The 54,033-nt window shown below is 63.0% G+C and carries 60 protein-coding genes and 1 pseudogene (2 of these 61 running past the window's edge); 35 read left to right on the top strand and 26 right to left on the bottom strand.

The features are described from left to right. From SJ05684_RS08900 to znuA, 4 genes are all read right to left on the bottom strand, one after another. Positions 1–88, bottom strand: the 5' end (the start) of a protein-coding gene (locus SJ05684_RS08900) for an SDR family oxidoreductase (protein WP_034850497.1). 671 nt of this gene lie to the left of the window's left edge; 88 of the gene's 759 nt are visible here — the first part of the coding sequence; the start codon lies at positions 86–88; its stop codon lies beyond the left edge, outside the window. Between the two features lie 286 nt (positions 89–374). Next, positions 375–575: a hypothetical protein gene (locus tag SJ05684_RS08895; protein ID WP_095694240.1), complete on the bottom strand. Its 201-nt coding sequence runs from the start codon at positions 573–575 to the stop codon at positions 375–377. Continuing rightward, positions 575–1,777: a GTP-binding protein gene (locus tag SJ05684_RS08890; protein WP_034850495.1), complete on the bottom strand. Its 1,203-nt coding sequence runs from the start codon at positions 1,775–1,777 to the stop codon at positions 575–577. Before SJ05684_RS08890 ends, SJ05684_RS08895 begins: the two co-directional genes overlap by 1 nt. Before the next feature lie 88 nt (positions 1,778–1,865). Then, a complete protein-coding gene (gene znuA, locus SJ05684_RS08885) occupies positions 1,866–2,888 on the bottom strand; it encodes a zinc ABC transporter substrate-binding protein ZnuA (RefSeq protein ID WP_034850493.1) in 1,023 nt (340 codons plus the stop codon). Between the two features lie 153 nt (positions 2,889–3,041). Here znuA and SJ05684_RS08880 point away from each other — a divergent pair, with 153 nt between their 5' ends. The 3 genes from SJ05684_RS08880 to SJ05684_RS08870 are packed head-to-tail and all read left to right on the top strand — an operon-like array spanning position 3,042 to position 5,162. After that, a complete protein-coding gene (locus SJ05684_RS08880) occupies positions 3,042–3,950 on the top strand; it encodes a metal ABC transporter ATP-binding protein (protein WP_034850491.1) in 909 nt (302 codons plus the stop codon). Then, on the top strand, positions 3,943–4,767 hold the full coding sequence (znuB, locus tag SJ05684_RS08875; RefSeq protein ID WP_034850489.1) for a zinc ABC transporter permease subunit ZnuB: 825 nt from the start codon (positions 3,943–3,945) through the stop codon (positions 4,765–4,767). The genes SJ05684_RS08880 and znuB overlap by 8 nt, the downstream gene beginning before the upstream one ends. Then, entirely contained in the window at positions 4,767–5,162 is a 396-nt protein-coding gene (locus SJ05684_RS08870; RefSeq protein WP_034850485.1) for a Fur family transcriptional regulator, read from the top strand. Before znuB ends, SJ05684_RS08870 begins: the two co-directional genes overlap by 1 nt. Before the next feature lie 51 nt (positions 5,163–5,213). Here the strand turns inward: SJ05684_RS08870 and SJ05684_RS08865 are convergent, their stop codons facing one another. From SJ05684_RS08865 to SJ05684_RS08850, 4 genes are all read right to left on the bottom strand, one after another. Beyond that, complete coding sequence (locus SJ05684_RS08865; protein ID WP_034850483.1) at positions 5,214–5,744, bottom strand: gamma carbonic anhydrase family protein; 531 nt, start codon at positions 5,742–5,744, stop codon at positions 5,214–5,216. Between the two features lie 92 nt (positions 5,745–5,836). Continuing rightward, complete coding sequence (locus tag SJ05684_RS08860; protein WP_034850481.1) at positions 5,837–6,523, bottom strand: fumarylacetoacetate hydrolase family protein; 687 nt, start codon at positions 6,521–6,523, stop codon at positions 5,837–5,839. A gap of 195 nt (positions 6,524–6,718) precedes the next feature. Beyond that, positions 6,719–6,925 (bottom strand): hypothetical protein, encoded by a 207-nt coding sequence (locus tag SJ05684_RS08855; protein WP_034850479.1) that lies wholly within the window; start codon positions 6,923–6,925, stop codon positions 6,719–6,721. A gap of 433 nt (positions 6,926–7,358) precedes the next feature. After that, a complete protein-coding gene (locus SJ05684_RS08850) occupies positions 7,359–7,598 on the bottom strand; it encodes a DUF982 domain-containing protein (protein ID WP_034850477.1) in 240 nt (79 codons plus the stop codon). Between the two features lie 311 nt (positions 7,599–7,909). On the opposite strand from SJ05684_RS08850, the gene SJ05684_RS08845 reads away from it, so the two are divergent. Together SJ05684_RS08845 and dusA are read left to right on the top strand one after the other, a co-directional pair. Continuing rightward, the gene (locus SJ05684_RS08845; RefSeq protein ID WP_034850475.1) at positions 7,910–8,158 is read left to right on the top strand and encodes a hypothetical protein; all 249 of its coding nucleotides are present in this window, start codon (positions 7,910–7,912) and stop codon (positions 8,156–8,158) included. Positions 8,159–8,368: 210 nt separating this feature from the next. Then, positions 8,369–9,496 carry a tRNA dihydrouridine(20/20a) synthase DusA gene (gene dusA / locus SJ05684_RS08840; RefSeq protein WP_034850598.1) on the top strand — a complete coding sequence of 376 codons (1,128 nt, stop codon included), beginning with the start codon at positions 8,369–8,371 and terminating at the stop codon, positions 9,494–9,496. A 267-nt stretch (positions 9,497–9,763) separates the two neighbouring features. Here dusA and SJ05684_RS08835 read toward each other — a convergent pair whose 3' ends face one another. Next, the gene (locus tag SJ05684_RS08835; RefSeq protein ID WP_014764845.1) at positions 9,764–9,976 is read right to left on the bottom strand and encodes a cold-shock protein; all 213 of its coding nucleotides are present in this window, start codon (positions 9,974–9,976) and stop codon (positions 9,764–9,766) included. A gap of 616 nt (positions 9,977–10,592) precedes the next feature. On the opposite strand from SJ05684_RS08835, the gene SJ05684_RS08830 reads away from it, so the two are divergent. Next, positions 10,593–11,180: a J domain-containing protein gene (locus SJ05684_RS08830; protein WP_034850597.1), complete on the top strand. Its 588-nt coding sequence runs from the start codon at positions 10,593–10,595 to the stop codon at positions 11,178–11,180. Between the two features lie 293 nt (positions 11,181–11,473). Here the strand turns inward: SJ05684_RS08830 and SJ05684_RS29565 are convergent, their stop codons facing one another. Together SJ05684_RS29565 and uvrB are read right to left on the bottom strand one after the other, a co-directional pair. Then, on the bottom strand, positions 11,474–12,127 hold the full coding sequence (locus SJ05684_RS29565; protein ID WP_157747887.1) for a hypothetical protein: 654 nt from the start codon (positions 12,125–12,127) through the stop codon (positions 11,474–11,476). A 614-nt stretch (positions 12,128–12,741) separates the two neighbouring features. Further along, positions 12,742–15,663, bottom strand: a complete 2,922-nt coding sequence (gene uvrB, locus SJ05684_RS08820) for an excinuclease ABC subunit UvrB (protein WP_034858374.1) — start codon at positions 15,661–15,663, stop codon at positions 12,742–12,744. Positions 15,664–15,855: 192 nt separating this feature from the next. Between uvrB and SJ05684_RS08815 the strand changes: the two genes are divergently transcribed. Then, positions 15,856–16,209: a DMT family protein gene (locus SJ05684_RS08815; RefSeq protein ID WP_034858384.1), complete on the top strand. Its 354-nt coding sequence runs from the start codon at positions 15,856–15,858 to the stop codon at positions 16,207–16,209. Positions 16,210–16,321: 112 nt separating this feature from the next. Here SJ05684_RS08815 and SJ05684_RS08810 read toward each other — a convergent pair whose 3' ends face one another. Then, positions 16,322–16,708 (bottom strand): acyl-CoA thioesterase, encoded by a 387-nt coding sequence (locus tag SJ05684_RS08810; RefSeq protein WP_034858373.1) that lies wholly within the window; start codon positions 16,706–16,708, stop codon positions 16,322–16,324. 193 nt (positions 16,709–16,901) lie between these two features. Here SJ05684_RS08810 and SJ05684_RS08805 point away from each other — a divergent pair, with 193 nt between their 5' ends. The 11 genes and pseudogenes from SJ05684_RS08805 (at position 16,902) to SJ05684_RS08755 (ending at position 26,947) form a co-directional block, all read left to right on the top strand. Next, the gene (locus tag SJ05684_RS08805; RefSeq protein ID WP_034858371.1) at positions 16,902–18,716 is read left to right on the top strand and encodes a methyl-accepting chemotaxis protein; all 1,815 of its coding nucleotides are present in this window, start codon (positions 16,902–16,904) and stop codon (positions 18,714–18,716) included. Positions 18,717–18,909: 193 nt separating this feature from the next. Continuing rightward, positions 18,910–19,299: pseudogene (locus tag SJ05684_RS08800) on the top strand (Kazal-type serine protease inhibitor domain-containing protein); the annotation flags it as partial. 317 nt (positions 19,300–19,616) lie between these two features. Next, positions 19,617–20,846 carry an extensin-like domain-containing protein gene (locus tag SJ05684_RS08795; RefSeq protein WP_034858366.1) on the top strand — a complete coding sequence of 410 codons (1,230 nt, stop codon included), beginning with the start codon at positions 19,617–19,619 and terminating at the stop codon, positions 20,844–20,846. Between the two features lie 299 nt (positions 20,847–21,145). Then, positions 21,146–21,967: a sulfite exporter TauE/SafE family protein gene (locus SJ05684_RS08790; protein WP_034858365.1), complete on the top strand. Its 822-nt coding sequence runs from the start codon at positions 21,146–21,148 to the stop codon at positions 21,965–21,967. Positions 21,968–22,318: 351 nt separating this feature from the next. Beyond that, positions 22,319–23,209 carry an MBL fold metallo-hydrolase gene (locus tag SJ05684_RS08785; protein ID WP_034858363.1) on the top strand — a complete coding sequence of 297 codons (891 nt, stop codon included), beginning with the start codon at positions 22,319–22,321 and terminating at the stop codon, positions 23,207–23,209. 11 nt (positions 23,210–23,220) lie between these two features. Further along, positions 23,221–23,550 (top strand): sulfite-sensing transcriptional repressor BigR, encoded by a 330-nt coding sequence (gene bigR, locus SJ05684_RS08780; protein WP_034858361.1) that lies wholly within the window; start codon positions 23,221–23,223, stop codon positions 23,548–23,550. Beyond that, positions 23,550–23,957 (top strand): YeeE/YedE family protein, encoded by a 408-nt coding sequence (locus SJ05684_RS08775; protein ID WP_034858383.1) that lies wholly within the window; start codon positions 23,550–23,552, stop codon positions 23,955–23,957. Before bigR ends, SJ05684_RS08775 begins: the two co-directional genes overlap by 1 nt. After that, positions 23,954–24,400 carry a YeeE/YedE family protein gene (locus SJ05684_RS08770; protein ID WP_034858359.1) on the top strand — a complete coding sequence of 149 codons (447 nt, stop codon included), beginning with the start codon at positions 23,954–23,956 and terminating at the stop codon, positions 24,398–24,400. The genes SJ05684_RS08775 and SJ05684_RS08770 overlap by 4 nt, the downstream gene beginning before the upstream one ends. Continuing rightward, the gene (locus SJ05684_RS08765) at positions 24,385–25,158 is read left to right on the top strand and encodes a sulfite exporter TauE/SafE family protein (protein ID WP_244426713.1); all 774 of its coding nucleotides are present in this window, start codon (positions 24,385–24,387) and stop codon (positions 25,156–25,158) included. The genes SJ05684_RS08770 and SJ05684_RS08765 overlap by 16 nt, the downstream gene beginning before the upstream one ends. Before the next feature lie 104 nt (positions 25,159–25,262). Further along, positions 25,263–26,189 (top strand): ABC transporter ATP-binding protein, encoded by a 927-nt coding sequence (locus SJ05684_RS08760; protein ID WP_034858357.1) that lies wholly within the window; start codon positions 25,263–25,265, stop codon positions 26,187–26,189. After that, positions 26,186–26,947: an ABC transporter permease gene (locus SJ05684_RS08755; RefSeq protein ID WP_034858356.1), complete on the top strand. Its 762-nt coding sequence runs from the start codon at positions 26,186–26,188 to the stop codon at positions 26,945–26,947. Before SJ05684_RS08760 ends, SJ05684_RS08755 begins: the two co-directional genes overlap by 4 nt. Positions 26,948–26,993: 46 nt before the next feature. On the opposite strand, the gene SJ05684_RS08750 is transcribed toward SJ05684_RS08755, so the two are convergent. Continuing rightward, positions 26,994–27,710 carry a Crp/Fnr family transcriptional regulator gene (locus SJ05684_RS08750; RefSeq protein WP_034858353.1) on the bottom strand — a complete coding sequence of 239 codons (717 nt, stop codon included), beginning with the start codon at positions 27,708–27,710 and terminating at the stop codon, positions 26,994–26,996. A 278-nt stretch (positions 27,711–27,988) separates the two neighbouring features. On the opposite strand from SJ05684_RS08750, the gene SJ05684_RS08745 reads away from it, so the two are divergent. Beyond that, positions 27,989–28,213: a hypothetical protein gene (locus tag SJ05684_RS08745; RefSeq protein ID WP_034858351.1), complete on the top strand. Its 225-nt coding sequence runs from the start codon at positions 27,989–27,991 to the stop codon at positions 28,211–28,213. Between the two features lie 24 nt (positions 28,214–28,237). Here SJ05684_RS08745 and SJ05684_RS08740 read toward each other — a convergent pair whose 3' ends face one another. The 3 genes from SJ05684_RS08740 to SJ05684_RS08730 are packed head-to-tail and all read right to left on the bottom strand — an operon-like array spanning position 28,238 to position 29,992. Beyond that, positions 28,238–28,939, bottom strand: coding sequence for a retropepsin-like aspartic protease family protein (locus SJ05684_RS08740; protein WP_034858350.1), 702 nt, complete (start codon positions 28,937–28,939; stop codon positions 28,238–28,240). Then, a complete protein-coding gene (locus tag SJ05684_RS08735; protein ID WP_034858349.1) occupies positions 28,936–29,157 on the bottom strand; it encodes a DUF1289 domain-containing protein in 222 nt (73 codons plus the stop codon). The genes SJ05684_RS08740 and SJ05684_RS08735 overlap by 4 nt, the downstream gene beginning before the upstream one ends. A gap of 46 nt (positions 29,158–29,203) precedes the next feature. Continuing rightward, a complete protein-coding gene (locus SJ05684_RS08730; RefSeq protein ID WP_034858346.1) occupies positions 29,204–29,992 on the bottom strand; it encodes an adenosylcobinamide-GDP ribazoletransferase in 789 nt (262 codons plus the stop codon). 155 nt (positions 29,993–30,147) lie between these two features. Between SJ05684_RS08730 and cobT the strand changes: the two genes are divergently transcribed. The 3 genes from cobT to SJ05684_RS08715 all read left to right on the top strand — a co-directional run bounded on the left by cobT (position 30,148) and on the right by SJ05684_RS08715 (position 32,750). Continuing rightward, on the top strand, positions 30,148–31,164 hold the full coding sequence (gene cobT, locus SJ05684_RS08725) for a nicotinate-nucleotide--dimethylbenzimidazole phosphoribosyltransferase (protein WP_034858345.1): 1,017 nt from the start codon (positions 30,148–30,150) through the stop codon (positions 31,162–31,164). A 173-nt stretch (positions 31,165–31,337) separates the two neighbouring features. Next, a complete protein-coding gene (locus SJ05684_RS08720) occupies positions 31,338–31,751 on the top strand; it encodes a diacylglycerol kinase (RefSeq protein ID WP_034858343.1) in 414 nt (137 codons plus the stop codon). A gap of 351 nt (positions 31,752–32,102) precedes the next feature. Then, positions 32,103–32,750, top strand: coding sequence for a dihydrofolate reductase family protein (locus tag SJ05684_RS08715; protein WP_034858382.1), 648 nt, complete (start codon positions 32,103–32,105; stop codon positions 32,748–32,750). Between the two features lie 104 nt (positions 32,751–32,854). Here the strand turns inward: SJ05684_RS08715 and SJ05684_RS08710 are convergent, their stop codons facing one another. After that, positions 32,855–34,390: a sensor histidine kinase gene (locus tag SJ05684_RS08710; protein ID WP_034858341.1), complete on the bottom strand. Its 1,536-nt coding sequence runs from the start codon at positions 34,388–34,390 to the stop codon at positions 32,855–32,857. A 115-nt stretch (positions 34,391–34,505) separates the two neighbouring features. Between SJ05684_RS08710 and SJ05684_RS08705 the strand changes: the two genes are divergently transcribed. The 3 genes from SJ05684_RS08705 (at position 34,506) to SJ05684_RS08695 (ending at position 36,445) form a co-directional block, all read left to right on the top strand. After that, a complete protein-coding gene (locus SJ05684_RS08705; RefSeq protein ID WP_374188720.1) occupies positions 34,506–35,264 on the top strand; it encodes a thermonuclease family protein in 759 nt (252 codons plus the stop codon). Then, positions 35,254–35,892 (top strand): uracil-DNA glycosylase family protein, encoded by a 639-nt coding sequence (locus SJ05684_RS08700; protein ID WP_034858339.1) that lies wholly within the window; start codon positions 35,254–35,256, stop codon positions 35,890–35,892. Before SJ05684_RS08705 ends, SJ05684_RS08700 begins: the two co-directional genes overlap by 11 nt. Before the next feature lie 64 nt (positions 35,893–35,956). Next, the gene (locus tag SJ05684_RS08695; protein WP_034858338.1) at positions 35,957–36,445 is read left to right on the top strand and encodes an Lrp/AsnC family transcriptional regulator; all 489 of its coding nucleotides are present in this window, start codon (positions 35,957–35,959) and stop codon (positions 36,443–36,445) included. 88 nt (positions 36,446–36,533) lie between these two features. On the opposite strand, the gene SJ05684_RS08690 is transcribed toward SJ05684_RS08695, so the two are convergent. Both SJ05684_RS08690 and SJ05684_RS08685 read right to left on the bottom strand, forming a co-directional pair. After that, positions 36,534–37,232: a DNA alkylation repair protein gene (locus SJ05684_RS08690; RefSeq protein WP_034858337.1), complete on the bottom strand. Its 699-nt coding sequence runs from the start codon at positions 37,230–37,232 to the stop codon at positions 36,534–36,536. Then, positions 37,229–38,098, bottom strand: coding sequence for an NAD(P)-dependent oxidoreductase (locus SJ05684_RS08685; protein WP_034858336.1), 870 nt, complete (start codon positions 38,096–38,098; stop codon positions 37,229–37,231). Before SJ05684_RS08685 ends, SJ05684_RS08690 begins: the two co-directional genes overlap by 4 nt. Positions 38,099–38,272: 174 nt before the next feature. Between SJ05684_RS08685 and SJ05684_RS08680 the strand changes: the two genes are divergently transcribed. From SJ05684_RS08680 to SJ05684_RS08665, 4 genes are all read left to right on the top strand, one after another. Further along, positions 38,273–38,746 (top strand): VOC family protein, encoded by a 474-nt coding sequence (locus tag SJ05684_RS08680; RefSeq protein WP_034858335.1) that lies wholly within the window; start codon positions 38,273–38,275, stop codon positions 38,744–38,746. Between the two features lie 63 nt (positions 38,747–38,809). Further along, positions 38,810–39,679 (top strand): helix-turn-helix domain-containing protein, encoded by an 870-nt coding sequence (locus SJ05684_RS08675; RefSeq protein WP_050980165.1) that lies wholly within the window; start codon positions 38,810–38,812, stop codon positions 39,677–39,679. A gap of 71 nt (positions 39,680–39,750) precedes the next feature. Beyond that, complete coding sequence (locus SJ05684_RS08670) at positions 39,751–40,161, top strand: VOC family protein (protein ID WP_034858333.1); 411 nt, start codon at positions 39,751–39,753, stop codon at positions 40,159–40,161. Between the two features lie 3 nt (positions 40,162–40,164). Then, on the top strand, positions 40,165–40,515 hold the full coding sequence (locus tag SJ05684_RS08665; protein WP_034858332.1) for a VOC family protein: 351 nt from the start codon (positions 40,165–40,167) through the stop codon (positions 40,513–40,515). A 167-nt stretch (positions 40,516–40,682) separates the two neighbouring features. On the opposite strand, the gene SJ05684_RS08660 is transcribed toward SJ05684_RS08665, so the two are convergent. Further along, a complete protein-coding gene (locus SJ05684_RS08660) occupies positions 40,683–41,456 on the bottom strand; it encodes a hypothetical protein (RefSeq protein WP_050980164.1) in 774 nt (257 codons plus the stop codon). 196 nt (positions 41,457–41,652) lie between these two features. Further along, positions 41,653–42,480: a class I SAM-dependent DNA methyltransferase gene (locus tag SJ05684_RS08655; RefSeq protein ID WP_034858329.1), complete on the bottom strand. Its 828-nt coding sequence runs from the start codon at positions 42,478–42,480 to the stop codon at positions 41,653–41,655. A gap of 176 nt (positions 42,481–42,656) precedes the next feature. On the opposite strand from SJ05684_RS08655, the gene SJ05684_RS08650 reads away from it, so the two are divergent. Next, a complete protein-coding gene (locus tag SJ05684_RS08650) occupies positions 42,657–43,382 on the top strand; it encodes a DUF2270 domain-containing protein (protein ID WP_034858327.1) in 726 nt (241 codons plus the stop codon). A 33-nt stretch (positions 43,383–43,415) separates the two neighbouring features. Here the strand turns inward: SJ05684_RS08650 and SJ05684_RS08645 are convergent, their stop codons facing one another. The 4 genes from SJ05684_RS08645 to SJ05684_RS08630 all read right to left on the bottom strand — a co-directional run bounded on the left by SJ05684_RS08645 (position 43,416) and on the right by SJ05684_RS08630 (position 46,551). Then, positions 43,416–43,682, bottom strand: a complete 267-nt coding sequence (locus SJ05684_RS08645) for an usg protein (protein ID WP_034858326.1) — start codon at positions 43,680–43,682, stop codon at positions 43,416–43,418. Positions 43,683–43,972: 290 nt separating this feature from the next. Beyond that, the gene (locus tag SJ05684_RS08640; protein ID WP_034858324.1) at positions 43,973–44,803 is read right to left on the bottom strand and encodes an ABC transporter permease; all 831 of its coding nucleotides are present in this window, start codon (positions 44,801–44,803) and stop codon (positions 43,973–43,975) included. Next, positions 44,800–45,603, bottom strand: coding sequence for an ABC transporter permease (locus SJ05684_RS08635; RefSeq protein ID WP_034858323.1), 804 nt, complete (start codon positions 45,601–45,603; stop codon positions 44,800–44,802). Before SJ05684_RS08635 ends, SJ05684_RS08640 begins: the two co-directional genes overlap by 4 nt. Before the next feature lie 165 nt (positions 45,604–45,768). Continuing rightward, the gene (locus SJ05684_RS08630; protein ID WP_034858321.1) at positions 45,769–46,551 is read right to left on the bottom strand and encodes an ABC transporter substrate-binding protein; all 783 of its coding nucleotides are present in this window, start codon (positions 46,549–46,551) and stop codon (positions 45,769–45,771) included. A 386-nt stretch (positions 46,552–46,937) separates the two neighbouring features. Here SJ05684_RS08630 and SJ05684_RS08625 point away from each other — a divergent pair, with 386 nt between their 5' ends. Continuing rightward, positions 46,938–49,265 (top strand): OmpA family protein, encoded by a 2,328-nt coding sequence (locus SJ05684_RS08625; protein ID WP_095694239.1) that lies wholly within the window; start codon positions 46,938–46,940, stop codon positions 49,263–49,265. Positions 49,266–49,455: 190 nt separating this feature from the next. On the opposite strand, the gene SJ05684_RS08620 is transcribed toward SJ05684_RS08625, so the two are convergent. Continuing rightward, positions 49,456–50,106, bottom strand: a complete 651-nt coding sequence (locus SJ05684_RS08620) for a glutathione S-transferase family protein (protein WP_034858312.1) — start codon at positions 50,104–50,106, stop codon at positions 49,456–49,458. A gap of 412 nt (positions 50,107–50,518) precedes the next feature. Here SJ05684_RS08620 and SJ05684_RS30335 point away from each other — a divergent pair, with 412 nt between their 5' ends. From SJ05684_RS30335 to SJ05684_RS08600, 4 genes are all read left to right on the top strand, one after another. After that, complete coding sequence (locus SJ05684_RS30335; RefSeq protein ID WP_244426712.1) at positions 50,519–50,662, top strand: hypothetical protein; 144 nt, start codon at positions 50,519–50,521, stop codon at positions 50,660–50,662. A gap of 3 nt (positions 50,663–50,665) precedes the next feature. Further along, a complete protein-coding gene (locus SJ05684_RS30330) occupies positions 50,666–50,866 on the top strand; it encodes a hypothetical protein (protein ID WP_244426711.1) in 201 nt (66 codons plus the stop codon). 248 nt (positions 50,867–51,114) lie between these two features. Continuing rightward, positions 51,115–53,793 carry an ATP-binding protein gene (locus tag SJ05684_RS08605; RefSeq protein ID WP_034858306.1) on the top strand — a complete coding sequence of 893 codons (2,679 nt, stop codon included), beginning with the start codon at positions 51,115–51,117 and terminating at the stop codon, positions 53,791–53,793. A gap of 183 nt (positions 53,794–53,976) precedes the next feature. Next, positions 53,977–54,033, top strand: the 5' portion of a protein-coding gene (locus SJ05684_RS08600; RefSeq protein ID WP_085939148.1) for a hypothetical protein. 312 nt of this gene lie beyond the right edge of the window; the window shows 57 of its 369 coding nt (coding positions 1–57); its start codon is at positions 53,977–53,979; the stop codon falls past the right edge of the window.

Here is a 54,033-nt window from a genome sequence, read left to right as displayed (position 1 = left end):
CTCCCTCTGCTGCAAACAGTAAAGCTGCCGCCGCGCCGATTCCACTGCTCGCTCCGGTGACGATGATTGATTTGTTTTCTAGTTCCATGACGTGTTTCTCCTGAACATTGCGTCATGGATGTCTAGCGGTGGGGCGGACTCCGCGGCCACCCGTTTCCTGCGGCGAAAGGCGGCTCTGTTCCCCAGTTGCGTCCATCCTGAGTGCCGATCTCGGACTTCCGCTCACCACCCTTGGCAGCCCTCAGCTTGGGTCCCAAACGTCATGCTTTCACCACTACAGCGCCGCGCGTCTTATCAGACGCGCAAAGGTCGCTGTGTAACTCTCTTCGAATCTACGCCTCAAGTTTTTGGAAAATTGGTTACGATTTTCGTGTCTAAGCGCTAGCGACCGCCGGCCGCCCCCTCGTTTCTTCCGGCGGTCCGAAAAGGGCCCGTTCGACCGGCCCCGGCGCTTCCGGCGGCTCTTCCGCTTCGGCCTCGTCCAGGAACGGATCGAACATCGGCACGGGGCGTCCCGCTGCATTTAGCGCCATGCAGACGTAGCGGGGACGGTGTTGCGGCCGGCCATTTGCCATCAGGCTGCCTGCTGGCTCCAGCTCGCGAAGGGGTCGGGCAGGTTGCGCCAGCGCTCAGGGCGGAAGGCTTCATCGGCGATCAGGCAGGCGTCGAGCTCGGCGCGGAGCGCGGCTTCGTCCATCGGATCGGCGCCGATGAAGACGATTTCCTGGCGCCGGTCGCCCCAGACCGGGTCGACATAGGGGCCGATCGCCTCGAGAAAACCGGCATGGTGCGGCCATTGCTCGCGCGGCACGGCGGCCCACCAGAGCCCCATCCTGGCCGTGCGCACCAGCGGGCCCGCCTGGCTCAGTTCCCCGACATGATGCGGGCGCGTCGCCAGCCAAAAGAAGCCCTTGGCGCGCAGCACGCCCGGCCAGGTGCGGTTGAGGAAAGCCTGGAAGCGCATCGGATCGAAGGGTTGGCGGGCGCGATAGACGAAGGAACGGATCCCGTATTCTTCCGTCTCCGGCACGTGGTCCTTGAAGCCGTGGAGCTCCTTGTACCAGAGCGGGTGCTGCTCGGCCTTCAGCAGATCGAAGCGGCCGGTGCCGAGGACATCTCTCAAATCCACCCGGCCGAAATCCGTCTCGATCAGCCGTGCGTCCGGATTGAGGCCGACGATGATCTTCCGCGCGGCATCGAGTTGCGCCGCCGTCGCGGCGCCGACCTTGTTGAGCACGACCACGTCGGCGAACTCGATCTGTTCGACCAGCAGGTCGACCAGCGTGCGCGTGTCGCCTTCGCCGGCCGTCTCGCCGCGATCGGCGAGAAAATCCGTCGACGAATAGTCGGCGAGGAGGTTGGCGGCATCGACAAGTGTGACCATAGTGTCGAGCCGGGCGACGTCGGAAAGGCTTTGGCCGTCCTCATCGCGGAAATCGAAGGTAGTGGCGACGGGGAGGGGCTCCGAAATGCCGCTCGATTCGATCAGCAGATAGTCGAAGCGGTCTTGTTCGGCGAGGCTGCGGACCTCACGCAACAGGTCGTCGCGCAGCGTGCAACAGATGCAGCCGTTGGTCATCTCGACGAGCTGCTCCTCGGTGCGCGACAGATTGGCGCCGCCGTCGCGGATCAGGGAGGCGTCGATGTTGATCTCGCTCATGTCGTTGACGATGACGGCGACCCGCAGACCCTCTCGGTTCGAGACGACATGATTGAGCAAGGTCGTCTTGCCCGCGCCGAGAAAGCCGGAGAGGACGGTGACCGGCAGTTTTTCCATGTGCTGCACCTCGTTGGTTAATGTTATATCATTACGTACGACTGCCGTGGAAAAGGCGGGCTGCGCCCGCCTTCGCCAAGGTGGCTCCTCAGCTTGCCGAGGAGAGGCAGGTCTTGAGCGAAGCGCCGATCCCTTCCATCAGGTGGAAGTAGAGATCCGGGCCGGCATCGAGCGATCCACCTTCCGGGTCCAGCGTACCGGATTTCGCCGGCGTGCCCTCGAGCACGACATTGACGAGCTTCGGTTCGAACTGCGGCTCGGCGAAGACGCAGGTCGCGCCGAGTTCCTCGATTTTGGCGTGGATCTGCGAGAGCCGCTCCGCGCCCGGCAGCACCTCCGGGCTGACGGTGATCGAGCCCGCGACCCGCACATGATAGTGATGCTCGAAATATTGATAGGCATCGTGGAAGACGACGAAGGGTTTGTCCTTGATCGGCGCGACCGTCTCGGCCAGGCTCTTGTCCAGCGCGTCGACGCGTTGGTTGAATGCCTCCAGATTGGCCTTGTAGGCGGCGGCATTGTCCGGATCGGCTTTGGCCAGGGACTTTTCGATCTCCGCCGCCATGGCCTTGGCGTTCATCGGATCGAGCCACATATGCATGTCGAACTCGCCTTCGCCATGATGATCGTGTTCGTGCTCGTTCTCGGCCGCTTCCTCTTCTCCGGCATGGTGATCGTGCCCCTCGTGGCCGGCTTCTTCGGCGTGGTGGCCTTCTTCTTCATGGCCCTCATGGGCATCGTCATGCGCTTCGAAGGCGCCGCCTTCGCGCAACTTCAACTTCTCCACCCCTGGCGCTTCGCTGAGCTCCACCGCCTTCGCGCCGCTGCCGAGTGCGTCGAGCGGCTTGTCGAGGAAGGCCTCGAGCCCGGGTCCGATCCAGAACACCACATCGGCCGCCTGCAGGGCGGCGGCGTTCGAGGGCTTCATGCTGTAGGTATGCGGCGAGGCGCCGCCTTCGACGATCAGCGACGGCTCGCCGACGCCCTGCATGATCGAGGCGACGAGCGAGTGAATGGGTTTGATGGAAACGACGACGTTCGGGGCGTCCGCCAGAGCCGGAGACGAGAGGAGGACGGTGGATGCAAAGAGCAGGGCGGGCGTCGATTTCATCGGTAACTCCGGATTGGTTTCAACTGGCTTGGCACCCGCGAGATTTGCGGGAGCTGTGATATTGTGCAGATGGTCGTGTAATGTTATTACATCAATTGCGTTATGCTATAACGTGTGCGATAGCCAGAGGCAACCGTCGAAATCGGAATTTTTATGCTGAACTTCCACTCCCAGGAGAAGACGACACTCGTCAGGCTGAGCAATGCCGGCGTGCGCCGCAACGGGCGCTGGCTCGTGCGCGGCGTCGACTTTTCGATCAGCCGCGGCGAGATCGTCACCCTCATCGGCCCCAATGGCTCGGGGAAATCGACGACGGCGAAGACGGCGATCGGCATCCTGAAGCCGGACGAAGGCAGTGTCGAACGCATGACCGGCCTGAAGGTCGGCTATGTTCCGCAGAAACTGTCGGTTGATTGGACCCTGCCGCTCACGGTCGAGCGGCTGATGACGCTGACCGGGCCGTTGAAGGGACGCGAGATCGAAGAGGCGCTGTCGGCAACGGGCATGCTGCACATGGCAAAGGCGGAGGTGCAGCACCTTTCGGGCGGCGAGTTCCAGCGGGCGCTGCTGGCGCGCGCGATCGCCCGCAAGCCGAATCTGCTCGTTCTCGACGAGCCGGTGCAGGGGGTCGATTTCTCCGGCGAGATCGCCCTTTACGAACTGATCAAGCAGATCCGCAACCGTACCGGCTGCGGCATCCTGCTTATCTCGCATGACCTCCATATCGTCATGGCGGAGACCGATACGGTGGTGTGCCTGAACGGCCATGTCTGCTGCCGCGGTACGCCGCAGGCGGTCAGCCAGAGCCCGGAATATCTGAAGCTGTTCGGGGGCCGCGCCGCCGGTGCGCTTGCGGTCTACAGCCACCACCACGACCATACCCACCTGCCGGACGGGCGGGTGCTGCATGCCGACGGCAGCATCACCGACAGCTGCTTCCCGGGCGACGGCCATCATCACCACGACGAGGCCGAAAACATCCACGACCACGATCCGGATTGCGGCTGCGGCCATCATGCCCGGCTCAATGGTTTCGAGGGGACGGAGAAGCGCGATGCTTGACGACTTCTTCATTCGCGCGCTCGTCGCCGGGATCGGGATTGCCCTGGTGGCGGGCCCGCTCGGCTGCTTTGTCATCTGGCGGCGCATGGCCTATTTCGGCGACACCATGGCGCATTCGGCGCTGCTCGGTGTCGCCCTTTCGCTGCTCCTCGAACTCAACCTGATGATCAGCGTCTTCATCGTTGCTTCCATCGTGTCACTGCTCCTGCTTTTCCTGCAGAGGCGGGGCGCGCTGTCGACGGACGCGCTGCTCGGCATCCTGTCGCATTCGGCGCTCTCGATCGGCCTCGTCATCGTCGCCTTCATGACCTGGGTCCGGATCGATCTTATCGGCTTCCTCTTCGGCGACATCCTCGCCGTCTCGAGGAGCGACATCGACATCATCTGGGGCGGGGGCATTCTGGTGATCTTCGCGCTCGTCTATCTGTGGCGGCCGCTGCTCGCGGCCACCGTCAATCCGGAACTGGCCGAGGCGGAAGGTCTGAAGCCGGAAAGGGCGCGGCTCTTCTTCATGCTGCTGATGGCGCTGGTGATCGCGATCGCCATGAAGATCGTCGGCATATTGCTGATTACCTCGCTGCTGATCATTCCCGCAGCGACCGCCCGCCGCTTCGCCGCCTCGCCGGAAATCATGGCCGTGTTCGCTTCGCTGATCGGCGCGCTCGCGGTCGCCGGCGGTCTTTTCGGATCGCTCCACTGGGATACGCCGTCGGGACCGTCTATCGTCGTCGCGGCGCTGGCGCTTTTCGTGCTGAGTCTCCTGCCTCTCGGTCGGGGCCTGCGCGCATCACATTCCTTGCGCGGAGGACAGAATTGATGAGCATGCCCCAACTGACGAAAAACCAGTCGCTGGTGCTGGGAGCGCTCTCCCACTCCGACGGTCCGATGAGCGCCTATACGATCCTCGACAAGCTCCGGGACCAGGGCTTCCGTGCACCGTTGCAGGTCTATCGCGCGCTTGACAAGCTGCTCGAATACGGCCTCGTGCACCGGCTAGAAAGCATCAACGCCTTCGTCGCCTGCTCCTGCCCGCACGAGCACGAGCACGACCACGGCGTCACCGCCTTCACCATCTGCGAGGGCTGCGGCCAGGTGACGGAGTTCCACGACGACACGATCGAGCAGCGCCTTGCAGCGCTGGTGCGCGCCCGGAGCTTCAAGACGGAAAAGACGACGATCGAGATCCGCGGGCAGTGCAAGAGCTGCGCGTGAGGCGGGCTAGAAAGCCGGAGGGGGTAGGCGCCCGACCGGCATGCGCGCCGATCAATCCAGCCTTCTCAGCTGCGCAGCATAGTGCTGCCAGTTCTTCACATAGTGGTCGGCGGAGCGTCTCAGCCGTTCGACGGCGGCGTGGTCGAGCATGCGGATCGCCTTTGCAGGCGCACCGACGATCAGCGAGTTGTCCGGGAATTCCTTGCCTTCGGTCACGAGCGCATTGGCTCCTACGAGGCAGTTGCGGCCGATCTTGACGCCGTTCAGTATCGTTGCGCCCATGCCGATCAGCGAATTGTCGCCGATGGTGCAGCCGTGCACGATCGCCCCATGGCCGACAGTGCAGCCTTCGCCGATCGTCACCGGAAAGCCGGGGTCGACGTGGATGATAACGGCCTCCTGGATATTGGTGCGCGCGCCGATGCGGATCGGCTCGTTGTCGCCGCGCAAGGTCGCGCCGAACCAGATGCCGACATCCTCGCCGATCTCCACCTGGCCGATCAGATTGGCATCGGGCGCGGCCCAGTAGCTGCCTTCCGGCGGCGTCTTCGGCTGCAGCGGTCCGAGGGCGTAACGTGGCATTCTCTGTCCTTTCTTCTCTACAGCGCCGCGCGTCTTTTCAAGCGTGGCCGATGCGCTGGAAGAGGCGGGTGCGGCCCGTCCGTTGTATACGCTCAGATGATCTTGACGGAGAGCGAGGCGACGCCGTCGACGCCGCCGGTGACGACATCGCCGCGCACCACGGCACCGACCCCCGCAGGCGTACCCGTCATGATGACGTCGCCCGGCGCAAGGGTAAAGAGGCGAGAGAGTTCGGCGACGATCTCCGGCACGGTCCAGATCATCTGCGCGAGATCGCCCTGCTGACGGATTTCGCCATTGACCTTGAGCCAGATGCCGCCGCTTGCCGGATGGCCGATCGCCGTTGCCGGCGTAAGCGCCGAGATCGGCGCGGAATGCTCGAAGGCCTTGGCCGCCGTCCAGGGGCGCCCGGCCTTCTTCGCCTCCGCCTGCAGGTCCCGGCGGGTGAAATCGATCCCGACGGCGTAGCCATAGACATGCTCGAGCGCGTCTTCGGCACGGATGTCGATGCCGCCGCTCCTGAGCGCCACCACCAGCTCAACTTCGTGATGCACGTCCGAGGAGCGCGGCGGATAGGGGAAATCCTTTCCAGGCGGCAGCAGATTGTCGGCGTTCTTCTGGAAGAAGAAGGGCGGTTCGCGGTCCGGGTCGTGGCCCATCTCGCGGGCATGGTCGGCATAGTTGCGGCCGACGCAATAGACCCGGCGCGCCGGGAAGGCCGCGGCGCTTCCCGCTATCGGCAGCAGGACGGGCGGGGCGGGCGGTATGATTGTTTCCATGATTGTCCATTCTCGGCTGCGCCCTGCACGGGAGCCGGCGCAGTTCCAGTATCAGGAAATCGGAACGCTACGGCACCGGTCGTGCCGGAATGGGCGCGTGGTGCCGTAGCGAATCTTCGAGAAGGAAGTTAGCAGCCGGAAAGGCTGCCGCAATAGGTAAACTTATGCGCAGGGTGAACGGGCGCTCGCCTGTTTTCAGGCGTAGCGTGCATAGTCTTCAAGTTGGTCACGGGTCAGGAAACGGCCGTCCGAGCGCGAGTTGAGATCCGGGTGGCTGTATTCAAGGCTCGGCACATCGGGAAGTTCCAGCGCCTGACGTACGGTCATGATACCGAGGTCCTTGCGGCCGCTGTCGCGCCTGACGCTCACTTCTACGATGCGACGGAGATTGCGTTCAGTCATGTGTCTCTCCCGTAGATTATTTTTTTGTCCCTTTTGGTCCGGAGTCAAACACCCCGAACTTGTTCTTTATGAGGCACCTCAGAACTATAAAGTCGATAAATGAAGGTTTGACGACGGAAATGGGACGCTTTCGCGGAGATTTCGGGTCATGTCACGATCAGGCCGCGAGAAACCGCGGCCATGAACGAAAGTAATTGCTCTTCAGATTGCGACATCGCTTATATTAGAAAGCGCTCCCCGCTTCAAGCGAATGCATCGATGGCGACGTTTAATACTACTTATCCGGTGCGAATTATAATACAAATACGGGCTTCACCGCCCATGGGAAAGCGTTTTGGGAACAATCATGGATCGGCGTGCAAGGATATTGAACGAGCCACCGGCAACCCCGAGCGCATCCGGTAAGATGTCCAGCGCTGCAGGCGGCCGGAATTCAATGCGCCGTCAGATGGGCTTCCTCGGCGGCGAACATGAAGAGCCTTCTTGCCTCGTCGGGCGTCCGCCGGCCGGCAATGGCCGCGCGGCAGGCGCTGCGGGCGGCGACGTAATAGGGACCGCGGTGCGGCCACTGCCCGGCAAGGCAGGCCAACGCGTCGGACGGCCCCTTCACCGTGCGCACGTCGCCGCTGGTCAAGTCGAGTTCGATAGGCTGGCTCCACAACACTTGCTGCATTCTTCTCCTCCTCGGGGCGCCGACGATCGGAATGACCGTCTATCGCCGAAGTTGATATTTTACCGCCAGGCGGGGCGGGGGGCTGCGTCGCTCCTCGACCACACGAGCCCTTATGCAAGAACGTCTTCGGCCAAGCCCAGGTTCCGCACAACTCCCCCGCGCGGGATCGGGCCAGGTGCCCCAATGTAGCGCAGGAATGACGATTTGTCCGCAATTTTACCGCGAATGTAAGTCGCGGCGAAAGCCCCTAAATTGCCGGGGTTCAAAGCGCTTGGCAGTCGGCTAATATCTCCCCTGCTGGGGAGAGTGGTATGATAGCGATTTCAGATATTCGATTGACCTGGTTGCCGTTGCGCAACGGCACTTATTGCGCCATGCTCGGCCGTCACGAAGTCGCCTTCGTCATGAGGCGCGAGTCGGCGAGTGATTGGGCCTGGCGGATTTCGCATTGCAACGGCACCTCGCAGACCGGCTTTAACTATGCGCCGACGCTCGAAGGTGCGAAATCGGAAGTACTGGCCGGCATACAGGACTGGTTCCGCCAGGCCGGCTTCGAATAATAGAAAGCGTCCGATCGCGTCCGTCGGCTGGCGCCTGCCTGCGACCGGCTGGAATTGTCGCGGGCATGGTTATATATGAGCCGAACAATTCGGCCGTGCCTTGCCGGCTCACCCGTCGCTGCGGCAATTCCGCGTCTTCGCATCTTGCCGAAGCGGGAGCAGCGGCGACGACAGGATATGGCGGAACCAGACGTGACGACCGACGCAATCATGCCCGCCGCGGCGGGACAGTATTTCAAGGCCCCGGTCTTTGCCGTGGCACCTATGATCGATTGGACCGACCGCCATTACCGTTTCTTCGCGCGGCAGCTGTCGCGCCATGCGCTGCTCTATACCGAGATGATCGTCGCCGATGCGATCCTGCGGGGCGACCGGGAGAGGCTGCTCGGCCATGACGCCAGCGAGCATCCGCTCGCACTGCAGCTTGGCGGCAATGATCCGGCGAAGATGGCGGAGGCGGCGCGGATCGCCGAAGGCTTCGGCTATGACGAGATCAACATGAATGTCGGCTGCCCGTCCGATCGGGTACAATCCGGCACCTTCGGCGCCTGCCTGATGCAGGAGCCGGCACTGGTCGCCGAATGCGTGGCGGCGATGAAGGCGGTGGTCAAAATTCCCGTCACCGTCAAATGCCGCATCGGCGTCGACGACCAGGACCCGGAACTGGCCCTGCGCGATCTCGTCGCCCGTGTGAAGGATGCCGGGGCGGATGCCGTCTGGGTGCATGCGCGCAAGGCCTGGCTGCAGGGTCTGAGCCCGAAGGAGAACCGCGAAATCCCGCCGCTCGACTATGGCCTCGTGCACCGGCTGAAGGCGGAAAACCCGAATCTTTTCATCGGTCTCAATGGCGGTCTTCAGACGCTGAATCAGGCGCTTTCGCATCTCGATCCGTGCTCGCTGCCGGCGGAGGTCCCGGTGGCGGAGCCGGCCGGGGACGGCGCGCCGCTCGACGGCGTCATGCTCGGCCGCGCCGCCTATCACGACAGCGGCCTGCTCACGGCGGCGGACGGCTATGTTGCGCATCCGCTGACCGGTGCGTTACCGGCGCCGATCGCGGCGGACGCCCTGTCCGATCGACACCACCGCCTGTCGCTCGAATACTGGGCGTGTGTGCGTGACGCCATGGCGGACTACGCCGCAGCCCATCTCGACAAGGGCGGCCGTCTGATCCACGTGACGCGCCACATGGTCGGCCTCTTCCAGGGTTGGCCCGGCGCGCGGCGCTATCGTCAGATCCTCTCCGCCGACGCCACAAGCAAGGGCGCCGGGCCCGAAGTGATCCACGCCGCTTTCGACGCGGTGTTCGGGGCCGTGACGGCGCGCCAGGCGGCGGAGTAGGAGTGCTTCTCGCTTTGCCCCTCTCCTCCGGTTTAACCGAGGACCAACCCTCTCGGCGCAAGCGGGGAGAGGGTTAGGGCAGAGCGTTGCCGCGAGTCTCCTTCGCCCCCTGAGCGGGGAGAAGGTGGCCGGTCCACCCTCCGCAGCTGCAGCGCAGCAGCTGCGGAGGACGGGCCGGCCGGATGAGGGGCCTTTTCCGAGCCCCACATAACGAAAAACGGCGCCCCTCGCGAGGCGCCGCTTTCCAGAAATCAGAACGCGTCCGGCTCAGATGGCCTGGAGGTTCACGGCCTTCGGGCCCTTGCCCATGCGATCCGGCTCGGTGTCGAAGGAAACCTGCTGGCCATCCTTGAGCGTTGCGAGGCCGGCGGCCTGGACGGCGGAGATGTGGACGAAGACGTCCTTCGCGCCGCCGTCCGGCGTGATGAAGCCGAAGCCCTTGTCCTGGTTGAAGAATTTAACGATGCCCTTGGTGGCCATGGAAGAAGTCCTTTTCCTTCAGTCTGTCAGTTGCCGCAACCCAGCGATTACGTATCACGCTTCGGCTGCTTTAGGTAGTGTGTTCGTGCCCCCGAAGGGATACGAACCGGTCGTCTTCAGCGTCTTACCGCGCCGCGCGTTCTGGAATACCCGGAACGATCGCTGTAAGAATTAGGACCGCCACATGGATTTTCCAGTCCTGGAATCATGCGAGCAGCGCTGAAAGGCGTCGAGTGGTCACGATATCGGGGAAAAGACGTCTACGATGCCGCTTGCGGCAGACCCGGCAAGGGCCGGGGTCGATACGAAAGTCCAGTCTCCGGGATTGAAATCGCCCGAACGGCGATAGCAGTGGCAGCGTTTGCGGGAAAAGGCAAGAGGAGAATTTACCCGCGCTGGCGAACGCCGAAAAGCCCGGCGCCGCGCCGTTTCTCCGGCTCCTCACACGCGTGAATGGTGCACGGCAAATCCCGTGGATTGCCTCGTTTCGACCACATTTTCGTCGCGAGGCTCTTGTGAGCGTGGCGTTGCCGGCGCGGGGTTGCTGCCGGCGCGGCGAACCGGTAGGTCTGGACCGGTTTATGGAAGTGAAATCGATGAAGAGCAGGTGGCCGGCGTGATCGATCCCTATGCCCTCCTTGGAATTGAGCGCGACGCCGACGAGCGGGCGGTCCGGTCGGCCTATCGCCGCACGGTGAAGACGGCGCATCCCGACCGCGGCGGCGATGCCGAAGCCTTCGGCAAGCTGCAGGCGGCCTATGAATTGCTCAAGGATCCGGTGCGGCGCAAGGTCTATGACGACACCGGCTACGATCCCCAGCTCGCCGACCCGAAGGACCTCAAGGGCCTGATGATGCTGGAGACGCTGGTCAACGAGTTCATCCTCGACGAGCGCGAACCCGGCAGCTTCGATCCGGTCGCGGCGATGCGCAGAAAGCTCTCTGACGATATCGTCAAGAACCGCTTCCACATCCTTGAACTGGAGCGCCACCGTTCCCGCGTGCGCAAGCACCTCGACCGCCTCGGCCGGCGGCCGGAGACCGACGTGCTCGGCTCGATGCTGCGCGCCCGCAGCCAGTCGATCGCCGAGGCGATCAAGAATGCCGAGGCGCAGATCGAGGCGATCGAGCAGGCCTATTCGATGCTCGAGGGCTATTCCTATGAGCTGGAGGCCCTGGAGGTGAAGGCAAACGCGGCGGAGTAGAGCGTGCCCATGCGTCCTGTCGATGGCCACGCCGCTGGCCGGTTGTTTTGCCTCGTAGCGCCGGTCTGTCAGACGCTCAGGTCGCGACAGTAACGAACTGGGTTTCGCTGCTCTTTCCGCCCCAATCCTGTGACGAGCACAGGATTGGGGAAGAGGCACCGCCTGCAAACATCCGAAAATCGGGCCGAGTTCCGGCCGATGCGCCAGGGGCCGCCGAGGCGGTTCGGTCGGCCCTGCGTCTCACGTCCCGGGCTACGGCATCTTCATAAGCGAGCCGGAGCCGGTGCGCTTACTCACGAGTCCCCGCCGTCGCCGCCATCGCCACCGCCCGAGCTGCCGCCGCCGCCGGCACCGCCTTCGCCGCCGCTAGCGCCGCCGCCACCGGCATCGCCACCGTCGCCACCGTCACCGCCGCCATCGGCGCCGCCACCGCCACCGCCGCCGCCGCCGCCAGCGCCGTTGCCGTCACCGCCGCCATTGCCGTCACCATTGCCGTCACCATTGCCGCCGTTACCATCGCCGCCGTTACCATTACCTCCGTTACCATTGCCGCCATTGCCATTGCCGCCGTTGCCGTCGCCATCTCCGTTCCCGTTGCCGCCGCCATTACCGTTGCCGCCGCCATTGCCGTTGCCGTCGCCATTGCCGATTCCGCCGCCGTCGTCATCGGCACCGCGGTCGGTGGTCGTCGATTGCAGCGTGTTGCGAATGAGGGTCGTGGTCAAAGGCGGACATTGCGCCAGCTGCCTGGGGGAGAGGATCTCGACCCGGTTGAGGGCAATGCAGCAAAGCTCATAATTCGCCTCCGTCAGGGGGCTGCACTGCGCCGCTGACAGAATGGGGCGCTCGACCGCCTGGGCGTTCGCCGGGATCGCTGCCGTTGAAAGAAATCCAGCCGACATCAGCGCCAGGCCAGTGCTCGTAAAAAGGGTTTCTAGGGCTCTCATTTTTGCTCTCCATAATTTAGTATATGCTTAAATTACAAAATGGCAGGAATGTTCCCTGGGGGGCAGCGAATAGAGAGGATGGTGAGATGCGCGCGGCGCCGAGGCGGACAGGAAGCCGGTCGCGCAAATTATAGGCGTCGATCGTGTCCAGCAAGGAGCAGAAGTTGCCGCCGTTGCGGCGAAACGAGTTCATTCTCGACGAGCACGCGCCAGACAGCTTCGACCCTGTCGAGGCGATACGCTGAAAACACCCGACGATCCGTCAGGAACCGCTCTCACATCCTGGAACTGGAACGCCACCGCTTCCGCGTGGGCGAACATCGACCGCCCTCTGACGGTGGTCGAACCGTGTGAAATACCTTGAGCTAAAGGAAAAAGCGGAGTTTGAGGATGCGTTTTCGAAGGCGTTAAAGCTGAAACCTGCAACTGGTCTCGGTGCCCGAGCGATGTCGTCGAGCAAGAAGTCGGCGAAGTGAAGTAACTCCTAGATGGTCTCCCCACAAAGGGGAGATTGGGCTAGGCAAGCCTTCGCTGCTCTCCTTGGACTTCCTCGAATGAAGGGCGACGCTGGCCGAGGCAGGATATTCGGATGAACAGGATCGGCGGCCTGCCGCTTACCGGCCCGGCCGCCCCGTCTTCCCCTTCGTCCGCCCCTTGCGCCGCTTCTCCTCCGCCGGGTCCTCATAGGACCCGATGCCCGGCTTGGCACGGTTGAGAACCGGCTTTTCCGGGACCTTGCCGGCGACCGGCTTCTCGGTGCGGCCGACGGTCATCTCGTCCAGCGAATTCTTGCGGAACAGCGAGCGGCCATCGCCGGCGGGGATCGCGACATCGCGGCCCATCTCGTCGAGGTCGGGCTTGCGGAAGAGGGGGCGTTCCGTGTCGGTGCCCGGGCCCATGTCGTCGAGCGAGGGTTTGGCGAAGTAGGACGCGGTCTTTCCCTCCCCCGTGTGGGGAGGGTGGCCCGAAGGGTCGGGAGGGGCTTTGCCCGGTGTGCTTGTGGCGCCCTTGGTGCTCCGCTTTCCGCCTTCCTGATTCTTTGCCTCTTCGCGCGCCATCGGATCGTCCAGCACGGCGAGTTCCGCGGCCTTGAGGCGCTTGATCTCGTCGCGGATCCGGGCGGCGGTTTCGAAGTCGAGGTCGGCGGCGGCGTCGCGCATCTGTTTTTCGAGCGCATTGAGATGCGCCTGCAGATTGTTGCCGACGAGGTGGCCGGCCGCGGCGAAGCCCTTGCCGGCGACGCCGGAGATGTCGGCGCGGACGTGGTCGCGCTCGTAGACCGAATCGAGGATGTCGGAGATCTTCGCCTTCACCGATTCCGGCGTGATGCCATGCTCGGCATTATAGGCCATCTGCTTCTCGCGGCGCCGGCCGGTCTCCTCCATCGCCCGTTGCATCGAGCCGGTGATCGTGTCGGCATAGAGGATGACCTTGCCGTCGACGTTGCGGGCGGCGCGGCCGATCGTCTGGACGAGCGAGGTTTCCGAGCGCAGGAAACCCTCCTTGTCGGCGTCGAGGATGGCGACGAAGCCGCATTCGGGAATGTCGAGGCCCTCGCGCAGGAGGTTGATGCCGACCAGCACGTCGAAGGCGCCGAGCCGCAGGTCGCGGATGATCTCGATGCGCTCCAGCGTGTCGATATCGGAATGCATGTAGCGCACGCGGATGCCCTGTTCGTGCAGATATTCCGTCAGGTCCTCGGCCATGCGTTTGGTCAGAACGGTGACGAGCGTGCGGTAGCCAGCGGCCGCAGTGGCGCGGATCTCGCCGAGCACGTCGTCGACCTGAGTCTTGGCCGGGCGTACTTCGACCGGCGGGTCGATGAGGCCGGTCGGTCGGATCACCTGCTCGGCGAAAACGCCGCCGGACTGCTCCAGCTCCCAGCCGCCGGGGGTAGCCGAGACGGCGATCGTGTCCGGCCGCATCGCGTCCCATTCCTCGAAGCGCAAGGGCCTGTTGTCCATGCAGGAAGGCAGGCGGAAGCCGTATTCGGCCAGCGTCGCCTTGCGGCGGAAGTCGCCGCGATACATGCCGCCGATCTGCGGAATGGTGACGTGGCTCTCGTCGATGAAGATGATGGCGTTGTCCGGGATATATTCGAACAGCGTCGGCGGCGGCTCGCCGGGCTTGCGGCCGGTCAGGTAGCGCGAATAGTTCTCGATGCCCTGGCAGGAGCCGGTGGCTTCCAGCATTTCGAGATCATAGCGAGTACGCTGCTCCAGCCGCTGCGCCTCGAGCAGGCGGCCGGCCCTTTCCAGTTCCTCGAGCCGGAAGGCCAATTCCTCCTTGATCGCCTTGATGGCGGTGTTCAATGTCGGGCGCGGCGTCACATAGTGCGAGTTGGCGTAGATCTTCACCGATTTCAGGTCGCCGGTCTTCTGGCCGGTCAGCGGGTCGAACTCGGTGATCGCGTCGATCTCGTCGCCGAACATGGAGATGCGCCAGGCGGCATCCTCCAGGTGAGCGGGGAAGATCTCGATCGTGTCGCCGCGCACGCGGAATGAGCCGCGCTGGAAATCCATGTCGCGGCGCTTGTATTGCTGCGCCACCAGGTCGGCGAGCAATTGCCGCTGGTCGAGCCGGTCGCCGACATTCATCTGGAAGGTCATCGCCGTATAGGTCTCGACCGAGCCGATACCGTAGATGCAGGAGACCGAGGCGACGATGATGACGTCGTCGCGCTCGAGCAGCGAGCGCGTCGCCGAGTGGCGCATGCGGTCGATCTGCTCGTTGATCGAGGATTCCTTCTCGATATAGGTGTCGGAGCGCGGGACGTAGGCTTCCGGCTGATAGTAATCGTAATAGGAGACGAAATACTCGACCGCGTTGTCCGGGAAGAAGTTCTTGAACTCGGAATAGAGCTGGGCGGCGAGCGTCTTGTTCGGCGCGAGGATGACCGCGGGGCGCTGCGTGGCGTCGATCACCTTGGCCATGGTGAAGGTCTTGCCCGAGCCGGTAACGCCCAGAAGCACCTGGTTGCGTTCGCCGGAGGAGAGACCTTCGACGAGATCGCCGATCGCCGTCGGCTGGTCGCCGGCGGGCTCGTAGTCCGATTGCATGCGGATGGCAATGCCGCCCTCCGACTTGTCCGGCCGGTGCGGGCGGTGCGGCGTCCAGAGCTTTCCGTCCTTAAACAGCGGATTGCCGCTCTCGATCAGCCTGGCCAAGGCTTCGACCGTGGCGGTGACGCCGGAGCCTGCACTGAGCTTGTCCGCATCCTCCAGCGCGACATCGAGACCGGCGACCGGGTTGAGCCCGGCGGCGGCGCGGGTCTTCGGATCGGTCGAACCGCCCATCGAGGTACCGCGAGCGGATTTGGAAGCGGAAATCTCCACCTTCTTGCGGTGTTTGCCGGCCCTGGAGGCGACTTCACGCCGGTTCTCGAAAGTGGACGCTTCCGCCTCCGCCTCCAACTGCTTCACCCAGTCGGAGACGTTGCCTGAGAGCGGCGTGCCGGAAAGCGGCGCCTGTGGGGCTTCTTCGAAACCGCTCGGAGCCGGTGATTTCTTCGGAGACTTTTTGGGTTCCTGGGCCATGGCCGCGAATATGGAGAGACTCCGCTCGAAAGGGAAGGGGGAGGGAGTACAAAAGGGAAACGGTGCGATGGGTTTTCCGGGGTTTGCTGCACAGGCGTGAGGGAGGCAGGGATTGTGCCATCAAGTCCCTTGCCGCCGCTATTTCCGCTCGGCATCGTCCACGATGTCGATTCGCTTCCTCCCGAGGATTCCATGCCCTTCGCCATTAATGCCGCCTATGTCTGGCCGGTTCTGCTGCTGCTCGCTTCAAACGTGTTCATGACTTTCGCCTGGTATGGGCACCTGAAGTTCTCCCATTCGCCGCTCTACGTCGTCATCGTCGCGAGCTGGGGCATCGCCTTCTTCGAATATTGGCTGGCGGTGCCGGCCAACCGCATCGGTCACACCGTCTATTCGGCGGCGCAATTGAAGACGATGCAGGAGGTGATCACGCTCACCATCTTCGTCGTCTTCTCCGTCTTATGGCTGAAGGAGCCGATCGGCTGGCACCAGCTCATCGGCTTCGCGCTGATCGCGGCGGGGGCGTCGTTTATATTCAAGGGATGAGGGGTGAGGGCTGCGGTTTGCCCCTCATCCGCCCTCCCGGGCACCCTCTCCCCGCATGCGGGGAGAGGGCTAGGTGAGGGGCAATCCCAAGACGATGCAAGTGTGGAAAGCCCTATTCCTCAGGGACCGGCGTGGGTTTTCCGTTGCCATCGAGCGCCACCATCACGAAGATGGCGTCGGTGACCTTTTCCATCACATGCGAGAGATAGCGCTGTGCCCAGGCCTCGACCTTCAGCGTCATCGAGGTGCGGCCGACCGTGACGATATCCGTATAGATGCAGAGCGTGTCGCCGATCTTCACCGGCAGGGCGAAGGCCATTTCCTTGACGGCGGCGGTGACGACGCGGCCGCGGGCGCGCTCGGCGGCACGGATGCCGCAGGAGAGGTCCATCTGCGCCATCACCCACCCACCGAATATATCGCCGGCGGCATTGGCATCGCCCGGCATCGCCAGCGTACGCAAGGTCAGTTCGCCGTTCGGCTTGATCACTGCAGTCATTCCGCCAGTCTCCCTGTTTCACCCGGAGGTTTAGCGCAGGACCGCTGGCGCAGGAAGAGGCTCCGACTGCCGCGGCGTCCATCGCCGAATCGAAGTCGATCCTAATATTTTGGGGGTTTTGTTAGGATATTTGCAAAACCCTTCTTCTATCCTGCAGGCTCTGAGTGGGGGAACTTTCTCGTTGGAGGCACTAATGAAGAGATTTTCGATTGCCGCGCGTCTCTATGCGCTGGTGGCCGTTGCGCTGCTCGCCATGGCGGCCGCTCTGGTGTTCGGCCTGTTCGAGGCTGACAAGCAGCTGGTAGCCGAGCGCAAGGCGATGCTCGCGGCGATGAACGACAATGCGATCGCGATTTTCGAGTCCTATCACAAGCTCGAGGTCGCGGGGACGATGTCGCGCGAGGAAGCACAGCAGCGGGCGCTCGAAGCCATCAAGGCGATGCGCTACCAGGACAGCGGCTATTTCTGGGTCAACGACATGCATCCGACGATGGTGATGCATCCGATCAAGCCGGAACTGGATGGCAAGGACCTCTCCCAGAACAAGGATCCGCACGGGAAATTCCTGTTCGTCGAATTCGTCAAGACCGTCCAAGCCCAGGGCAAGGGCTTCGTCGATTACCACTGGCCGAAACCGGGCGCCGATGAGCCGGTGCTGAAATATTCGCATGTGGCCGGCTTCAAGCCGTGGGGCTGGGTGGTCGGCACCGGTGTCTATGCCGACGACCTCGCGGTGGTGTTCCGCAACGGAGCCCTGGAGGTGGTCGCGCTTCTCGCCGCGGCCGGACTGGTGACGATCGCCGCAGCTCTTGCAATCGTGCGCAGCGTCGTGCGTCCGGTCGGCCGGCTGATGACTTCGATGCGGGCGATCGCCGACGAGGACGTTTCCGCCGAAGTTCCGGAAACCGACCGCGGCGACGAGATCGGGCAGATGGCGAAGGTGCTCGTCGTCCTCCGTGATTCGGTCCGGGAGCGGCTGGATCTGCGCTCGCGTGAAGCGGAGCAGCAGGACCGGCTGGACGCCGAACGGCGCGGCAACGAGGAGCGCCAGCGCTCGACGGCCGCGGCGCAGGCCGAAGCGATGGACACGATCGGCGCGGCGCTGGAGCGGCTAGCTGCCGGCGACCTCACCGCCGAGGTCGCGCGCATCGCGCCGGAATACGGTAAGCTGAAGGACGACTTCAACGCGGCCGTCTCTGCGCTGCGCGACGTCGTCCGCGCCATCTCGCATTCGACCGAAGTGGTTTACGGCAGCGCCGGCGACATTTCCGAGGCGGCGAACAACCTGGCCCGCCGCACGGAGCAGCAGGCCGCCGCCCTGGAGGAAACCGCGGCCGCGCTCGACGAGATCACCTCGACCGTTCGCCACGCGTCCGACCGGGCGAACGAGGCTCGCGACATGGTCAACGAGACCAAGGCGAGCGCGGCGAAATCCGGCGGGATCGTGCGCAATGCCGTCGATGCCATGGGGCGGATCGAGAGCTCTTCCAGCCGCATCAGCCAGATCATCGGCGTCATCGACGAGATCGCCTTCCAGACGAACCTGCTCGCCCTTAATGCGGGCGTGGAGGCAGCGCGGGCCGGCGAGGCAGGGCGCGGCTTTGCGGTCGTCGCCCAGGAAGTGCGCGAACTCGCCCAGCGCTCGGCCGGTGCCGCCAAGGAGATCAAGGAACTGATCAACGCCTCGGTCCACGAGGTCGGTGCCGGCGTGGAACTCGTCCGCTCGACCGGCGACGCGCTGATGGAGATCGAAACGCTCGTCAACCGCGTGAACGAGCAGGTCGCCTCGATCGCCACGGCCGCCCGGGAACAGGCGACCGGCCTCCAGGAGGTCAACACGTCCGTCAACAGCATGGACCAGATGACGCAGCAGAATGCGGCTATGGTCGAGGAGACGACCGCCGCAAGTCAGATGCTGGCGCAGGAAAGCCGCGAGCTGAAGTCTCTTCTGCAGAAATTCCAGCTGCAGGAGCAGCCGCGACAGACGGGCTACGTCAAGGCCGCCTGACAAACGCTGCTGGCACGTTCGAAAATCCGGCCCGCGTTCGAAAGAACGCGGGCTTTTCGTTGGAGCCGAATTCGCAGGGAACCGGTTGCCGCGTTCCGTGTTCGGCTGGATTGCATCCAAAAGTTTTGACAGGATGCCAAGGGCAACCGGGCCGAGGACGAATTCGGTCTCTCGCCCCGCCGAGGAGGATACGATGTCGACCTTTGAACTTCTCGCGTCGCCGCGCGGTGCCGCCATTCTGCTGTCGCTCGGGCTTCTTTCCGCCTGCACGGTGGTGGTGGAGGAGCCGCGTCCCGGGCCAAGGCCGCTGCCGCAGGTTTGCACGATGGAATATGCCCCGGTTTGCGGCCAGCGCGGCGATCTGCTGCGCACCTTCCCCAATGCCTGCCACGCGCGTGTCGACGGCTTCCGTGTCGTGCATCGCGGCGCGTGCCGCGTGGATTTCCGTCCGGTGACGCCGCGGATATGCACCCGCGAATACGCGCCGGTCTGCGCCGTGCGGGGAAGGCGGATCGAGACCTTCGCCAATGCCTGCATGGCTCGGGTGGACGGGTTCCGGATCCTCTATCCCGGCGAATGCCGCTAGCGCGGGATAAGGAAAAGTGTGCTCGCTCTTCCGCCCGCATCCCGCGCCAACTTCTTGGAGTTGGACCCGCTTATGATTTAGGTCGATCCCACCTGAAATCATCGTGATCCAAGGGACGTCGCTTAAGACGGGCAGGATAGCGCAACCGGCGGGTGGGGGCGCAAGGCTTCGTTTACCCTGTTCGCATAAAGTCGGCCGGAAAGACAGTTTTCCGGCCGCGTGCCCGCATGGCGACATAGCCGGCGTTCACCTTCGGGCCGTGGGGCGCATCGGCGGAGCGCAGAGCCTCGCCACGGACGAAGGCGGCAATGGGTATGGCGTATGTTTCTCTTCTCCACCGGCCCTTCACGGCGCTGCTTCTCTCCGCTTCCCTTGTCGCCTGCACGACCGACATTCTTTCGCCGCCGGCGAGGATCGATTCGGATTCCAGGGTCGGCGCCATCAGGCCGAGCCGTGTGCTGCCCAATCCGGAGCAGGAACTGACCGCTGCCTATCCGGCGGCGCCGGTGCCGAGCTTCAGCGAGGCGTCGGATGCCGGATTGCCGGTCGATCCGGCTGGGCCTGGGGCGCTGCCGATGATCGACAGCGAGCCTGCGGCAACGATGACGGCGAGCGCCGGTCCGATGAGCATTCCGCCTGAAGGCGTGAATATGGATGCGATGCTCGGCGTCGAGCCGGTGGTCGGGCTTGCCGAGGAGCAATCCGACCAGATCGCCGAGGCCGCCACGGCGCAGCCGGTGGTGGGCGGAATCGGCGGGGATACTGTGCGCCAGCTCGGCGGACCGGCGGCACCGCCGGCCCCGCAACAGGCGGACCTTGGCTACGACCCCGACCTGCCGCCGCTGGCGCCGGCGCGGAGCTCGACCGGTTCCGTCGAGACGACGCGTTCCCCCGTAAAGCAGCGGGGGCCGCGGCGCATCGAGGAGCAGCAGGTCGCCTTCCTGCCGCGCGCCCGTAATCCGCTGGCGGCGCCGGACTATACTGGTCGGATGCCGGCCTCGGAAATTGCCTGCCGGCAGCAGTTGAAAAAGCTCGGCGTCGTCTACCGCGACCTCCCGCGCATCCATGACGGACCGTCCTGCGGCATTGACTATCCGGTCGAGCTCAGCGGCCTTTCCGGCAACATCGATGTGAAGCCGGCGGTGAAGCTAAACTGCCAGGTTACGGCGGCTTTTGCGAAGTGGGTGAAATATGAGCTCGCGCCGTCCTCGCGCTATCGCTACTGGTCGGGGGTCAAGACGATCCGGCCGCTCGGCGGCTATTCCTGCCGCACGATGAACTCGCGCCGGGGCAATCCGATGTCCGAGCATGCCCGCGGCAATGCGATCGACGTCGGCAAGTTCGTGCTGAAGAACGGCAAGAAGATCGATGTGCGCAAGAAAGGCCTCTTCGCCTTCCGCGAGCGTGGGCTCCTGAAGGCCGTGCGCGCCGATAGCTGCAAATATTTCAACACCGTGCTCGGCCCGGGTAGCGATCGGCACCACAAGGATCACTTCCACTTCGACTTGAGGACGCGCAAATCCGGTTACCGGCATTGCGATTAGTGCACCTGTGCAGCCGTCTTTGGGAACGATACGCATCAATACAAGGACATGAAGCGGGTTGCACGAGTACGTCGAGTAGCTTGACCGCGACGCGCTTTTGAGCGGACAAAAAAAGGCCGGCGGGGTGCGCGGGCCGAAAGGCCCGGAGCTTGTTACAGGGGAAGGCTCCGGTGCAAATCACGGGAGCGAGGTCGCTCCAGCGGCTCCAAAGTGATTGAAAAGCATCACCGTTTCATGACAGTGGTGGCGTTTCAAAACGGGCCACGTCCGTTGCCCGCTTCAGCGCCCTGGGATATTTCATGCCGCCGATTACGGAACTGATGATGTTCGCGCTGGCGCTGGCTGCGGCCGGCGTGGTTGCGGGTGTATTGGCCGGCCTGTTCGGCATCGGCGGCGGCGCGATCCTGGTGCCGGTCTTCTATCAGGTCTTCGGCCTTCTCGGCGTCGACGATGCAGTGAGGATGCATCTGTCCGTCGGCACGTCGCTCGCGATTATCGTGCCGACATCGGTGCGTTCCTTCCTGTCGCACTACCGGCGCGGGGTCGTCGACATCGATCTCTTGCGCAACTGGCTCGTCGCCGTGCCACTCGGCGCCATTCTCGCCACCGTGATAGCAGCCTATGTCAGCAGCGAAACGCTGCGGCTGATCTTTGCGGTGATCGCCCTTGCCATCGCCTTCCGGATGATCTTCAACCGGGCAAGCTGGCGCATCGGCGCGGATCTTCCGAATAATCCGGTCAAATGGCTGGTCGGCGTGGCGATCGGTGTTCTCTCCGGCCTTATGGGGGTCGGCGGCGGGGTGCTGAACAACACCTTCATGACCCTCTACAGCCGGCCGATCCACCAGGCGGTCGCGACTTCTTCCGGGGTCGGCGTACTGATCTCGATCCCGGGCCTGTTCGGCTATGTCTGGGCCGGTTGGGGCGAGGCGGGTCTGCCGCCGCTTTCGACGGGTTTCATCAATTGGATTGCCGTGGGGCTGATCATCCCGATCACGCTCCTGGTCGCGCCGGTTGGGGTGGCACTCGCCCATGCCATGGGCCGGCGCCAACTCGAGGCCGGCTTCGGCATCTTCATGACGCTGATCGCGTTCCGGTTCTTCTATAGCCTCTATGGCTGAGCAGGTTCCGCAAAAGTGTGTCACGGTTTTGCGATCAGAACCTGCGGCAAAACAAAGGAATCTAAGCAGGCATTCGTGGGGAAACCCGCGAATGCCTGCTTAGCGCACGGTGCCGAAAGCCGGCCCCGATTCTCGCAAGGCACGAATCATAGGCTCAATGCGGCTTTGCCTGCGCGCCGCTGCAACACCAATTTTGATCGCGGGTGGGCCAGCGGCCGTGCGATAATTCTTGCTTTCAGCGCTCCGTTACAGGCGCGGCGGTCAAATTGCCGCAGCCCCGCAACGGACTTGTTCAGGCAATCAATATACAATATATTTAATTGTATATTGATAACGTAAACGGAGGCACCAATGCCTGCAGCAACGACTTCGAGGCCGGATGTCAAAGGCTTTTACGAGGAGCGTACGGGCAGCATCCAATATGTGGTTTCGGATCCGCTGACCAAGCGCTGCGTCATCATCGACCCGGTGCTCGACTTCGACGAGAAGTCGGGCGCGACCGCGACGGTGCAGGCGGACCGGATCCTCGACTACGTGGCCGCAAAGGGGCTGACGGTCGAATGGATCCTCGATACCCATCCCCATGCCGACCACCTCTCGGCCGCCGCCTATCTGAAGGAAAAGACCGGTGCGCCGACCGGGATCGGTTCGGAGGTGGTGCGTGTTCAGAGGCTTTGGAAGGGCATCTATAATTTGCCCGAACTCGAAACGGACGGGTCGCAATGGGACCACCTCTTCGCCGACGGGGAGCGCTTTTCGGTCGGCTCGATCGGTGGGTACGTCATCTATTCGCCGGGTCACACGCTCGCCTCGATCACTTATGTGATCGGCGATGCCGCCTTCGTGCACGACACGATTTTCATGCCGGACAGCGGCACGGCGCGTGCGGATTTTCCCGGTGGCGATGCGCGGCAATTGTGGCGCTCGATCAGCAGGATCCTTGCCCTGCCGGAGGAAACCCGCCTCTTCACCGGGCATGATTATCAGCCGGACGGCCGCGAGGCGCGCTGGGAGAGCACGGTCGGCGAGGAGAAGCGCTCCAATCCGCATCTTGCCGGCATGAACGAAGATGGCTTCGTGGAATTGCGCGAGGCGCGCGACAAGACGCTGCCGATGCCTAAGCTGATCCTGCATGCGCTGCTGGTGAATATACGCGCCGGACGCCTGCCGGAACCGGAGTCGAACGGTGCCCGCTATCTGAAGTTTCCCCTCAACGCGCTGCAGGGCGCGGCATGGGACTGAAAGGAGTAAGCATGGCACGTGTGATGAAGATCCCGGATATCCCTCCGGACATGGGCGAGCGGGCAGGCGAGGCGGCGACGCTCCTGAAGACGCTCGCCAACCACAATCGGCTGATGATCGTCTGCACGCTGGTGGAAGGCGAGTATTCGGTCAGCCAACTGGAAGAGATGCTCGGCATTCATCAGCCGACGCTTTCGCAGCAACTGACGGTGCTGCGCGAGGCCGGCTTCGTGGCAACGCGGCGTGACGCCAAGCATGTCTTCTACCGGCTGACGGACGACAAGGCCGCGCGGCTGGTGATGGCGCTCTACGACATCTTCTGCGGTGAGGACAGGAAATGATGGCGACCTATGCCAGCGGATTGCTGGGTGGAATGTTGATCGGACTCTCGGCCGTGGTTCTCGTTCTGGCAAACGGCCGGGTTGCGGGCGTCAGCGGCATTGCCGGACGTCTGTTGCAGGGTGTGCAGACGGCGACCGGCACCGCCTTTGTCATCGGATTGAGCCTGGGGCCGGTTCTCTACCGCCTGGTCCTCGGCGAGTGGCCCCCGGTCGTACTGGCGGCGTCCTGGCCGATCGTCGTCGCGGGCGGGTTGCTGGTCGGCTACGGATCGCGCATGGGCTCCGGCTGCACCAGCGGCCACGGCGTCGTCGGTCTCGCCCGGCTTTCGCGCCGGTCCATGGCGGCGGTCGGCACCTTCATGGCCACGGCAGTCGCAACGGTCTACCTGATGGGGTTTTTCCAATGAACAGGAACGCAGTCTATCGCGTTGCCGCGGCCCTCGCCTCGGGCGTGATTTTCGGTCTCGGTCTTTCGATTTCGGGAATGCTGAACCCGGCCCGCGTGCGCGGCTTTCTCGACATAACCCGCGACTGGGATCCGACGCTCGCCTTCGTGCTCGGGGGCGCCGTGATCGTATCGGCGGCCGGCCTGGCGCTGGTGCGCCGTATGCCAAGGCCGCTTCTCGATGATCGGTTCTACCTGCCGGAGACGCGGGTGATCGACCGGCGACTCATCGTCGGCTCGGCGATCTTCGGCGTCGGCTGGGGCATGGTCGGGCTCTGCCCGGGGCCGGCATTGGCATCGCTGTCGCTCGGTCTTCCGGCGACGGTCCTCTTCGTCGCAGCAATGTTCGCCGGAATGGCAGCGCATGATCGTCTGCAGGGAGCGCGGCCGTGGCAGCGGGTATGATGGCGGCCATCGCCTCCGGAGGGCTTGTCGGGTTTTCGCTGGGACTGCTCGGGGGCGGGGGCTCGATCCTCGCCGTGCCGCTCCTCATCTACGTGGTCGGCGTCGGCGGAACGCATGTGGCGATCGGCACGAGCGCTCTTGCCGTTTCGGCGAGCGCGCTGGCGAACTTTGCCGGTCACGCGCGAGCCGGACACGTTTGGTGGCGCTGCGCCATTGTTTTCGCTCTCGTCGGCACAGTGGGCGCGCTTGTCGCATCCTCCGTGGCCAAGACGGTCGACGGCGAAAAGCTGCTCTTCCTCTTCGGTCTCGTCATGGTCGCTGTCGGCCTCGCCATGCTGTGGCCGCGGCGCGCGGCGAAGGCTGAGCCGCGTCCGGTCGATGCGCGTATGTGCTGGCTGACGGCGGCCGTGGCTCTGGCGACGGGCGCGCTCTCCGGCTTCTTCGGCATAGGCGGCGGTCTCCTGATCGTGCCGGGGCTGATTGCCGCGACCGGAATGCCGATGATCAATGCGATCGGCTCGTCGCTTCTTGCGATCAGCGCCTTCGGCCTGGCGACGGCGCTGAATTATGCCGCGTCCGGCTTCGTGAATTGGACGGTTGCCGCGGAATTCATCGGCGGCGGCGTTCTCGGCGGTGCTGCCGGCATCATGGCGGCCCGGCGGATGTCGTCGCGCAAGGGCGTTCTCAACCGCCTTTTCGCGGTACTGGTATTGTGCGTTGCCGGTTACGTTCTGCTGAAGGGCACGGGCGCTGCCTGATACGTTGACGGAGCGTCACCGCAAAATTTGCCCGGGACGGGCTGAAAATCTGCGTGAATCGGCCCATATAGAAGCGGCACTCCCACCGTTTCCGGATCCGTTTCATGGCGCCTATTGTTTCCGTTTCGAACCTTTCGAAAACCTATGCTTCCGGCTTTCAGGCGCTGAAAGGCGTCAGCCTCGACATTGAAGAGGGTGAAATTCTGGCTTTGCTCGGACCGAACGGTGCCGGCAAGACGACCCTGATCTCGATCATCTGCGGCATCGTCAATCCAAGCGGAGGCAAGGTGGCCGTCAATGGCTTCGATGTGGTGCGCGACTTCCGCCAGACGCGGGCGATGATCGGGCTGGTGCCGCAGGAATTGACGACGGACGCCTTCGAGACCGTATGGAACACCGTTTCCTTCTCGCGCGGGCTCCACGGCAAGAAGCCCGATCCCGTCCATATCGAAAAGGTGCTGAAGGATCTGTCGCTATGGGACAAGAAGGACAACATGCTGCGCGAACTCTCGGGCGGCATGAAGCGGCGCGTGCTGATCGCCAAGGCGCTGTCGCACGAGCCGCGCGTGCTCTTCCTAGACGAGCCGACCGCCGGCGTCGACGTCAGCCTGCGCAAGAGCATGTGGGAGGTCGTGGAAAGGTTGCGTGCCTCGGGCGTGACCATCATTCTGACGACGCACTACATCGAGGAGGCGGAGGAGATCGCCGACCGCATCGCGGTCATCAATGGTGGCGAGATCCTGCTGGTGGAAGAGAAGGCGGCGCTGATGACGAAGCTCGGCCGCAAGCAATTGCGGGTCGATCTCGCGCAGCCGATCGACGAGGTCCCCGAAACGCTGTCGTCCTACAGTCTATCGCTCCGGGAAAATGGACAGTGCCTGATCTACGACTATGACACCAGCGCCGAGCGGACCGGAATCACCGCCTTGCTGGCGGCGCTTTCGGAGGCCGGCATCAGGCTCCGGGATATTTCGACGCGCCAGAGTTCGCTCGAGGATATTTTCGTGGAGATCGTGGAGGCGGGGCAATGAATTTCGAGGCGGTCAAGTCCATCTATTTCTTCGAGATGGCGCGAACGCGCCGCACGCTGCTGCAGAGCGTGGTGTCGCCGGTCATTTCCACATCGCTCTATTTCATCGTCTTCGGTGCCGCGATCGGGGAACGGATCCAGCAGATCGACGGCGTCTCCTACGGGGCCTTCATCACGCCCGGCCTGATGATGCTGACGCTCCTCACTCAATGCGTCGGCAACGGTTCCTTCGGCATCTATTTCCCCAAATTCACCGGCACGATCTACGAGGTCCTGTCCTCGCCGATCTCCATGATCGAAATCGTGCTCGGTTATGTCGGAGCGGCGGCTACCAAGGGGCTGATGATCGGCACGATCATTCTTGCGACTGCATCCCTCTTCGTCGACCTCAGTATCGCCCATCCGTTCGCCATGCTGTTTTTCTTCGTGCTGACGGCGATAACCTTCAGCCTCTTCGGCTTCATCATCGGCATCTGGGCGAAGGATTTCGAGCAGTTGAACCTCATCCCGATGCTGGTCGTGCCGCCGCTCGTCTTTCTCGGCGGCAGCTTCTACTCGATCGACATGCTGCCGCCCTTCTGGCAGGCCGTCAGCCACTTGAACCCGGTGCTCTACCTCATCAGTGGCTTCCGCTGGAGCTTTTTCGAAGTCTCCGACGTCAGCCCGCTCGCGAGCGCGGCGATCATTCTCACGTTCCTGGCGCTTTGCCTATCGGTTCTGACCTGGATCTTCCGGACGGGCTACAGGCTCAGGAGTTGAGGGCTGCCAATGCGGTGGGCCACGGGATCACGCGCCGATCTTCTCTTTAGAAGAGCCCGGTCATGAGCCGCCGGTATTCCGCTTCCGGCTTGCCGTAGGCGTCCCGTGCGAATTCTTCGAGGGCCGGACGGTTCCGGATGATGATTTGCCCCCGCAAAGAGCGAATGAAGCCGTTTCCCTCAAGAATGTGCAATGATGTCGTGACACTCGGGCGGCGGACCGCCAGCATCAGCGAGATGAATTCGTGCGTGAGCGGGATCTGGTCGCCGGGCACCCGGTCGTGGCACATGAGTATCCAGCGGGCGAGCCTCTCATCGACTCCATGCACCGCGTTTGAGATCGCCGTGTAAGTGAGCTGGATCGAGAAGGCCTCAATGGACCGGATCATCACACGATTGAAGTTCCTGTTGTGCTCTATTCCCCGGCGGAACGATGCGAAATCCATCCTGTAGGCATCCCCTCCAATTTGCATGATCACATCATGCATGCTGAGCTCCACGCCTGTGGCAGCGGAGGTCGGAACATATCCTTCGCTGCCGAAGATGCCGGCCTCGGCCTTGTTGCCCTCGGGCGTGGTGGCAACAAGCGAGCCAATTCCGGAAGTGAGATAGTAGATATGATCGATGGGTTCACCCGCCTTTGCCAGAAGCGTTCCGCGCGGCAGATCGACATATTCGAGATCGGATGCGATCTGGCTGTAGTCGCCCGCGGGAAGCATTGCCAACAGCTGATTGCGCGTTGGGCTCGGGAAAGACAGAGCCATCAGTTTTGCCCCTTCTGGAGCGAGGACCAGTTGCTCCTCTATCGCCCGCGGCTGGTCGCGAGGCGATGTTTCACAATAGCATGATTGCGGGTCGCCGCCGATCCCTTGCAACCGGGCTGCAGTTGCAGCTCCTGATCGACGGCCTTTCCATGATCACGATGCCGGTTCGTACGGTATTTGACGCTTGATGCGAGAAACTCCTGAAAGACTCGCCATTTTGCCGAAGCGGCGTAGAGTGACCGTGCTACCAGCCCGGTAGCGGCCCATAAGGAGATGGGATGATAGCCGCTCAAGATTTCACGTTCGATCCGATCGGTCCCAGTGAGCTCGAGCTGATCGATAAAATTTTCCAGGTGGAACTGCAGGTGCGGACGATCTCACGCGAGTGCGATGAAGCCGAAACGCTCGCTGCAAGGCTGATCCACGCCTATCAGTGTGGAGTTCGCAACGCCGATGCTTTGGGCGCCCTGGCGAGGTCGACCCGTCACCACCGCACCGGCTAATTGTGACCCCTACAGCCGTTGGCATCAGTCCCTCAGCCGCAACTCGTCACTTCGCATTTGCAGGAAGTCGAGACTGGAGAGGAAGCTCATGCCGAGCAGGCTGCGGTCGAGCCTGCCCTCGGACGCCACCATGGCGCGGACATTCCTTCGCACGATCGGGCCGATCGCGACTTCCGACAGAACCACCGGGGCGGCACGCGCAGGTCCGTTCGCCGTCATCACCGTGACCGTATAGGCGAGATTTTCCGGATCGAGGCCGATCCTTTCGGCGTCCCGGTAGGTGAGCGCGATGCTGCTTGCACCGGTGTCGACGATCATGTTGACGGGTTCGCCGTTGACCGTCGTGTCGGCCTGGAAATGGCCGTCGATGCGCTTCTGGAGAACGACTTCAACCTGGTCCTCGCTGTCCGTGACCACCATGGTCCGGCCGGGGATCAGGCCGGACAGAACCCGATCGCCGAAGGACTGCAGCTCGAAGCGGTAGACATAGGCCGAGACGAGCGCCAGGATGATGAGGATCCAGATGGCTATCAGGCGCATCGCCTCGCCGAAGTGCTGCCGGCCGCGCAGCACGGCGGCGCTGAGCAGCGTCGCCAGAGCCGCCAAGGCAACAAGCCGGCCGAAGTCGTCATTGTTCATGCCAAGCGTCTGGCCGCTATCGTGATTGAAGATCAGGAGGGCGAGGCCGATGGCCAGGATGGCCAGCAGAAGTGTCAGACGGTTCATGCGCCGTTTCGTTCCCGCGCCAGCCGCGAGCGGCGCGTTTCGCGCCGCGGCTTGCGCTCCACGGTTTCCAGTCGCGCCGGGAGCGTCTGCATGATGCCGTGCCGCTCGGCGTCGGTATAGAGCGTCCAGGAGCCGATTTCGTCGCGCGTGCGTCCGCAGCCGAAGCAGTAGCCGGTTCTGTCGTCGATTGCGCAGACGAGAATGCAGGGAGATTCCATGGCCTTGGCTTGCTCTCCTTCGTTTCCTTGAAATTATATCAGTGTTTCAGATCGCCAGCGCAAGAGCGCCGAGAAGAACGATCTCCGCCAATTGCTGGGTGGCGCCGATCGTGTCGCCGGTATGGCCGCCGAGCTTGCGCGCCACGATCCTGCCGAAGGCGGGCACGACGAGGGCGAAAGCGGCAAGCGCAAGCAGTACCGCCAAGAACGGAATGCCGGCTGCGAAATACATCGGAAGAGCGAAAACCGGTCCGGAGCCGAGCGCCATTGCTGTTGCCTGCGCTTCGGGAATGCCGGCCGAGGCGGCAACGCCGTCGCGTCGCGCGGGCGGCAGGCGCGACCAGTGCCAGACCATGGCCGTGCGGCTGAGCGCGGCGGTGCCGAGGAGCGCAAGCGCCGCCCCGCTGGGCGACAGCAGCGGCAGGAAGGAGGCAAGCGCCGAGACGCGAAGGCCGAAGGAGAGGATGAGCGCCACCGCGCCATAGGTGCCGACCCGACTGTCCTTCATGATCGCCAATGCGCTTTCCCGATCGCGGCCGCCGCCGAGGCCATCGGCCGTATCTCCAAGCCCGTCCTCATGCAGCGCCCCGGTGACGAGCACCTGAACGCCGACGAGGAGGAACGCCGCAAAGAGGGCGTTTGCCTGCAGCAATACCAGCACTGCTGCGACAAGGGCAGCAGGGAGGGCGATCAGCATTCCGGCAAGCGGGAAGGTTCTCACAGCGCGGCCCAGCCGGCCGTCGTGCCCGACGAAATGGCGGTTCGGCATCGGCACACGGCTCAAGAAGGCCAATGCTCGTGCCAAGTCGTCGCAAAGGTCGCCAAGTCTGGTCATTGCCCCTCCCAGGGACCCGTCGGATCGTGCCGAATCGCCCGTCCTTTGCCGGATCATGCTCCGGCGACGGCGTCTGGCGCAAATGCCGTTGCCGGAAAAGCCCGGAGCCTCTATGAGGTGCGCCTGACATAGCTTCGGACATGCAAGGATTCCACATGAGTGCCAGCGGCCTGCCGTTTGATGATTTCCGCGAATTGTTGCGCAACCTGCCGGGACCGGACACGACGGCGCTCGTGGCGGCGCGCGAGCGGGATGCGCAGCTGACGAAACCGCCGGGCGCGCTTGGTCGACTCGAGGAAATCGCCTTCTGGCTCGCCGCCTGGACGGGCCGTTCCCCGGCCGTCAATCGGCCGCTGGTCGCGATCTTTGCCGGCAATCACGGCGTCACAAGGCAGGGCGTGACGCCGTTTCCGTCATCCGTGACGGCGCAGATGGTCGAGAATTTCGCTGCCGGCGGCGCGGCCATCAATCAGATCTGCATCAGTCATGATCTCGGTTTGAAGGTCTTCGACCTGGCGCTGGAATATCCGACCGGTGACATCACCGAAGAGGCGGCGCTTTCCGAGCGCGATTGCGCCGCGACCATGGCCTTCGGCATGGAGGCGATCGCCGGCGGCACGGACCTGCTTTGCATCGGCGAGATGGGCATCGGCAACACGACGATTGCCGCCGCCATCAATCTCGGCCTCTATGGTGGCAGTGCGGAGGAGTGGGTGGGACCGGGTACCGGCTCGGACGGAGAGATCCTGCAGCGCAAGGTCGCGGCGGTCGAGAGGGCTGTGGCACTCCACCGCGACCATCTCTCCGATCCGCTCGAACTGTTGCGCCGGCTCGGCGGACGGGAGATCGCGGCCATGGCGGGCGCCATCCTCGCCGCGCGCATGCAGAAGGTTCCGGTGATCATCGACGGCTATGTCGCCACGGCCGCGGCGGCCGTCCTCAAGGCGGCCAACCCGTCGGCGCTCGACCATTGCCTGATCGGCCATGTGTCGGCGGAACCCGGGCACATCCGCGCCATCGAGAAACTCGGCAAGACGCCGCTGCTCGCGCTCGGCATGCGGCTTGGCGAGGGCACGGGCGCGGCACTCGCCGCCGGCATCGTCAAGGCGGCTGCGGCTTGCCATGGCGGCATGGCGACCTTCGCGCAGGCCGGCGTCAGCAACAAGAGCTGACATCCGGGCGTTTCTGTCGATCGGCTGTCGGCCATGCTATGCTGGCCACCCGGATGGCTTGATGCGAGGCGCCTTCTCGCCTATCCGGGAGCGGCACCGACCAGGAGAATGCCGCCTCGCATTCATTCATCGGAAGGTTCTGACCCCAGAGTTTTGAAGCTCGTCGAGACGAAATGGACGCCAAGAATACCACCCCCCAGAGCGGCCCGACCGGCCGCGTTCACAAGCACACCGGCGTCCGGCATCTCTTTGCCGCGGCCAGCTATTCGCTCGGCGGCGCGAAGCGGCTGATCGGCGAGGCGGCCTTCCGGCACGAGCTCATCGCCTTTGCCGCTGCCATGGTCGCTTTCGTCATCGCCGGTGCGAATCTCTTTCAATACGTCGCGATGGCGATCCTGTTCCTGCTGATGATGGCCTTCGAGGCGATCAATACGGCAATCGAGGAGATCGTCGACCGCGTTTCGCCCGAAATCTCGGAAATGGGCAAGCACGCCAAGGACCTCGGCTCCTTCGCCTGCCTCTGTCTGATCGTGGCCAATGCCACCTATGCCTTTTACGTGGTGTTTTTGGCTCGGCTCCTGGGCTGACATGGCGCCTGCAGCAGCGAGGCGGCTCCTCCGAAGGCATTCGCTTTGAGCTCGTTAGGGGTCGCGTCGAGGCGCTGGCGACGCAGGCGGACGGCCGATCCGCAGTTTCGAAGAATTACACCCACCTTTGCGCGTTTGAAAAGACGCGGCGCGCTGTGTGGGACCGGGGACCGGAAACCTAATCAAAAAGTACGTCCCGTTTGCCGCGCGGCTGAAGCCGCACTGGCGAAGCCTTGATGCTTCCTGGGGAGTGTCGCGCGGCGAGGCAACACGCAACTGAAATTCCGATTGCGATTTGCCACCAGTTTTGGTAACCCAAAACTGGTTGCAAAATGAATGCAGAGGCTGTCAATGCCCAAGGTGATCGTTTCGGGACTTTCTGTTTCGATAGACGGGTTTGCTGCCGGTCCGCAACAAAGCCTTCATGACCCGCTCGGGATCAGGGGGCTCGAACTGCATGAATGGTTCTTCGAAAACAAGCAAAACCCGGCCATGACTGGGGCGACGGCCATTTCTGCACAAGTAGATGAGCGCGTTGCGCAAAGGGCAATGGATGGATTCGGTTCGTTTGTTCTGGGGAGGAACATGTTCGGTCCGAACCGGGGAGAATGGGGTGATGACAGCTGGAAGGGGTGGTGGGGTGACGATCCACCCTGGCGCGCGCCGACCTTCATCCTCACACACTTCCCGCGCCCTCCGATCGAAATGGAAGGCGGCACCACGTTCTATTTTGTCACCACCGGAATATTCGAAGCCCTGGAACGAGCGAAAAAGGCCGCTGGAGCAAAGAATGTAAAAATCGGGGGCGGGGTCTCAACGGTTCGCCAGTATGTAAAGGCCGGTCTGGTTGACGAACTACAGCTTTCAATCTCGCCTACTTTCCTTGGGCAAGGTGAATCCTTGTTTCCAGGACTAGATTTTCCCGCGCTAGGATTCTCGATCGTCGAACGGGCAATTGGAGCCCATGCAATGCATATAACTCTTTCAAAGAACTGTTGAAGTTAATCTCGCTTTGCGCGTCTCATAAGACGCGCGGCGCTGTAGGACGTATGAGCAAACATCCCGCTCCGCTTCAGTCAACAGAATTGTTTCCATTTAAGGCTCTACGCGAAGCTCCTGCGCCGGCGGGCGGGCGCGGGGGCGTCCTCGACCGGCGGCAGACTCTGCAGCACGCGGCGAGGCGGCAGTATGGCGATCGCCTCGGTGCCTTCGCGAAGCCTGGAGCGAAGGATGAACTGGCCGTTGTGCTTGGCGAGGATCGCCTGAACGATCGGCAGGCCGAGGCCTGTGCCCTGCTCGGCGCTCTTGATTGCGATGGAGCCTTGCCCGAAGGCGGAGAGGACGATCGGGATTTCCTCCTCGGGAATGCCGGGACCGTTGTCCTTGATCGAGATGTACTGGCCGCCGCCGGCGGTCCAGCCACTCTTGACGGTGATCTCGCCGCCGGCGGGCGTGAACTTCACCGCATTCGACAGGAGGTTCAGCGTCACCTGGCGCATCGCCTTTTCATCGATCCAGACGGAGGGCATGCCCTGCTCGAACTGCTCGCTGATCGTGATGTTCTTTCCGCGCGCGCGCAGTTGCACCATGCCGATGCAGTCTTCGGCGATCTCGACCAGGTTCACCGCCTCCTCATTGAGCTCGTACTTGCCGGCCTCGATCCGGGACAGGTCGAGGATCTCGTTGATGAGGTTCAAGAGATGTTCGCCCGAGCGGTGGATATCGACCGTGTATTCCTTGTAGGTCGGATTGTTGAGCGGCCCCAGAACCTCGCTCGACATGACCTCGGAGAAGCCGAGGATGGCGTTAAGCGGGGTGCGCAGCTCGTGCGACATGGATGCGAGAAAGCGGGACTTGGCGAGGTTGGCTTCTTCCGCCCGCCGGCGCGCCTCGTCCGACATCGATTTCGCCACCTCGAGCTCGGCGATCAGGTCGTCCTTTTCCGACTGCACCGAGAGGATATGGACGTTGGCGCGATTCATGCGACCGGTCATGAAGACGAGAAAGGCGAGCGACAGCGACAGCATGCCGGTCAGGCCGATATGGACAGGGTTGCCGCCGGTCAAAGAAGTGACGGCAAGTGCGACGATGACCGGCGTGAAGGTGTAGACCAGGGCATTGCGCAAGAGGAATGTGCCGATCGCCGTGGCTGCGAGCGCGATGAACAGACCCGTGCCCTGGAAAAGGGCGAAGCTGACGCCTCCGCAGGCGTCGCAGTCCCGAAGCGCGAAGATCGCCCAGCAGAACCCCATCAGGACTTGACCGCCGAGGAAGCGGCGGCGCCAGGTTGTGACCTTCTCGGTTCCGATATTGTCGCGCTTGGCCTTGCGCGCCAGGAAGACGGTGACCGCGTGGGCCGAAAGCGCCATCAGCGCCCATAAGAGAATGCTTCTGTCACCCGAAAGATAGATGCCGGTGGCCGCGATCAGGACGATGAGCACCGGAAGGGCGATCGCTCCGTAAAGGACGGAGTCGATGTGGAGCAGGAGCATTTCGCGGTCGAAGCCGGAGGGTGCGGACGAACCGGTCTGCAGCCGTTGCCGCGTCGCGCGAACGGTTCTCGAAACCGTCTTGTTTCGATGGGCGCGCGATTTGTCGACGATGATCTTATCGGTCGATGTGCTGACGGCGATGCTCATGCTCGGATTCGAGGATTGCGTGTGGCTTGCAGTCTAGGGCGCAATCCTTAAGAAGTTGCTGCCCGGTATGAAGGATTCGAAAACCATTGTGGCGCGATTGCGTTTTCGGCTCGGCATGGAGAATGGCGATGACGGTGCGGAACGAGGAGGCCTTCGCTTGAGGATAGGACGCGGCAGGTTCGGCGCGGTGGGCAGCCCCAGGCGAAATCCCGGCCGGCGCTTCGACTTCGGCCGTTCGGCGGGCCGGACCGGGCGCAGCCGGGATCCGCAAGGACGCGGCAGCCTGATCGGCGGCTGGCTGTTCCTCCTTGTGTTGAGTATCGGCGCCTATTTCGCCTCCCGTCTCCCGCCGCCGGAAAAGCCCATGACCGGAGAACTGCAGGGTGCGGCCATCGCGAGCGATGGCGACAGCCTGCGGCTCGACGGCCGGCGCGTTCGGATCGAGGGCATCGACGCGCCGGAGATCGGCCAGAGCTGCCGGCGCGGGGAGGATGCCTGGGACTGCGGCGCGGAGGCGCGCCGGCGGCTGGCGTCATTGGTCGAAGGCGCAACAACGCGCTGCCGCCTGCATGGGCGCGATCGCTATGGCCGCGAGCTCGGCATCTGCGAAAGCGGAGGACGCGACGTCGGCCGAGCAATGGTTCTCTCGGGCCTGGCGGTCAGCTATGGCCTTTACCGCGCAGAGGAAGAGACGGCACGAGAGCGGCAGGCCGGGTTGTGGAGCGGGGATTTCGTCCGGCCGCAGGAATGGCGCCGCACCAATGGCGAACCGGCGGAGACGCCGCACCGCGCCGGCGATTTGCTGGAACTCATCGCGCAATGGATCGAGAATGAAGTCCGCATGATGGCAGAGAGGATCATCGGTGGCGGATAGCGTAGAGGATCGGCTGCAGGCGTTGCGCGCCGCTATCGCCGCCTGCCGAGTCTGCCGGGACGACCCAGCGCGGGGCCTCGCGCATCGGCTGCCGCATGAACCGCGGCCGGTGACCGTCCTTTCTGCCTCCGCGCGCATCCTGATTGCCGGCCAGGCACCCGGCCTTCGGGTGCATGAATCCGGCCTGCCTTTCAACGACGCCTCCGGCGACCGGCTGCGGCAATGGCTCGCCGTCGATCGCGCCGCCTTTTACGCCCCGCAGAATTTCGCGATCGTGCCGATGGGGTTCTGCTTTCCGGGCTATGACAGCCATGGTAGCGATCTGCCGCCGCGCGGCGAGTGTGCGCCGCTCTGGCGGCGGCGGGTGGTGGAGGCGATGCCGCAGATCGAATTGGTGCTTGCCGTCGGCCATTACGCGCAGCGCTGGCATCTCGGGCCCGACTGTCCGAAATCGATGAGCGAGACCGTCGGCAACTGGCAGCATTACGTCCGGCGCAATTCGGGCAGCGCCATATTGCCGCTGCCGCATCCGAGCTGGCGCAATACGGGCTGGTTGCGCCGAAATCCCTGGTTCGAGGCCGACCTGCTGCCCTTCCTGCGCGAGCGGGTGAGGGCGCTCATCGCCTGAAACAATTTTCTTTATCTTCACCAATTTCGCGCTATAGAAGGAAAAATATTCGAGAGGATTTTCCATGGACCGTCTGGACCGCAAAATCCTGCGCCTTTTGCAGGAGGACTCGACTTTGGCCGTTGCCGACCTTGCCAAGAAGGTCGGTCTCTCGACGACCCCCTGCTGGCGTCGGATCCAGAAGATGGAAGAGGATGGCGTCATCCGCCGGCGCGTGGCGCTCCTCGATCCCGTGAAGGTCAATACGAAGGTCACGGTGTTCGTTTCGGTCCGCACCAATTCCCATTCCATGGAGTGGCTGCGCCGCTTCGCCGAAGTGGTCGCCGATTTTCCGGAAGTGGTGGAGTTCTACCGCATGAGCGGCGATGTGGACTACCTGCTGCGCGTGGTGGTTCCGGATATCGCGGCCTATGACGCCTTTTACAAGCGATTGATCGCGAAGATCGAGATCCGCGATGTCTCCTCTGCCTTCGCCATGGAGCAGATCAAATACACGACCCAATTGCCGCTCGACTACATGGTCATCGATCAGGCGAAGTCGGGCGAGGAATAGGTCATCCAAAGTTCAGGAGGCGCTGCAGGTTCTTTCGACAGTACCTTGATCTTGCTGGGACTTTCCGAACTCCAATCGCACGCGGAATTTACCTGGAGAGACGGAACCGACTTCGGGTCTTCTCGCTCGTCAGTTCCCGCACGGCATCCTTTCCGATCCATCGCGCCGTGCGATCTTCGCTTGCGGCGAGTTTTTCCGCGATTGCCAATGCAGGTCCATGGCAACCGGCGCTCCGCTTCCCGACCTGCCTCAGCGCCCAATTGACACTCTTCTTGACGAAGTTGCGCCCGTCACTGGCATGGGCCTCGATGAGTGGCAGCCAGGCAAGGATCGTGGCATCGGGCTCCTTCTTGCGGTGAACGGCGGCGGTGGCGATCATCGCAAAGGCAATGCGGCGAACGAATTCGCGCTCTTCGGCCGCGCATTCAGGGATCAGCACCTGTTCCAGCCGAGCGGCGACGAGAAGGCCGGCAAGCGTATCGACGACTTCCCAGGAGTTGCAATCGGCGACCCAGCGGCGCGCTTCGGGGAGCGCCATGGCGTCGGGACCGGCGGTATAGGCCGCAAGGATGCGCGCCTCGCGGATTCCGGATTGCCAGAGCTCGATCGCGCGGCTGTGATCTTTCTTCACCTGCCTGGCCATATGACGAAGGGCGACGCTCGAAACGCCAAGCGCCGCCCCCGTCTCGATGCCGAAGCGGGCCATGCCCGCAATATTTTCGGCCGAGCCGGCGGCGCGGAGATGAGCAATGATTTCTTCAGCCGAAGACGTCGGCGCGAGGGTCATTTTTCCAGGCGGGCAAGCAGGGACGACGTGTCCCAACGATTGCCGCCCAGCGCCTGGACATCCGCGTAGAACTGGTCGACCAGGGCCGTGACGGGAAGCTTGGCTCCGTTGCGCCGGGCTTCGGCCAGCACGATATCGAGGTCTTTGCGCATCCAGTCCACGGCGAAGCCGAAATCGTATTTGCCGGCATTCATCGTCTTGTGACGGTTCTCCATCTGCCAGGAGCCGGCCGCTCCCTTGGAGATGACCTCGATCACCTTCTCGATGTCGAGCCCCGCCTTCTTGCCGAAATGGATACCTTCGGCGAGCCCCTGGACGAGGCCGGCGATGCAGATCTGGTTGATCATCTTGGTCAGTTGGCCGGAGCCTGCAGGTCCCATCAGGCCGACCATGCGGGCATAGGCCTCGATGACGGGCTTTGCCTTTTCAAAGACCTCCTCATCGCCGCCGCACATCACCGTGAGTACGCCGTTCTCGGCGCCCGCCTGACCGCCGGAAACCGGTGCGTCGATGAAATGCGCGCCCTTGGCGCGCGCGGCGGCATCAAGCTCGCGGGCGACTTCGGCGGAGGCCGTCGTGTTGTCGATGAAGATTGCGCCGGCCCCGATCGTCTCGAAGGCACCATGGTCTCCGGTTGTGACCGACCGCAGGTCGTCGTCATTGCCGACACAGGCGAATATGAACTCCTGATCCTTGGCGGCTTCGGCAGGAGTCGCCGCCGCGCGTCCCCCGAATTCGGCCGCCCACCTTTCCGCCTTGGCGGCGGTGCGGTTGTAGACCGTCACCTCATGTCCGCCGCGGAGCTTGAGATGTCCGGCCATGGGGTATCCCATGACGCCGAGACCGAGGAATGCGACTTTGGCCATTTGCTGCTGACTCCAGATTGCTTTGACAGGATTCACGGGGCATGACCCTACTGCATGGTTCCTTGAATCGGAACCGAGAGAGACTTCCGGGGTGGAGAAAAACGGTTGGCAGCCTATCTCGGAGGGTAGCCATGAAAAACAAGTCCGAGGGTTTCACAGCGAAAGGAACGCGCAATGGCAAAGAATACGATTTGCCTCTGGTACGATAGGGATGCCGAGGCCGCCGCCCGCTTCTATTCCGAGATCTTTCCGGACAGCAGGGTGCATGCCGTGCACCGTGCACCCAGTGATTACCCCGGCGGCAAAGAGGGCGATGTGTTGACGGTCGAATTCACGGTGGCTGGCATTCCGTGTCTCGGCCTGAACGGCGGTCCCGTTTTCACACACAACGAAGCCTTCTCGTTCCAGATCGCCACCGACGATCAGGAGGAGACCGACCGCTACTGGAATGCCATCGTCGGCAATGGCGGCCAGGAGAGCGCGTGCGGCTGGTGCAAAGACAAGTGGGGGATTTCCTGGCAAATCACTCCGCGCGTACTGACCGACGCGATGGCGGCTGGCGGCGACGAAGCGAGGCGCGCCTTCGAGGCCATGATGACCATGAGGAAAATCGACGTCGCCGCGATCGAGGCGGCGCGCCGCGGTTGACGTTCCTTCGCGGCCTGCGGGCGAAATTGCCGCCAGCACTTTGCTAACCAAGGAGGGGCATGGATGCCGGCCGCAGCATCGGGCGTGCAGGTTAACATTCATCGTTCGGACGAGCATAGCTGGGCGCTCGTCACGCGCGCGCCCGATTCCCGGCTCACGCCCTACGTCATCGACTATTGCGGCTATCGCGAGCGGGCGCTGACGCCCATGCGCCGCCTCCAGCCGCCCTTCGCCGGCGTCCCGATGGTCGTGACCTTCGGCCCACCGATCGACATCATCAATGGCGATCTGCCGACAGAGCGAGGCGTTTTCCGCAGCTTCCTGGCCGGGCTGCACGACGTTCACGTCGTCACCGAATATGAAGGCGAGCAGATCGGTTTCCAGGTGAACTTCACTCTGCTCGGGGCCTTCCGGTTCCTCAACATCGCCATGTCCGACATTGCCAATCGCTGCGTCGGTCTCGGCGACCTGCTGGGTGATGCGGAGGCTGACCGGCTCGCGGGTTCGCTGCACGACGCGCGCGGCTGGGCGGCGCGGTTCGACCTGATGGACCGCTTCCTGCTGGACCGCCTTCACCGAGGCAGACCCATGTCGCCGGACATTGCCTGGGCGCTCAAAAGCCTGGAGGCAAGCCACGGTGCGCGCGAGATCGGCGCGCTCAGCCGCGATCTCGCTTGCAGCCGCAAGACACTGATACAGCGCTTCCATGCCCAGGTGGGTCTGAGCCCAAAGGCGGTCGCCGGCATCCTGCGCATCGCCCATGCGATCACGCACATCCGCGCGGTAGATCAGGAGGGGTGGGCCGATCTGGCCACCGGCTGCGGCTATTATGACCAGGCGCACTTCAACCGCGATTTCCGGCGTTATACGGGGCGCACCCCGAGCGAATTCCGCGCCTCCCTGCTTCCTGACGGTGGCGGCGTTGGCGGGTAAAATTCGTCCAAGACCGCCGCGGCTTGCGGCCTTAGTCTTCCCCATCTTCCATCCGATGATTGGAGAGTCCCATGGCAGACAAGGCAAAGATCGGCGCCCCTAACATCTTCCCCTGCTTGCGCTACGACGATGCGCCCGAGGCGATCGAATGGCTGAACAAGGCTTTCGGCTTCGAGAAGCAGTTCGTGGTGCCAGGCGAGAACAACACCGTCGCGCACGCGCAGCTCCGCCTCGGCCCAGGCATGATGATGACAGGCTCCGGCGGCAAGCCGGATCCGACGAACCCCTGGGCGACCGAGCGCTTCGGCATCTATGTCGTGGTGCCCGACATCGAGGCACACTATGCGCGTGCCAACGCCGCCGGTGCGAAGATCGAGCGAGTGCTCGCCGACACGGAGTACGGTTCACGCGAATACTCCGCGCGCGATTGCGACGGCAATCTCTGGAGCTTCGGCACCTATGACCCATATGCGGAGGCGTGATCGATGCAGGTCAAACGCATCATGGCCATCATCGCGGCCGAAGACGTTACGGCAGCCGAACGCTTCTACAAGGATATCCTCGACCTCGATGTTTTAATGGATCACGGCTGGATCAGGACCTACGGCTCATCCCGGACGATGAGCGTGCAGGTCAGTTTCGCGTCCGAAGGCGGGTCGGGCACGCCAGTGCCCGACCTCTCGATTGAAGTCGACGATCTCGACGCCGCCTTGCAGCGCATGAAGGAGGCCGGGGTCGCAATCGAGTATGGCCCCGCCAATGAACCCTGGGGAGTGCGCCGCTTCTTTGTGCGCGACCCTTTTGGGCGGCTCGTCAACATACTCATGCACAGCTAAGCAGGGTTCGGAAAAGCAGTCCCAAGGTTTCCGACACAGACCTGCGACAACACATCAATGGAGAGCCTGCTGCATGTCGTCTCCTTGAGTCGACCTCGATTCAAGGACGACAACACGCAGCAGTTCACGGTGCCACAGCGATCCCTGCTCGTCTGATACCCTGGCTCTCAGAACGACACGCTGCGGTTAGACCAGATCGGGCCGCGGCGTTCCTCTTCCTTGAGGCTGCCGGAGCCATAGGAGAAGCGGAGGCCGCCGAAAATCGTATTGGTGTCGCCGGAGAGTGTGTCCGTCAGGTCGACATTTGTGTACTTGTAACCCGCGAACAGGGTGACCGGCATCTGCTCGGGCCGGTAGTTCGCCGTGAGCTTCAGGCTCTGGACGTCCAGGTCGTCACCCCCGTCGGTTAGGCGATCGAGCGTACCGTCGATGTCAAAACGGACATTGTCGGTCGCGTACCAGCGCGCGCCGAGCGCACCCATGTAGTGATCGGCGTCGAGACCGCCCAGTTCGGCCTGGCCGTAGCCCGCCGCTCCCACGAGGGTCCAGGTGTCCTGGAAGAAGGCGCCCTCGACGCCGCCCATATAGTCCTTGATGTCCTCAGTCAGGCCGACATCGAATCGTGACGCTCCGAAGAAGGCGCCGGCCGCAAAGAGGCCGTCCCGATAGTAGCCGTGGAGGGCGCCGTCATATTTGTCGATATCGAGGTCTCCGATGCCGACGCGCGCATAGCCGAGATCGACCTGCAGGTTCATGCCGGAGCCGGCGTCGACATTGATCGCGCCTCTGAGTTCCCAGGCGTCCGCATCGACATCATCGACGCTGTTTGCGTAGGATCCCTCGACATATCCCGTAACACCGCCCGAGGCGACTTCGACGACGGGCTCGTGATAGGCGCCCCAACCGACAAGCGGCTGATCGACGTCGGCAGAGAATGCCACGTTGGAACTCGATAAAAACAGCAGTGCTAAAGTGGTCGTTCGAAACACGGGCCCCATCTCCGTTATAAATTCGGCTGGACCCTAGCGGCGTATGGTTAATGCAGGCTAAACGCGAACCGAATTCACCAACTTGCGATTGTGCTTGGTGCTGGGCAAGCGCCGGCAGTGACTCTTGCGAGACGTCGTCGGGACGGGCTCAGGGCTTGAAGCGCGCGATGACTAGATGACCCGCGATCGGAGCGCCTTCTTCCATGCGAACGGTTATGTCGCCGACCTCGGCGATCTCGAATCCGGTCGCCGCGAGGCGGTCTCTCAGATAGGCCTCCGAATGGGCGAAGCGTTGATGCGGACCGACCATGTAGGAGCGGCCCGCGAAGTCTGTCTCAGGCAGAGTTTCGCTGGAAAAGATCAGCAGGCCACCTGGGACGAGATTGTCGACGGCGCCGAAGAAAAACGCTTCCAGCGCGCCCATATAGGGCAGGACATCCGTTGCGACGATCAGGTCGAACGGCTCGTCGTCATTGTCGTCGAGGAAATCGACGGCTTCGGCAACGTAAAGCGTCTCGTAGAGGTCCTTCTCATGGGCGATCTCGACCATGTTTTCCGAAAGGTCGACGCCGGTGATGTCCTCGGCCATGTCGCGCAAGGCGCCACCGGTGAGGCCGGTGCCGCAACCGAGATCGAGAACCCGCTTGAAGGGTGCAAGTTCGAGCGCCTGGATGCGCTGGCGAACGAGGAGGGGCACGCAATAGTCGAGCTGATCGACAAGGACATTGTCGAAGACATCCGCATGCTGGTCGAAGAGGGTCGCGACATAGGCATCCGGAGCCTTGACCGGCGTGTCGCCGCGCCCCATGGAGGCGAGCCGGACAGAGGCTCCTCCGTGATCCTCCGGGTCGAGATCCAGCACTTCCCGATAGGCGGCGGCCGCCGCGTCGAAGTCGCCGGCTTTTTCCAAAGCGAGGGCGCGGTTATAGGCTTCCGCCAAGGCTTCCTCGTCGATCTTCTTGCTCTTCTGCGTCATGGTCGCTTCTTACGACCGCGGGCCGGCTTTGGCAATTGCCTCAGCGGCCTGCGTAAACGATCAAGGGAACCTTTGACGGTCGGTCAGAAAATGACGAAGCGCAAGACTCCGGCATTTATCCGCGGCGGGAATGGAGTCATCATCAGCAAAACGATGATTTATCGGGAGGGATGCCGATGGCTTCTGAATTGAGCTCGCTGACATTGGAAACGGAGCTGCCGGAGGAAAAAGGTCCGCCGCTGCCGCAGTCGTCGCCGGAGACGATCAATACGATCATCCATTATTATCGCGGTGAGATGGGGCGGATGGCGGGTTGGCGGGACCGGATAGACCGCACTTCGAACTGGGCGATCACCGTCGTCGCGGCGATGCTTTCCGTTTCCCTGTCGACCCCCACGTCGCACCAGGGCGTACTGCTCTTTGCCATGCTGCTGATCAGCCTGCTGCTGTTGATCGAGGCGCGGCGCTATCGCTTCTTCGACGTTTACCGCGCGCGCGTGCGGCAACTCGAGCGCGGCTATTTCGCACAGGTCCTTGCGCCGGACGGCACGCCGAGCGCCAAGTGGTCGAGGTCGATCGCCGCGAGCCTGCGCAAGCCGATTTTCCTGATGAGCTACAAGGATGCGCTCTGCCGCCGGCTGCAGCGCAATTACTGCTGGATGTACTTGATCCTGCTCCTGGCCTGGGCCCTGAAAGTCTCATCGCCCAAAACGTCCATGGCCGGCGAATTCCTGGGCCCCGTGCGTTCCTGGAGCGACCTCGTCGAAAATACTGCCTTCGGTCCTTTGCCGGGCTGGATCGTACTGATCGCGGTTGCGCTCTTTTACGGTCTCATTCTCTATGGCTCGGTTCACCGGGAGGCGCGGGAGGGCGAACTGGCCCACGGCCAAGTGCATGTCTGACCGGATCGGTCGCAACGCACCGGCGCTGAACGCTCAGTGGAGAATGAATTCGCCTTTCAGCGCCCGCCACTCGCTGGCCGATATGAGCTTGCGGTGCACGTACCGTACCGAGTGCAAAGGCCCGTCCAGCTCTTCCTGCCAGAACTTGAGGAAGTTTCGCATCTCCGGAAAATCCGGCGCGATGTCGTAATGCTGCCAGATATAGGTCTGCAGGAGAGCCGGGTGATCGGGCAACCGATAAAGGATCTGGGCCGTCGTCAGGCCGTAACCCTTGAGCTGCAGTTCCATGTCGTTCGTCATCAAGGACCTCACTTCTCACAAAGGCTGGTCTCTATGATGGAGCGCTTGATTCCTTAATCAAGGCCTAATATTTGAACGAAATCCAAATTATAACGATATAACAAGGGGTTGGCAGCGTTCTTCGGCGAGTGCTGCTAGCGCATCGGCCCGAAAATCGGAAACGATTTTCGGAAAGCTCGATGCGCAGATTCAAAGAGTTATTGCGACCTTTGCGCGTCTGAAAAGACGCTCGGCGCTGTAAGGCCGTTCCGTGACGGTACGGTCCGTCACGGACGCGCTTCCGGCCCGTCTCAGCGTTTCAGATGCCGCGTCAGCCGGGCTTCGAGCCAAGCCCAGACGTTGCGCAGCAATTCCACCATGATGAGGTACAACGCTGCTGCCCAGATATACATCTGGAAGTCGAAGGTGCGCGAGTAGGCGCGCCGCGTCTCGCCCATCAGGTCGAAGACGGTGACGATCGCGACGATCGCCGAGCCCTTGATCATCAGGACGATCTCGTTGCCATAGGGGCGCAGGGCGACGATCATCGCCTGCGGCAGGATCACTTTCAAGAAGGCGACGCGCTGAGGCAGGCCGAGGGAGGCCGCGCCTTCGTGCTGGCCGCGCGGTACGCTCTGGATCGCGCCGCGCAGGATCTCGGCCTGATAGGCGGCGGTGTTCAGCGTGAAGGTGAAAAGCGCGCAGTTCCAGGCATCGCGGAAGAACCACCACAACCCGACGGTTTCGAGCTGTGGGCGGAAGCTGCCGAGGCCATAATAGACAAGGAAGAGCTGCGTGATCAGCGGCGTGCCTCGGAAGAAGTAGACATAGGCGTAGGCGAGCCAGGACCAGAGCTTGTTCTTCGACATGCGCCCGAGCGCCACGGGCAGCGACAGGATTGCTCCCAGCAGTATCGACGAGCCGACAAGCGCCAGCGTCACGCCGAGACCGGAAAGGAAGCTGGGGCCGTAGCGCTCGAATTTTTCCGGGTCCCAGCCATTCACGACGGTGAGGAAAATGCCGACGGCGACCGCCAGCCAGATGCCGAGCGTGACGCTGCCGAGGAAGCGGGAAAGAGTATAGGGTTTGGGTGGGGCAGGCGGCGGGGCCTGCGGCGGGATCATGGTCTCGGCAATGCTCATCGCGCCATCTCCGCTCGTTTGGTCCGGCGTTCGATCGCCGAGAAAGCGACCGACGAAAGCATCGCCAGGATCAGGAAGAGGATGCAGGCAAGGCCGAAGAACTCGAAGGCTTGCTTGGTGACGCGCGCCGCAATGCCGGTCTGGCGCAGGATGTCGGGCAGGCCAATGACCGAGACGAGTGCGGTATCCTTGAGCAGAGCCATCCAGAGATTGCCGAGGCCGGGAAGGGCGATTCGCACCAGCTGCGGCAGGACGACGAGCCGCATCGTGGCGCCGCGATGCAAGCCGAGCGCGTCCCCCGCCTCGTACTGCCCCTGGGGAATGGCCTTGAAGGCGGAGAACAGCACCTCCGAGCAATAGGCCGAAAAAACGACGCCGAGCGCAATCATGCCGGCGACGAAGGCGTTGATCTCGACCGGCCCTTCATAGCCAATGCCGGCAAGGAACTGCTGCACGAGAATCTGCAGGCCATAATAGACGATGAACAGGGTCAGAAGCTCGGGCAGGCCGCGGAAGATCGTCGTATAGATGTTGGCCGCAAGCCGCAGTGACCGCTCTTCCGACTGCTTGGCGAGTGCAATGAAGAAGCCGGCCGTCAAACCGACGGGCAGCGTGGCGATCGCCAGACTTGCGGTGACCAGAAAGCCATAGGCGATCTCATCTCCCCAGCCGGTATCGCCGCAGGCAAGCACTGTATCCGATCCGAAAAGGTTGAAGATGCCGACCGGACCGCAGAACGGATCGAGGATCGATATGATCCAGGCGAGACCGGAGTAGATGGCGGCAAACAGCCCGCTCATGCCGGTAGATTCCCCTTTATATTCTTATTGACGTCGATGACGCTTGTTCTTGTCTCTTCTTGTCAAACAAAAACGGCGGAAGGGCAAGCCGTCCGCCGTTGCATTTCCTTCATCAACCGAGCTTTTCCCGGCATGATCGCGCAATCTGGGTAGAGATCGTTACGATTAGCTGCCGTAGACGTCGAACGGGAAGTATTTCTCGTTTATTTCCTGATATTTCCCGTTGGCGCGAATGGCCTCGATCGCCTTGTTGAATTTTTCGCGCAGTTCGTCGTCGCCCTTGCGCAGGGCGATGCCGGCGCCTTCGCCGTTGATTACCGGGTCGACCGGCAGCGTGCCGAGCAGCTTGCAGCAGGCGCCGTCGTCGGTCTTCAGCCACTCGGAGATCACGACGACATCGTCGATGGCGGCATCGATGCGGCCGTTGGCGAGGTCGAGCTTGTACTCTTCCGCCGTCGGATAGAGCTTCAGGTCGGCACCCTTCATATGCGCTTCGGCATAGTTGGAATGGGTGGTGGAGCTCTGTGCGCCGAGCGTCTTACCGTCGAGCGCCGCTTCGGTGGCCTCGGTGATCGGCGAGTCCTTCGGCACCACGAGCGCCGGCGGCGTGTTGTAGTACTTGTTGGTGAAGTCGACTTTTTCCTTGCGTTCCTCGGTGATCGACATGGACGCGATGAACGCATCGTACTTCTTGGCGATCAGCGCCGGAATGGCGCCGTCCCACTCCTGTGTCACGAAGGTGCATTCGACCTTCATTTCTTCACAAAGCGCCTTGGCAATGTCGATATCGAAGCCCGTCAACGTGCCGTCAGCCTCGAGATTGTTGAAGGGCGGGTAGGCGCCTTCGGTGCCGATAACGACCTTTTCGCCCTCTGCCATGGCGGAGCCTGCCATGAATACGAGAACTGCAGCCGATGCGGCGGCTGCCAGCCGTCTGGAAATACGCATGATGATCCTCTCTGTTGGCCGGCACCCGGTTTTTTCTTGTGCGCGGATACCGAATAAGCCCGGGGCGAGTGCCACCGGTTGGCAGGATATTCGTACGGTTTTCCTGCAAAAATCAACAGGAAAGCGTCGGCGGGGCTTGGTTAGGGTGAATCGCCGCGTTCTGGGCCCCTGGGGTTGCAGGAGAGGATGAATGGCACGTTCAGGCCCGGTTAATGTGACCTCCGATAGGCCTTGAGCGGAACCGACCTGCGGCTATCGCGTTGCGAATGCGACAGTGCCGGCTGACATAAGGCCGGGACCGCGGATCAAGGCCCGTGCCGATGCGCTGCCAGCGAGCGGACGGGGCGCCGGTGCAAAAGGCGCCGGGACCAGGAGGAAGAAAGAGAATGTCAATTCGATCGAAACTTTTCGCAACGGTGGCCCTGCCAGTTTTCGCGGCGTCCGTCGCGGTCCAGCCGGTATTCGCCGACAGTTTGATGGCACCCTTCGAAGTGGCGCAGGAAGGCGGCGAGGAGTTGTCGCCGGAAGAGCTGCTGCTGCTGAAGCAGCGTGAGGAAGAACAGCGCCGCAAGGCCGAGGAAAAACAGCAGCGTGCCGCCGAGGAAGAACAGCGCCAGGCTGAGGAAGAGCAGCAGCGCGCGGCCGAGGAAGAGCAGCGCCGCCAGGCTGAGGAAAAACAGCAGCGCGCCGCCGAAGAGCAGCAGCGGCAAGCTGAGGAAGAACAGCAGCGCGCGGCTGAAGAGCAGAAGCGCCAGGCTGAGGAAGAACAGCAGCGCGCGGCCGAAGAAGAGCAGCGCAAGGCCGAGGAAGAACAGCAGCGGGCGGCCGAGGAAGAGCAGCGCCAGGCTGAGGAAGAACAGCAGCGCGCGGCCGAAGAAGAGCAGCGCAAGGCCGAGGAAGAACAGCAGCGCGCGGCCGAGGAAGAGCAGCGCCAGGCTGAGGAAGAACAGCAGCGCGCGGCTGAGGAAGAGCAGCGCCAGGCTGAGGAAGAACAGCAGCGCGCGGCCGAAGAAGAGCAGCGCCAGGCTGAGGAAGAGCAGCCGCGTGCCGCCGAGGAAGAGCAGCAGCGCCCGGCTGAGGAAGAACAGCAGCGCGCCGCCGAGGAAGAGCAGCGCCAGGCTGAGGAAGAACAGCAGCGCGCCGCCGAGGAAGAGCAGCAGCGCCAGGCTGAGGAAGAGCAGCCGCGTGCCGCCGAGGAAGAGCAGCAGCGCCAGGCTGAGGAAGAACAGCAGCGCGCCGCCGAGGAAAAGCAACGCCAGGCTGAAGAAGAAGAGACCGCGGAAGAGCCGTCTGCTGCAACCGAGGATGAGACAACCGCCGAGCAACCAGCAGCCGAAGAGCCGGCCGAGCAGACCGGCGAGGCCGAGCAGCAGCCGGTACCGGAAGGCGAAGAGCCTGCCACAGCGGAGCAGATGCAGGCTGAACAGCCCGAAGGCCAGCCCGCTCCGGAAGTCGTCGACGAGCGTACGATAGAAGAGAAGCAGAAGATCGCCGAGGATCCGGGCGCTACGGACGAAACCATCTTGCTCCCCGTCGAAGGTGGCGCGGCCGTGCTCGATAGCGACAAGGATGGCGACAATATGGGCGGCAACCGGGTACGCGAAATCCGGCGTCAGCAGCGTGGGGAAGTCCGAGCGCAGGAGGAGGCCGTGGAGCCGCCGACCGACGACGCAGCCGCGCAGTCGGAAATCCCGGCCGAGTTCACAGAAGGGCTGCCGCAGAAGATGGAGGCTGCGCTTAGCGAAGAGGGTGAACGCGTCGAGGAAGCCCCGGATTTCGTCGTTCCGGAGACCACCAACATTATCAACAACACCGTCGTCAACAACACGGTGATCAACAACACGACCAACAATGTCACCGAGGTGCGGATCGTGGAAGAGACCGAGAACCGCGTCATCCTCGAGGCCGGCGACCGCATCTTCGTTCGGGGCGACGACCGGCCGCGCCTGCGGCTCCACGCGGAAGAGACCTTCTACGAAGAGCTGCCGCGCGGTCGCTACCGCGAGACCATCGTGCGTCCGGACGGTTACCGGGTCGTCACCATCTACAACCGTTACGGCGATATCCTGCAGCGCACGCGCATCGACCGCAACGGCGATGAGTATGTGCTGATCTATGCGCCGGAATATGAAGAGCGCCGGCGCCCGGCGATCGTCGATGTGGGCTATGAGCTGCCGCCGATGCGGCTGACCATCCCAGTGGACGACTACATCGTCGATTACGCCGAACACCCGGATCGGGACTATTACGAGTTCCTGTCCGAACCGCCGGTCGAGCGTGTTGAGCGCGTTTACACGATGGACGAGGTCCGCCATTCGGCTCGCCTGCGCGACAAGGTCCGCCGCATCGATCTCGACACCATCACCTTTGCGACGGGCAGTGCCGAAGTTTCGATGTCGCAGGCAAAGACCTTGCGCACGGTGGCGGACGCTATGGCGAAGATCCTTGACCAGGACCCGGGTGAAACCTTCTTCATCGAGGGCCACACGGATGCGGTCGGCTCCGACCGCTCTAACCTGCTCCTGTCGGACCGGCGCGCCGATTCGGTCGCCACGCTGCTCTCCGAGGTCTACGGGATCCCGCCGGAAAACCTGGTGACGCAGGGCTATGGCGAACGTTTCCTCAAGATCCGCACACAGGAGGGGGAGCAGGAAAACCGTCGTGTCACCATCCGCCGCGTGACGCCGCTCGTGCGTCCGGTGGCGCAGCGATAGACTGGAAGTGAGCGGTACACCGTTTGCACCGCTCACCTCGGTCAACGGGAACGGGGCCGGGCGACCGGCCCCGATTTCTATGGCACAAGCGGCACTGGCGACAGAGTGGATGCGAAAAGGCTCCCGAGAGCATCCCGACGACCGGAAACGAGTCGGCGGATAAGACGATCGAGTCCCGCGCGGACCTTGGTCAGCCGGTCGATGCGGCGGTGAAAACCGCAAACTGAGCCTCGAAAGCACGCTTGAATGCGGGCCGCGCTTCGCCGCGGGCGACATAGGCGGAGAGGTTCGGATATTCGTCCAATATATTCGATCCCTTCAACCTGAGCAGCACCGATACCATCAGAAGGTCGCCGGCGCTGAACGCACCATCGAGCCAGTCCGCATCGCCAAGGCGAGTGGAAAGGCCGCCCAATCGTTTCCGGATGCTGTCCTCGAGGACATGCAGGCGCTGCTCGTACCACGGCTCGTCGCGCTCGAGGATCTTGGCAAGGTCGCGGTCGAAGATCGGCGGCTCCACGGTGTTGAGGGCCGCAAACATCCACGTGATCGCGCGCGCCCGGGCTTTCGTATCGCTTGGCAGCAGGCCTGCATGGCGCTCCGCGATATGGAGCACGATCGACCCCGACTCGAACAGGACGAGATCACCTTCTTCATAGGTCGGAATCTGCCCGAAAGGATGAAGCGCGAGATGCCCGGGCTCCTTCAGCGCTTTGAAAGATAGAAGACGAACGTCGTAAGATTGGCCCACTTCTTCGAGCGCCCAGCGAACGCGCATGTCGCGCGCCAGCCCCTTGCCGCGATCGGGCGACCGTACAAATGCGGTAATGGTAGGGGTCATTGGAAGACTCCAGTTGATTTTCAGTTTTTGCTTAGCATTCAGAGGACGCAGGACCGTCACTCCTTCCGACAACCGACCTCGACGGGGGATTGCTCCGCTATTCCTAGTACGAAGAAGACATCGCGCCCGATCTCGCCATGAGCGACGATCAGTTCGTGAGGGGCATAAGTGCGAACAATCCAATGTTTGGACAAAGCATCGACGGCTCCTCTCTCCAGCCTCGAAAGAAAAGCAGGCGAACGCGTCATGGCCCTCGTTTCCGTTCGGCCGAATCTACTTCCATCGGCCTTTGCTGCAAAAGGAAATACAGCCAGTGCCGGGCCTGTGCGAATTCCCGCAGCGGAGCCAGCGACGGCTCCCATCCTTTGCGCACCAGTTCACTTCGAACCGGTCGATCGGGGAGGAAAACATCGTGTGCAGGTATACAGTCCTTGCTGCGCTTTGCATGACCGCAGGTGCCGCCAGTGCCGGCGAACTCGACGCCCTGCAAGGAGGGAGCGTCTATCTCGGCGCATTCGGCGGCGTCGTCTATTACACGGAAGAGGAGGACGGCTAACGGGTGGTAACCACCATCGCCGAGGGTGAGGCGGGAGTGCCCGTGCGCTTCGAGGCGACGCTCGGTGAGGGGCAGAGCCTTGTGATTTCGGTTCCGGGCCGGCTGCACGAGCCCGGTAGGGCTCTCGAAATCTCACGTGCCGGTGGCAGGCTCCTCGTGACGGGGATCGATAGTGCCCCCAAACTCGTTCGAGCTGGCCCGTGAACGTGCCCGGTCCACTCGTCCCTGCGAAGGTCAAGACAAAGTTTATAAGCGCTCCTGCGCGTTCTGGTTTCAGCGCAACCCTATAGCAACCTTGCAAGAGATAATTCGGCGTTAGTCATTGAGTAGAAAAGGAAAACTGAAGTAAAGCAAGAAAAACCAAAGTCATTTGGTGAGAAAGACTTTTGATTTAAACAAACATCGTCGTGCAAATCTGACTTTGTTTGCTATACTCTCGAGGAGGTTCCGCGATGCTGCTCGATCGAGAGGGTCCACTCGAATTTTTGCTGACCGCGATGCGGAGCGCTGCGGCCGGACACGGCAGCATTGTGCTGCTCGAAGGCGAGTCCGGGATCGGCAAGACCTCTCTCCTGCACGAGTTCGAGAAGCATGCGGACGAGGGTTGCCGCCTGCTTTGGGGCTGGTGCGAGGCGCTGTTGACACCCTGTCCGCTCGGACCTTTGCAGGATATGGCGCAACTGCTCGACCCGCGACTGGCGGCGCTGCTCGATCAGGCGGCTCCACCGGAGCGGCTCTTCCCGGCACTGTTGAATGCGCTCCAGCGCGCCGGTGACACGGTCGTACTCATTTTCGAGGACGTGCACTGGGCCGATAACGCGACGCTCGACCTGGTGAAGTATCTCGGCCGTCGTATTTCCCTCCTTCCGGCGGTGCTGGTGCTCAGTCTGCGTACCGATGAAATCGGCGCCGAGCATCCCTTGACGCATGTGCTCGGCGATCTTCCGTCCGCGTCGGTCACGCGGATAACGCTTGAACCGCTGTCTCCCGAAGCGGTGGCGGTATTGGCGGGGCAGGCGGGACGCCGCGCCGCCGATCTCTATAGGGTTACGGAGGGCAATCCATTCTTCGTCACCGAGCTTCTGGCAAGCGGCGAGTCCGAGGCGGGACGGGTACCGCACTCCGTGCGCGATGCGGTCTGGTCGCGCCTGTCCCGCCTGACAGCCGGTGAACGCAAAATGCTCGAGGTGATCAGCATAGTGCCGGGCGGCGTGGAGCCGTGGCTGATGCGGGCTCTGCTCGGTGTCGAGGCCGATACTTTGGCTGACGAATGTGTGGCGCGCGGATTATTGCGGCGAGACAATCATGGCACCGTCATGTTTCGGCATGAACTCGCCCGGCAGGCGACACTCGACCGTCTGCCTCCGAGCCTCCAAAGATCGCTCCATGCAGAGGTGGAGGCGGCGATATCGCAACTGCTCACCGAGCAGGCGCCTGCCCTGCTTTCGCGCCAGGTCCACCACGCCGCTGGGGCCGACGACGCGGCGCGCGTTCTCGAACTGGCGCCGCAAGCAGCGGCTCATGCGGCCCGGCTGGGCGCCCACCGGGAGGCGGCCTCGCATCTGGCGACGGCTCTCAGATATGTCGAGCAAGCGACAGCGGAGCAGGCCGCGCAGCTTTATGAGGGCTGGGCCTACGAGGCGGGGCTGGCGCTGCTCGTCCATGAACCCGTGATAGAGGCTCATCAGCGCGCCATCGCTATCTGGCGCGAACTCGGGCGCACCGACAAGATCGGTCCCAATCTGTGCAGGCTGTCGCGGCTGCACTGGCGCAGCGGCGAGGGCCAGGCGGCGGAGGACTGCGCAGACGAGGCGGTGCGCGAAATGGAACACCTGCCGCCCGGCCCGGAGCTGGCCATGGCCTACAGCACCCACTCCCAGCTTCATATGCTGCACTATCGTTTCGACGAAGCAATCGACTGGGGTCAGCGCGCGATCGCACTCGCCGACCAGTTGGGTGAGATCGAGACGCGCGTCCACGCTTTAAACAATGTCGGCACCGCGCTCCTTTTCGCTGACCGTCCGGGCGGCCGCGAGCGGCTGGAGGAAAGCCTATCGTTGGCGCTCGAACACGGTTTTCACGACCATGCGGTGCGAGCCTACACCAACTTCGCGGAATGCGCGGTCGTGACCAAGGACTTTGTCCTGGCTGAACGCCTGCTGTCGGAAGGCATCGCATTCGCCAACAGGCACGATCTCGATTCGGCGACGCAGTACCTGCTTGGCCGGCAGGCGCAGCTTCGCATGGAGCAGGGCCGCTTTCGCGAGGCCGAGACAATCGCGGAGGGTGTCATGAATCTGGAGCGCCTGCCGATGGTCATGCATCTGCCGGCGCTGACCGTGCTTGGAAAGGTGCGCGTGCGACTGGGCGCGCCCGGCGGCAAGACGCCTCTCCGGCATGCCCTGCAAGAGGGATTGGCGACTGGCGAGGCCCAGCGGATCGTGCCAGTCCGCCTGGGGCTGGTCGAAGCGGCCTGGCTTCACGAAGACCACTCTGCCGGCCAGGCGCAGCTGATTGCTCTCGCGGCGATGGATCTCGATAATTTCCGTAGCTGGGACTTCGGCGAGTTGGCTGTCTGGTGGCGGCGATGCGGAATGGCCATGCCGTTGCCGTCGCCGAAGACGCAGGTTCCTTTCCCGTATTCCGTCGAACTTGGCGGCGATCCGCTGGCGGCGGCAACGGAATGGGAGCGCCTGGGGCTTCCCTATGAAGCGGCGCTTGCGCTGATGCAGGTTCGCGGGCCCGATGCCGGGCCGGCACTGGCTCGGGCCGTGACGATGTTGGAGTCGTTGGAGGCGCGACCCGCAGTTGTGCTCGCGCGAAAGCAGGCGCAGCGCTTGGGAGTTATACGCCAGTTGCCGAAAACTCGCAGAGGGCCCTACGGGGCCGCCCGCCGTCACCCGCTCGGTTTGACGCCGCACGAACAACAGGTGCTCGCCTTGATCGCGGCCGGCATGAGCAACAAGGAAGCCGCGCAGCGTTTGTCGCGCTCCCCGCGCACGATCGAGCATCAGGTTTCCGCCGTGCTCAGCAAGTTCAACGCCGCCAACCGCATGGAGGTCCTGCTGCGCCTGCGCGGCGAGCCATGGCTCCTGCCAGCCGATGAGACGCTACGCGCCGTCGAAAGTTAATTCAAGGTGCTGCCGCGACCTTCGAGGGTTGGAAAGACGCAAGGCTCGCGAATTCTGGGGGACCGATCGCCGGAAAAATGGGTGACCGCACCGATGTGCTCGAACGGCTCCGCGCCTAGGCTGAAATCGGCAACAGGGGATGGGACTGTTCAGACAATCGACGGCTTGCGGAGGAAAGAAGCGATGACCAGACGTTTTACCGTATTTGCAATGGCCTTGCTCGCCATGACGGGTACCGCT

The sequence above is a fragment of the Sinorhizobium sojae CCBAU 05684 genome, assembly GCF_002288525.1.
Taxonomy (GTDB): Bacteria; Pseudomonadota; Alphaproteobacteria; order Rhizobiales; family Rhizobiaceae; genus Sinorhizobium; species Sinorhizobium sojae.
Note: the sequence above shows the minus strand (reverse complement) of the source record. Positions and strands in the feature narration are given on the sequence as shown.

Coding starts and splice junctions, on each gene's coding strand:
- SJ05684_RS08895 (WP_095694240.1), bottom strand. CDS start 575: ATGGCAAATGGCCGGCCGCAACACCGTCCCCGCTACGTCTGCATGGCG.
- SJ05684_RS08890 (WP_034850495.1), bottom strand. CDS start 1,777: ATGGAAAAACTGCCGGTCACCGTCCTCTCCGGCTTTCTCGGCGCGGGC.
- znuA (WP_034850493.1), bottom strand. CDS start 2,888: ATGAAATCGACGCCCGCCCTGCTCTTTGCATCCACCGTCCTCCTCTCG.
- SJ05684_RS08880 (WP_034850491.1), top strand. CDS start 3,042: ATGCTGAACTTCCACTCCCAGGAGAAGACGACACTCGTCAGGCTGAGC.
- znuB (WP_034850489.1), top strand. CDS start 3,943: ATGCTTGACGACTTCTTCATTCGCGCGCTCGTCGCCGGGATCGGGATT.
- SJ05684_RS08870 (WP_034850485.1), top strand. CDS start 4,767: ATGAGCATGCCCCAACTGACGAAAAACCAGTCGCTGGTGCTGGGAGCG.
- SJ05684_RS08865 (WP_034850483.1), bottom strand. CDS start 5,744: ATGCCACGTTACGCCCTCGGACCGCTGCAGCCGAAGACGCCGCCGGAA.
- SJ05684_RS08860 (WP_034850481.1), bottom strand. CDS start 6,523: ATGGAAACAATCATACCGCCCGCCCCGCCCGTCCTGCTGCCGATAGCG.
- SJ05684_RS08855 (WP_034850479.1), bottom strand. CDS start 6,925: ATGACTGAACGCAATCTCCGTCGCATCGTAGAAGTGAGCGTCAGGCGC.
- SJ05684_RS08850 (WP_034850477.1), bottom strand. CDS start 7,598: ATGCAGCAAGTGTTGTGGAGCCAGCCTATCGAACTCGACTTGACCAGC.
- SJ05684_RS08845 (WP_034850475.1), top strand. CDS start 7,910: ATGATAGCGATTTCAGATATTCGATTGACCTGGTTGCCGTTGCGCAAC.
- dusA (WP_034850598.1), top strand. CDS start 8,369: ATGCCCGCCGCGGCGGGACAGTATTTCAAGGCCCCGGTCTTTGCCGTG.
- SJ05684_RS08835 (WP_014764845.1), bottom strand. CDS start 9,976: ATGGCCACCAAGGGCATCGTTAAATTCTTCAACCAGGACAAGGGCTTC.
- SJ05684_RS29565 (WP_157747887.1), bottom strand. CDS start 12,127: ATGAGAGCCCTAGAAACCCTTTTTACGAGCACTGGCCTGGCGCTGATG.
- uvrB (WP_034858374.1), bottom strand. CDS start 15,663: ATGGCCCAGGAACCCAAAAAGTCTCCGAAGAAATCACCGGCTCCGAGC.
- SJ05684_RS08815 (WP_034858384.1), top strand. CDS start 15,856: ATGCCCTTCGCCATTAATGCCGCCTATGTCTGGCCGGTTCTGCTGCTG.
- SJ05684_RS08810 (WP_034858373.1), bottom strand. CDS start 16,708: ATGACTGCAGTGATCAAGCCGAACGGCGAACTGACCTTGCGTACGCTG.
- SJ05684_RS08805 (WP_034858371.1), top strand. CDS start 16,902: ATGAAGAGATTTTCGATTGCCGCGCGTCTCTATGCGCTGGTGGCCGTT.
- SJ05684_RS08795 (WP_034858366.1), top strand. CDS start 19,617: ATGGCGTATGTTTCTCTTCTCCACCGGCCCTTCACGGCGCTGCTTCTC.
- SJ05684_RS08790 (WP_034858365.1), top strand. CDS start 21,146: ATGCCGCCGATTACGGAACTGATGATGTTCGCGCTGGCGCTGGCTGCG.
- SJ05684_RS08785 (WP_034858363.1), top strand. CDS start 22,319: ATGCCTGCAGCAACGACTTCGAGGCCGGATGTCAAAGGCTTTTACGAG.
- bigR (WP_034858361.1), top strand. CDS start 23,221: ATGGCACGTGTGATGAAGATCCCGGATATCCCTCCGGACATGGGCGAG.
- SJ05684_RS08775 (WP_034858383.1), top strand. CDS start 23,550: ATGGCGACCTATGCCAGCGGATTGCTGGGTGGAATGTTGATCGGACTC.
- SJ05684_RS08770 (WP_034858359.1), top strand. CDS start 23,954: ATGAACAGGAACGCAGTCTATCGCGTTGCCGCGGCCCTCGCCTCGGGC.
- SJ05684_RS08760 (WP_034858357.1), top strand. CDS start 25,263: ATGGCGCCTATTGTTTCCGTTTCGAACCTTTCGAAAACCTATGCTTCC.
- SJ05684_RS08755 (WP_034858356.1), top strand. CDS start 26,186: ATGAATTTCGAGGCGGTCAAGTCCATCTATTTCTTCGAGATGGCGCGA.
- SJ05684_RS08750 (WP_034858353.1), bottom strand. CDS start 27,710: ATGGCTCTGTCTTTCCCGAGCCCAACGCGCAATCAGCTGTTGGCAATG.
- SJ05684_RS08745 (WP_034858351.1), top strand. CDS start 27,989: ATGATAGCCGCTCAAGATTTCACGTTCGATCCGATCGGTCCCAGTGAG.
- SJ05684_RS08740 (WP_034858350.1), bottom strand. CDS start 28,939: ATGAACCGTCTGACACTTCTGCTGGCCATCCTGGCCATCGGCCTCGCC.
- SJ05684_RS08735 (WP_034858349.1), bottom strand. CDS start 29,157: ATGGAATCTCCCTGCATTCTCGTCTGCGCAATCGACGACAGAACCGGC.
- SJ05684_RS08730 (WP_034858346.1), bottom strand. CDS start 29,992: ATGACCAGACTTGGCGACCTTTGCGACGACTTGGCACGAGCATTGGCC.
- cobT (WP_034858345.1), top strand. CDS start 30,148: ATGAGTGCCAGCGGCCTGCCGTTTGATGATTTCCGCGAATTGTTGCGC.
- SJ05684_RS08720 (WP_034858343.1), top strand. CDS start 31,338: ATGGACGCCAAGAATACCACCCCCCAGAGCGGCCCGACCGGCCGCGTT.
- SJ05684_RS08715 (WP_034858382.1), top strand. CDS start 32,103: ATGCCCAAGGTGATCGTTTCGGGACTTTCTGTTTCGATAGACGGGTTT.
- SJ05684_RS08710 (WP_034858341.1), bottom strand. CDS start 34,390: ATGAGCATCGCCGTCAGCACATCGACCGATAAGATCATCGTCGACAAA.
- SJ05684_RS08705 (WP_374188720.1), top strand. CDS start 34,506: ATGGAGAATGGCGATGACGGTGCGGAACGAGGAGGCCTTCGCTTGAGG.
- SJ05684_RS08695 (WP_034858338.1), top strand. CDS start 35,957: ATGGACCGTCTGGACCGCAAAATCCTGCGCCTTTTGCAGGAGGACTCG.
- SJ05684_RS08690 (WP_034858337.1), bottom strand. CDS start 37,232: ATGACCCTCGCGCCGACGTCTTCGGCTGAAGAAATCATTGCTCATCTC.
- SJ05684_RS08685 (WP_034858336.1), bottom strand. CDS start 38,098: ATGGCCAAAGTCGCATTCCTCGGTCTCGGCGTCATGGGATACCCCATG.
- SJ05684_RS08680 (WP_034858335.1), top strand. CDS start 38,273: ATGGCAAAGAATACGATTTGCCTCTGGTACGATAGGGATGCCGAGGCC.
- SJ05684_RS08675 (WP_050980165.1), top strand. CDS start 38,810: ATGCCGGCCGCAGCATCGGGCGTGCAGGTTAACATTCATCGTTCGGAC.
- SJ05684_RS08670 (WP_034858333.1), top strand. CDS start 39,751: ATGGCAGACAAGGCAAAGATCGGCGCCCCTAACATCTTCCCCTGCTTG.
- SJ05684_RS08665 (WP_034858332.1), top strand. CDS start 40,165: ATGCAGGTCAAACGCATCATGGCCATCATCGCGGCCGAAGACGTTACG.
- SJ05684_RS08655 (WP_034858329.1), bottom strand. CDS start 42,480: ATGACGCAGAAGAGCAAGAAGATCGACGAGGAAGCCTTGGCGGAAGCC.
- SJ05684_RS08650 (WP_034858327.1), top strand. CDS start 42,657: ATGGCTTCTGAATTGAGCTCGCTGACATTGGAAACGGAGCTGCCGGAG.
- SJ05684_RS08645 (WP_034858326.1), bottom strand. CDS start 43,682: ATGACGAACGACATGGAACTGCAGCTCAAGGGTTACGGCCTGACGACG.
- SJ05684_RS08640 (WP_034858324.1), bottom strand. CDS start 44,803: ATGAGCATTGCCGAGACCATGATCCCGCCGCAGGCCCCGCCGCCTGCC.
- SJ05684_RS08635 (WP_034858323.1), bottom strand. CDS start 45,603: ATGAGCGGGCTGTTTGCCGCCATCTACTCCGGTCTCGCCTGGATCATA.
- SJ05684_RS08630 (WP_034858321.1), bottom strand. CDS start 46,551: ATGCGTATTTCCAGACGGCTGGCAGCCGCCGCATCGGCTGCAGTTCTC.
- SJ05684_RS08625 (WP_095694239.1), top strand. CDS start 46,938: ATGTCAATTCGATCGAAACTTTTCGCAACGGTGGCCCTGCCAGTTTTC.
- SJ05684_RS08620 (WP_034858312.1), bottom strand. CDS start 50,106: ATGACCCCTACCATTACCGCATTTGTACGGTCGCCCGATCGCGGCAAG.
- SJ05684_RS08605 (WP_034858306.1), top strand. CDS start 51,115: ATGCTGCTCGATCGAGAGGGTCCACTCGAATTTTTGCTGACCGCGATG.